General features: G+C 63.7%; 57 protein-coding genes and 2 tRNA genes (2 of these 59 only partly in view). 37 read left to right on the top strand and 22 right to left on the bottom strand.

The window, feature by feature from the left end; all coding sequences use genetic code 11:
• The 4 genes in view from AB5I84_RS09130 to AB5I84_RS09115 are tightly spaced (at most 60 nt apart) and all read right to left on the bottom strand, a layout consistent with a single transcriptional unit that may run on beyond the window.
• Window positions 1–3,000 carry the 5' portion of an efflux RND transporter permease subunit gene (locus AB5I84_RS09130; RefSeq protein ID WP_369455543.1) on the bottom strand. It extends 114 nt beyond the left edge of the window, so only the first 3,000 of its 3,114 coding nucleotides appear in the window; its start codon is at window positions 2,998–3,000; its stop codon lies beyond the left edge, outside the window.
• Between the two features lie 12 nt (window positions 3,001–3,012).
• On the bottom strand, window positions 3,013–4,122 hold the full coding sequence (locus AB5I84_RS09125; protein ID WP_369455542.1) for an efflux RND transporter periplasmic adaptor subunit: 1,110 nt from the start codon (window positions 4,120–4,122) through the stop codon (window positions 3,013–3,015).
• 2 nt (window positions 4,123–4,124) lie between these two features.
• Window positions 4,125–5,360, bottom strand: a complete 1,236-nt coding sequence (locus AB5I84_RS09120; RefSeq protein ID WP_369455541.1) for a TolC family protein — start codon at window positions 5,358–5,360, stop codon at window positions 4,125–4,127.
• A 60-nt stretch (window positions 5,361–5,420) separates the two neighbouring features.
• A complete protein-coding gene (locus AB5I84_RS09115; protein ID WP_369455540.1) occupies window positions 5,421–5,729 on the bottom strand; it encodes a hypothetical protein in 309 nt (102 codons plus the stop codon).
• Window positions 5,730–5,914: 185 nt separating this feature from the next.
• Here AB5I84_RS09115 and ccmA point away from each other — a divergent pair, with 185 nt between their 5' ends.
• Genes ccmA through ccmE form a run of 5 tightly spaced genes read left to right on the top strand, consistent with a single transcriptional unit; the run spans window position 5,915 to window position 8,842 of the window.
• Window positions 5,915–6,574, top strand: coding sequence for a cytochrome c biogenesis heme-transporting ATPase CcmA (ccmA, locus tag AB5I84_RS09110; protein ID WP_369455539.1), 660 nt, complete (start codon window positions 5,915–5,917; stop codon window positions 6,572–6,574).
• Window positions 6,571–7,242, top strand: a complete 672-nt coding sequence (gene ccmB / locus AB5I84_RS09105) for a heme exporter protein CcmB (RefSeq protein WP_369455538.1) — start codon at window positions 6,571–6,573, stop codon at window positions 7,240–7,242. Before ccmA ends, ccmB begins: the two co-directional genes overlap by 4 nt.
• 33 nt (window positions 7,243–7,275) lie before the next feature.
• The gene (gene ccmC, locus AB5I84_RS09100; RefSeq protein ID WP_369455537.1) at window positions 7,276–8,205 is read left to right on the top strand and encodes a heme ABC transporter permease CcmC; all 930 of its coding nucleotides are present in this window, start codon (window positions 7,276–7,278) and stop codon (window positions 8,203–8,205) included.
• Window positions 8,205–8,393 carry a heme exporter protein CcmD gene (gene ccmD / locus AB5I84_RS09095; protein WP_369455536.1) on the top strand — a complete coding sequence of 63 codons (189 nt, stop codon included), beginning with the start codon at window positions 8,205–8,207 and terminating at the stop codon, window positions 8,391–8,393. Before ccmC ends, ccmD begins: the two co-directional genes overlap by 1 nt.
• On the top strand, window positions 8,390–8,842 hold the full coding sequence (gene ccmE, locus AB5I84_RS09090) for a cytochrome c maturation protein CcmE (protein ID WP_369455535.1): 453 nt from the start codon (window positions 8,390–8,392) through the stop codon (window positions 8,840–8,842). The genes ccmD and ccmE overlap by 4 nt, the downstream gene beginning before the upstream one ends.
• Window positions 8,843–9,635: 793 nt before the next feature.
• On the opposite strand, the gene AB5I84_RS09085 is transcribed toward ccmE, so the two are convergent.
• Together AB5I84_RS09085 and AB5I84_RS09080 are read right to left on the bottom strand one after the other, a co-directional pair.
• Entirely contained in the window at window positions 9,636–11,723 is a 2,088-nt protein-coding gene (locus tag AB5I84_RS09085; RefSeq protein WP_369455534.1) for a PQQ-dependent dehydrogenase, methanol/ethanol family, read from the bottom strand.
• A gap of 74 nt (window positions 11,724–11,797) precedes the next feature.
• Complete coding sequence (locus AB5I84_RS09080) at window positions 11,798–12,685, bottom strand: transporter (RefSeq protein ID WP_369455533.1); 888 nt, start codon at window positions 12,683–12,685, stop codon at window positions 11,798–11,800.
• Between the two features lie 348 nt (window positions 12,686–13,033).
• Between AB5I84_RS09080 and AB5I84_RS09075 the strand changes: the two genes are divergently transcribed.
• Window positions 13,034–13,279 (top strand): bacterioferritin-associated ferredoxin, encoded by a 246-nt coding sequence (locus tag AB5I84_RS09075; protein WP_369455532.1) that lies wholly within the window; start codon window positions 13,034–13,036, stop codon window positions 13,277–13,279.
• A 211-nt stretch (window positions 13,280–13,490) separates the two neighbouring features.
• Window positions 13,491–13,967, top strand: coding sequence for a bacterioferritin (gene bfr, locus AB5I84_RS09070; RefSeq protein WP_369455531.1), 477 nt, complete (start codon window positions 13,491–13,493; stop codon window positions 13,965–13,967).
• A 56-nt stretch (window positions 13,968–14,023) separates the two neighbouring features.
• On the opposite strand, the gene AB5I84_RS09065 is transcribed toward bfr, so the two are convergent.
• From AB5I84_RS09065 to AB5I84_RS09055, 3 genes are all read right to left on the bottom strand, one after another.
• On the bottom strand, window positions 14,024–14,947 hold the full coding sequence (locus tag AB5I84_RS09065) for an endonuclease (protein WP_369455530.1): 924 nt from the start codon (window positions 14,945–14,947) through the stop codon (window positions 14,024–14,026).
• A gap of 226 nt (window positions 14,948–15,173) precedes the next feature.
• Window positions 15,174–15,250 (bottom strand) — tRNA-Arg (locus tag AB5I84_RS09060).
• A 176-nt stretch (window positions 15,251–15,426) separates the two neighbouring features.
• Entirely contained in the window at window positions 15,427–16,200 is a 774-nt protein-coding gene (locus tag AB5I84_RS09055; protein ID WP_369455529.1) for a ferredoxin--NADP reductase, read from the bottom strand.
• Window positions 16,201–16,357: 157 nt separating this feature from the next.
• On the opposite strand from AB5I84_RS09055, the gene AB5I84_RS09050 reads away from it, so the two are divergent.
• The 6 genes from AB5I84_RS09050 to AB5I84_RS09025 all read left to right on the top strand — a co-directional run bounded on the left by AB5I84_RS09050 (window position 16,358) and on the right by AB5I84_RS09025 (window position 21,002).
• Complete coding sequence (locus AB5I84_RS09050) at window positions 16,358–17,302, top strand: LysR family transcriptional regulator (protein WP_369455528.1); 945 nt, start codon at window positions 16,358–16,360, stop codon at window positions 17,300–17,302.
• A gap of 30 nt (window positions 17,303–17,332) precedes the next feature.
• Entirely contained in the window at window positions 17,333–18,001 is a 669-nt protein-coding gene (locus AB5I84_RS09045) for a histidine phosphatase family protein (RefSeq protein ID WP_369455527.1), read from the top strand.
• A gap of 25 nt (window positions 18,002–18,026) precedes the next feature.
• The gene (locus tag AB5I84_RS09040) at window positions 18,027–18,959 is read left to right on the top strand and encodes an ABC transporter ATP-binding protein (protein ID WP_369455526.1); all 933 of its coding nucleotides are present in this window, start codon (window positions 18,027–18,029) and stop codon (window positions 18,957–18,959) included.
• Window positions 18,956–19,729: an ABC transporter permease gene (locus AB5I84_RS09035; RefSeq protein ID WP_369455525.1), complete on the top strand. Its 774-nt coding sequence runs from the start codon at window positions 18,956–18,958 to the stop codon at window positions 19,727–19,729. Before AB5I84_RS09040 ends, AB5I84_RS09035 begins: the two co-directional genes overlap by 4 nt.
• 83 nt (window positions 19,730–19,812) lie before the next feature.
• Window positions 19,813–20,637: an NADPH-dependent 7-cyano-7-deazaguanine reductase QueF gene (gene queF / locus AB5I84_RS09030; protein WP_369455524.1), complete on the top strand. Its 825-nt coding sequence runs from the start codon at window positions 19,813–19,815 to the stop codon at window positions 20,635–20,637.
• A 32-nt stretch (window positions 20,638–20,669) separates the two neighbouring features.
• Window positions 20,670–21,002 carry a DUF6694 family lipoprotein gene (locus AB5I84_RS09025; protein WP_369455523.1) on the top strand — a complete coding sequence of 111 codons (333 nt, stop codon included), beginning with the start codon at window positions 20,670–20,672 and terminating at the stop codon, window positions 21,000–21,002.
• 6 nt (window positions 21,003–21,008) lie between these two features.
• Here the strand turns inward: AB5I84_RS09025 and AB5I84_RS09020 are convergent, their stop codons facing one another.
• On the bottom strand, window positions 21,009–21,638 hold the full coding sequence (locus tag AB5I84_RS09020; RefSeq protein WP_369455522.1) for a TetR/AcrR family transcriptional regulator: 630 nt from the start codon (window positions 21,636–21,638) through the stop codon (window positions 21,009–21,011).
• Between the two features lie 127 nt (window positions 21,639–21,765).
• Here AB5I84_RS09020 and AB5I84_RS09015 point away from each other — a divergent pair, with 127 nt between their 5' ends.
• Together AB5I84_RS09015 and AB5I84_RS09010 are read left to right on the top strand one after the other, a co-directional pair.
• The gene (locus AB5I84_RS09015; RefSeq protein ID WP_369455521.1) at window positions 21,766–23,238 is read left to right on the top strand and encodes an MFS transporter; all 1,473 of its coding nucleotides are present in this window, start codon (window positions 21,766–21,768) and stop codon (window positions 23,236–23,238) included.
• A gap of 74 nt (window positions 23,239–23,312) precedes the next feature.
• Window positions 23,313–23,786: a GNAT family N-acetyltransferase gene (locus AB5I84_RS09010; protein ID WP_369455520.1), complete on the top strand. Its 474-nt coding sequence runs from the start codon at window positions 23,313–23,315 to the stop codon at window positions 23,784–23,786.
• 166 nt (window positions 23,787–23,952) lie between these two features.
• Here AB5I84_RS09010 and AB5I84_RS09005 read toward each other — a convergent pair whose 3' ends face one another.
• Window positions 23,953–25,434 carry an AbgT family transporter gene (locus AB5I84_RS09005; RefSeq protein WP_369455519.1) on the bottom strand — a complete coding sequence of 494 codons (1,482 nt, stop codon included), beginning with the start codon at window positions 25,432–25,434 and terminating at the stop codon, window positions 23,953–23,955.
• A gap of 28 nt (window positions 25,435–25,462) precedes the next feature.
• A complete protein-coding gene (locus AB5I84_RS09000) occupies window positions 25,463–26,968 on the bottom strand; it encodes an adenylate/guanylate cyclase domain-containing protein (protein WP_369455518.1) in 1,506 nt (501 codons plus the stop codon).
• Window positions 26,969–27,103: 135 nt separating this feature from the next.
• Between AB5I84_RS09000 and AB5I84_RS08995 the strand changes: the two genes are divergently transcribed.
• The 3 genes from AB5I84_RS08995 to AB5I84_RS08985 all read left to right on the top strand — a co-directional run bounded on the left by AB5I84_RS08995 (window position 27,104) and on the right by AB5I84_RS08985 (window position 28,343).
• A complete protein-coding gene (locus AB5I84_RS08995) occupies window positions 27,104–27,667 on the top strand; it encodes a nitroreductase family protein (protein WP_369455517.1) in 564 nt (187 codons plus the stop codon).
• Window positions 27,660–28,124, top strand: coding sequence for a YiiD C-terminal domain-containing protein (locus tag AB5I84_RS08990; protein ID WP_369455516.1), 465 nt, complete (start codon window positions 27,660–27,662; stop codon window positions 28,122–28,124). The genes AB5I84_RS08995 and AB5I84_RS08990 overlap by 8 nt, the downstream gene beginning before the upstream one ends.
• A 128-nt stretch (window positions 28,125–28,252) precedes the next feature.
• Window positions 28,253–28,343 (top strand) — tRNA-Ser (locus AB5I84_RS08985).
• An 83-nt stretch (window positions 28,344–28,426) separates the two neighbouring features.
• Here the strand turns inward: AB5I84_RS08985 and AB5I84_RS08980 are convergent.
• Window positions 28,427–28,975: a cysteine hydrolase family protein gene (locus tag AB5I84_RS08980; protein WP_369455515.1), complete on the bottom strand. Its 549-nt coding sequence runs from the start codon at window positions 28,973–28,975 to the stop codon at window positions 28,427–28,429.
• Window positions 28,976–29,091: 116 nt separating this feature from the next.
• On the opposite strand from AB5I84_RS08980, the gene AB5I84_RS08975 reads away from it, so the two are divergent.
• The 7 genes from AB5I84_RS08975 (at window position 29,092) to AB5I84_RS08945 (ending at window position 35,774) form a co-directional block, all read left to right on the top strand.
• Complete coding sequence (locus AB5I84_RS08975) at window positions 29,092–30,072, top strand: GlxA family transcriptional regulator (protein ID WP_369455514.1); 981 nt, start codon at window positions 29,092–29,094, stop codon at window positions 30,070–30,072.
• A 213-nt stretch (window positions 30,073–30,285) separates the two neighbouring features.
• Window positions 30,286–30,969 carry a histidine phosphatase family protein gene (locus AB5I84_RS08970; RefSeq protein WP_369455513.1) on the top strand — a complete coding sequence of 228 codons (684 nt, stop codon included), beginning with the start codon at window positions 30,286–30,288 and terminating at the stop codon, window positions 30,967–30,969.
• Between the two features lie 40 nt (window positions 30,970–31,009).
• Window positions 31,010–32,221: an acyl-CoA dehydrogenase family protein gene (locus AB5I84_RS08965; RefSeq protein ID WP_369455512.1), complete on the top strand. Its 1,212-nt coding sequence runs from the start codon at window positions 31,010–31,012 to the stop codon at window positions 32,219–32,221.
• Window positions 32,222–32,240: 19 nt separating this feature from the next.
• Window positions 32,241–33,278 carry a phosphotransferase gene (locus AB5I84_RS08960; RefSeq protein WP_369455511.1) on the top strand — a complete coding sequence of 346 codons (1,038 nt, stop codon included), beginning with the start codon at window positions 32,241–32,243 and terminating at the stop codon, window positions 33,276–33,278.
• A gap of 32 nt (window positions 33,279–33,310) precedes the next feature.
• Window positions 33,311–34,075 (top strand): SDR family oxidoreductase, encoded by a 765-nt coding sequence (locus AB5I84_RS08955; protein WP_369455510.1) that lies wholly within the window; start codon window positions 33,311–33,313, stop codon window positions 34,073–34,075.
• 18 nt (window positions 34,076–34,093) lie between these two features.
• On the top strand, window positions 34,094–34,879 hold the full coding sequence (locus tag AB5I84_RS08950) for an SDR family NAD(P)-dependent oxidoreductase (RefSeq protein WP_369455509.1): 786 nt from the start codon (window positions 34,094–34,096) through the stop codon (window positions 34,877–34,879).
• Window positions 34,880–35,216: 337 nt separating this feature from the next.
• A complete protein-coding gene (locus tag AB5I84_RS08945) occupies window positions 35,217–35,774 on the top strand; it encodes a dihydrofolate reductase family protein (RefSeq protein WP_369455508.1) in 558 nt (185 codons plus the stop codon).
• 64 nt (window positions 35,775–35,838) lie between these two features.
• On the opposite strand, the gene AB5I84_RS08940 is transcribed toward AB5I84_RS08945, so the two are convergent.
• Window positions 35,839–38,973, bottom strand: coding sequence for an efflux RND transporter permease subunit (locus AB5I84_RS08940; RefSeq protein ID WP_369455507.1), 3,135 nt, complete (start codon window positions 38,971–38,973; stop codon window positions 35,839–35,841).
• 3 nt (window positions 38,974–38,976) lie between these two features.
• Entirely contained in the window at window positions 38,977–40,047 is a 1,071-nt protein-coding gene (locus AB5I84_RS08935; protein WP_369455506.1) for an efflux RND transporter periplasmic adaptor subunit, read from the bottom strand.
• Window positions 40,048–40,387: 340 nt separating this feature from the next.
• On the opposite strand from AB5I84_RS08935, the gene AB5I84_RS08930 reads away from it, so the two are divergent.
• Complete coding sequence (locus tag AB5I84_RS08930) at window positions 40,388–41,044, top strand: TetR family transcriptional regulator (RefSeq protein ID WP_369455505.1); 657 nt, start codon at window positions 40,388–40,390, stop codon at window positions 41,042–41,044.
• Window positions 41,045–41,106: 62 nt separating this feature from the next.
• Window positions 41,107–41,895, top strand: coding sequence for a 5'/3'-nucleotidase SurE (gene surE / locus AB5I84_RS08925; RefSeq protein ID WP_369455504.1), 789 nt, complete (start codon window positions 41,107–41,109; stop codon window positions 41,893–41,895).
• Here the strand turns inward: surE and AB5I84_RS08920 are convergent.
• From AB5I84_RS08920 to AB5I84_RS08910, 3 genes are read right to left on the bottom strand one after another with little or no spacing between them, the layout of a single operon-like run.
• Window positions 41,892–42,869, bottom strand: coding sequence for a zinc-binding dehydrogenase (locus AB5I84_RS08920; protein WP_369455503.1), 978 nt, complete (start codon window positions 42,867–42,869; stop codon window positions 41,892–41,894). The genes surE and AB5I84_RS08920 overlap by 4 nt on opposite strands.
• Entirely contained in the window at window positions 42,869–43,297 is a 429-nt protein-coding gene (locus AB5I84_RS08915) for an acyl-CoA thioesterase (protein ID WP_369455502.1), read from the bottom strand. The genes AB5I84_RS08920 and AB5I84_RS08915 overlap by 1 nt, the downstream gene beginning before the upstream one ends.
• Window positions 43,298–43,303: 6 nt before the next feature.
• On the bottom strand, window positions 43,304–44,437 hold the full coding sequence (locus AB5I84_RS08910) for an iron-containing alcohol dehydrogenase (RefSeq protein WP_369455501.1): 1,134 nt from the start codon (window positions 44,435–44,437) through the stop codon (window positions 43,304–43,306).
• A gap of 200 nt (window positions 44,438–44,637) precedes the next feature.
• On the opposite strand from AB5I84_RS08910, the gene AB5I84_RS08905 reads away from it, so the two are divergent.
• From AB5I84_RS08905 to AB5I84_RS08860, 10 genes are all read left to right on the top strand, one after another.
• Entirely contained in the window at window positions 44,638–44,907 is a 270-nt protein-coding gene (locus tag AB5I84_RS08905) for a hypothetical protein (RefSeq protein WP_369455500.1), read from the top strand.
• A gap of 88 nt (window positions 44,908–44,995) precedes the next feature.
• Window positions 44,996–46,237, top strand: a complete 1,242-nt coding sequence (locus AB5I84_RS08900; RefSeq protein ID WP_369455499.1) for a hypothetical protein — start codon at window positions 44,996–44,998, stop codon at window positions 46,235–46,237.
• 93 nt (window positions 46,238–46,330) lie between these two features.
• A complete protein-coding gene (locus AB5I84_RS08895; protein WP_369455498.1) occupies window positions 46,331–46,843 on the top strand; it encodes an outer membrane beta-barrel protein in 513 nt (170 codons plus the stop codon).
• A 95-nt stretch (window positions 46,844–46,938) separates the two neighbouring features.
• Window positions 46,939–47,814, top strand: a complete 876-nt coding sequence (locus tag AB5I84_RS08890; protein ID WP_369455497.1) for a tetratricopeptide repeat protein — start codon at window positions 46,939–46,941, stop codon at window positions 47,812–47,814.
• Between the two features lie 160 nt (window positions 47,815–47,974).
• Window positions 47,975–48,349, top strand: coding sequence for an SCP-2 sterol transfer family protein (locus AB5I84_RS08885; RefSeq protein ID WP_369455496.1), 375 nt, complete (start codon window positions 47,975–47,977; stop codon window positions 48,347–48,349).
• A 133-nt stretch (window positions 48,350–48,482) separates the two neighbouring features.
• Entirely contained in the window at window positions 48,483–49,121 is a 639-nt protein-coding gene (locus AB5I84_RS08880; RefSeq protein ID WP_369455495.1) for a biliverdin-producing heme oxygenase, read from the top strand.
• Window positions 49,121–49,507, top strand: a complete 387-nt coding sequence (locus AB5I84_RS08875; protein WP_369455494.1) for a YbaN family protein — start codon at window positions 49,121–49,123, stop codon at window positions 49,505–49,507. Before AB5I84_RS08880 ends, AB5I84_RS08875 begins: the two co-directional genes overlap by 1 nt.
• Window positions 49,508–49,610: 103 nt before the next feature.
• Window positions 49,611–50,558, top strand: coding sequence for a tonB-system energizer ExbB (gene exbB, locus AB5I84_RS08870; protein ID WP_369455493.1), 948 nt, complete (start codon window positions 49,611–49,613; stop codon window positions 50,556–50,558).
• The gene (gene exbD / locus AB5I84_RS08865) at window positions 50,558–50,995 is read left to right on the top strand and encodes a TonB system transport protein ExbD (protein ID WP_369455492.1); all 438 of its coding nucleotides are present in this window, start codon (window positions 50,558–50,560) and stop codon (window positions 50,993–50,995) included. The genes exbB and exbD overlap by 1 nt, the downstream gene beginning before the upstream one ends.
• Entirely contained in the window at window positions 50,992–51,792 is an 801-nt protein-coding gene (locus AB5I84_RS08860; protein ID WP_369455491.1) for an energy transducer TonB, read from the top strand. Before exbD ends, AB5I84_RS08860 begins: the two co-directional genes overlap by 4 nt.
• A gap of 379 nt (window positions 51,793–52,171) precedes the next feature.
• On the opposite strand, the gene AB5I84_RS08855 is transcribed toward AB5I84_RS08860, so the two are convergent.
• From AB5I84_RS08855 to AB5I84_RS08840, 4 genes are all read right to left on the bottom strand, one after another.
• Window positions 52,172–52,669 carry a DUF4282 domain-containing protein gene (locus AB5I84_RS08855; RefSeq protein WP_369455490.1) on the bottom strand — a complete coding sequence of 166 codons (498 nt, stop codon included), beginning with the start codon at window positions 52,667–52,669 and terminating at the stop codon, window positions 52,172–52,174.
• A complete protein-coding gene (locus AB5I84_RS08850) occupies window positions 52,663–53,712 on the bottom strand; it encodes a DUF2804 domain-containing protein (protein WP_369455489.1) in 1,050 nt (349 codons plus the stop codon). Before AB5I84_RS08850 ends, AB5I84_RS08855 begins: the two co-directional genes overlap by 7 nt.
• 158 nt (window positions 53,713–53,870) lie before the next feature.
• Window positions 53,871–54,611 carry a lipopolysaccharide kinase InaA family protein gene (locus tag AB5I84_RS08845; RefSeq protein WP_369455488.1) on the bottom strand — a complete coding sequence of 247 codons (741 nt, stop codon included), beginning with the start codon at window positions 54,609–54,611 and terminating at the stop codon, window positions 53,871–53,873.
• Between the two features lie 113 nt (window positions 54,612–54,724).
• Window positions 54,725–55,063, bottom strand: partial view of a TetR/AcrR family transcriptional regulator gene (locus AB5I84_RS08840; protein ID WP_369455487.1) — the 3' portion only. Its footprint extends 273 nt past the window's final position; the window shows 339 of its 612 coding nt (coding positions 274–612); the start codon falls outside the window, past its right edge — the gene reads right to left on this strand; its stop codon occupies window positions 54,725–54,727.

The following is a 55,063-nucleotide window of genomic DNA, read 5'->3' as shown; positions in this document are numbered from 1 at the left end:
GATACCGCTAGCCAGCAGCATTGGAATCAGCCCCAGCGCCGAGGTCAGCGCGGTCATCAGCACTGGTCGCAGCCGCGAGCGGGCACCATCAAACAGCGCCTGGTCAAGCGTCAGGCCGTCGCTGCGGCGCTGGTTGATGCTTTCCACCATCACCACGCCGTTGAGCACCGCCACCCCGAACAGGGTGATGAAGCCCACCGCGCTCGGCACCGACAGATACTGGCCCGACAGCCACAGCGCCAGCACACCGCCGACGGTGGCCAGCGGCACGTTGATCAGAATCAGCAGCGCCTGCGGCAGGGATTGGAACGCGATATACAGCAGCAATGCGATCAGCAGCAGGGATACCGGCACGATCAGCAGCAGGCGCTGCTGGGCGCGCTGCTGGTTTTCGAACTGACCGCCGATGTCCACCGTGTAGCCGGCTGGCAACGACAGTTCACGCTCGATGCCGGCGCGGATGTCGGCCACCACCGAGCCCATGTCACGGCCTTCCACGTTGGCCTGTACCACCACGCGCCGCTGCACATCGTCGCGGCGCACTTGCGGCGGGCCGGACTCAATCGCCAGCGTGGCCACATCGCTGAGCCGCACCAGTGCGCCGCTGGCAGCGCGCAGGCGCAGGTTGCCGATCTGCTCCAGGTCGCTGCGGGCATCGGCGGCCAGCCGCACGCTGATGTCGTAGCGCTCGTTGCCTTGGATGATCTGCCCGGCCTGCTGGCCGCCGAGGCCGTCGCGTACCAGCCCCATCACATCCGCCACACTGAGCCCCAACCGCGACAGCGCTGCGCGTTGTGGGCGCACCACCAATTGCGCTTCGCCGCCGATTTGTTCCAGTGCCACATCGCGGGTGCCGGGAATGCGCTGCACCAGTTGCTCGATGGCTTGGCCCTGCGTGGCCAGCACCGTCAAATCGGGACCGAACAGCTTGATCGCCAACTGCGCGCGCACGCCGGACAACAGCTCGTCGACGCGGGTGGCAATCGGTTGCGAGAAGGTCAGTAGCAGGCCCGGATGCTGTTCCAGCGCCTCGGTCATTTGTCCCTGCAGCGCCAGCCGGTTGTCGGCACTGGTCCACTCCGATACCGGCTTCAAGCCGATGTAGATTTCGATGTTGTTGACCGGTTCCGGGTCGCCGCCGATCTCCGGCCGGCCGATGCGGCTGAGGGTGTAGGTGACTTCCGGAAACGCCATCAACAGTGCTTCCAGCTTCGGTGCCACGCTGAGCGCGGTGTCGAGGCTGGAGGAGGGCGCCAGCGTCACGCGCAGATTGAGGGTGCCCTCTTCCAATTCCGGCACAAACTCGGTGCCGAGCCGTGGCAGTAGCAGTGCCGCCAGCACCACCAACGCCAGCGCACCAGCCACCACCGCGCGCCGACGGTGCAGTGCCCAGCTCAGTATTAGGCCGTAATGGCGCTCCAGCCAGGCCACCATCGGATTAGCGCGTGGCGTCGGCAGTCCATGCGGGAACAGGTACACCGCCATCGCCGGCACCACCAGCAGCGCCACCACCAATGCGGCCAGCATCGCCAAGATGATGCTGATCGCCATCGGCTGGAACATACGCGCTTCGACCCCTTCGAAGCCGAACAGCGGCAGGAACACCACCAGGATGATGAGCGTGGCAAACAGCACCGGCCGCGCCACCTCCTGGCATGCCAGCCGCACCCGGTCGAGCAGGCTGCGGCGGGTATCGGCCTGGGCCAAGTGACGGAAGATGTTTTCCACCATCACCACCGAGCCGTCCACCAGCATGCCGATCGCTACCGCGATGCCGCCCAGCGACATCAGGTTGGCGGACAGTCCGGCTTGCGCCATCACCATCAGTGCGATGCCGATCGACACCGGGATCGACAGCAGCACCAGCAGGGTGGCGCGCAGGTTCATCAGGAACAGTGCCAAGATCACGGTGATCAAAACGAACGCGATCAACAGCGCATCGGTGACGGTGCGCACCGCGTGTTGGACCAAATCGGCTTGGTCGTAGAACGGCTCCAAGCTCACGCCGTCGGGCAAGGTCTGCTGAATCAGTGGTAGTTGCCGTTGCAGGCCCAAAATAGTGGCGCGGGTGTTGGCGCCCATGCGTTTGAGCACCACACCGCTGACCACTTCGCCTTCTGCCTGCGGCGCGCCGCTGTCATCGCGGGCGGTCATGGTCACCGCGCCTTGGCGAATTTCGGCGCCAAATGCCACCTCGGCAAGTTGGCCGACGGTGATGACGGTGCCGCCGATGCTACGCACCGGGGTTTGGCGCAGTTGTTCCAACCCCGCTTCGCCGGGGGCGTAGGCGCCGACGCCACGGATCACCAACTGTTCTTGGCCGCGGTTGAGGTACCAGCCGCCGACGTTGAGGTTGTTGCGCTCCAGTGCTGCCGCCACCTCGGCCTGGGTGATGTCATAGGACAGCAGTCGGTCCGGTTGCAGCCGCACCTGGTATTGGCGCACTTCGCCGCCGAACGACAGCACGTCGGTGACGCCCTCTACCGGCATCAGCAGTGGTTTCACCACCCAATCGTTGAGGCTGCGCAAACTGGCCAGATCGTGCCCGCTGCCGGGCGTGGCGCGCAGTACATATTGATACACCTGGCCGAGGCCAGAGGTGTTCGGGCCCAGTTCCGGGATACCAATGCCCGCCGGGATTTGTTCGCGGGCGCTCTGTAGCTGTTCGAACACCAGCTGGCGGGCGAAGTAGAGGTCGGTGCCGTCCTTGAACACCACAGTGACGCCGGACAGCCCGGTCTTGGAAATCGAGCGCACCTCGGCCACGTTCGGCAGCGCGTACATCATCGCTTCGATCGGGAAGGTGATCAGCTGTTCCACCTCCTCGGCGGCCAAGCCGGGCGCTTCGGTGTCCACCGATACCTGGATGTTGGTGACATCCGGGAAGGCGTCCAGATTCAGGCGCGGAATCACCACCGTGGCCGCCAACGCCAGTGCCAGCAGGGCGAGGCCCACCAGCAGCCGCTGGCGCAGTGCCAGATCAATCAGTCGTTGCAACATGGGGCGCTCCGGTCAGTGGTTGTGGGGATCGAAGTCGCCCTTAGCGGCTTCCGAGGCGACAAAGAACGCGCCTTCCCAGACCACCCGCTGGCCGTCCAGCGGGCCTTCCACCACTTGGCGGTCGCCCAGCCGTGGCCCCAACGTCACCGGCACCGCGCGGAACGAGCCGGGCTCGTCGGCGGCTTCGATGAACACCTGCCATTGGCCGTCGGCGTCACGCATCAAGGCGCTGTCCGGCACGGTCAGGACCGGTTCCGGCAGCGTGTAGCGCACGCTGACCTGCGCGAATTGGCCGGGATGCAGGCGATGGTCCGGGTTGGTCAGACTGAAACGCGCCACTTGGGTGCGGGTCACCGGGTCGATCAGGTGTGCCACTTGCAGCAGCTGCGCTGGCACCGTGATGCCGTTGACGCTTACCTCCGCCTCCACCGCCGCGGGCCAGTCGTGGGCGACGCCGGGCGGCAACTGTGCCAACGCCCACAGCGTTTGCTCATCCGCCAGCTCCAGCAGTGCGCTGCCGGGCGCCACTTGCTGACCTTGTACGAAGTCGTCGCTGATCACGCGGCCGGCGCTGGGGGCTGTCAGGGTGTACTCGCCCAGCGTGCCGCGGCCAGACCACTGCGCCGCGGTCAGACCAAATGCCTGCAACCGCCCGCGTGCCGCCTCCAACGCCACTTGTGCTTCCACCGCGCGGCGCTCGCCGACGGTGGCGCGCCCCAGTTGTTGCACGCGGCGCTGCTCGGCCTCGGCCACTCGGTAAGCGCCTTGAGCACTGGCCACCTCATCACTGAACAGCGTCACCAGCGCGGCGCCACTGTCGACCTCATCACCCAGCGAGACATGACGGCGCACCACCACCGAGGCCACGCGCGGGGTGATCTGGAAGCGGGTGTAGGCGTTCGCGGTCAGCTCCGCGGGCAAGCGCCATTGGTAGGCCGCCGGTGCGGCAGTCAGCGTGCGCAGGCGGATGCCTGCCAGTTGCTGCTGGGTAGCGCTGAGCGTGATGCCCTCGTGATCATCGTCAACCGTGTTGGTGTCAGCGTTGTCGGCGGCTGCCGGTCCGTGGGCGGCGGCCGGCAGCGCCAGCAGCAACAGCGGCAGCAGAAACAGAGAAGCGTTCATGGTCAGAGTCCTTGTTCGGTGAGTGCCGCCAGGGCGGCGTCCAGCTGGCCGCTGTCGCGCAGCCAGTCCAGGTAAGCGGTGTGCCAGGCGGCTTCCAGCTCGATGCCGGCTTGCAGGCCCTCGCGCCGTTGCTGCAAGGCCTGCAGGTAGTCGGCGGTGGACAGGTCGCCTTGTTGCCATTGGCGGTGCAGCAGGGTGGCGCTGCGCGCCAACGGCGCCGCCACCCGTTGCTGCCATTGATCGAGCCGTTCGCGGTAGCGATCACGGGCGCTGGCCGCCGCCGCCGCGGCAAACTGCAGTTCGCGCTCCAGACTTTGGTAGTCGGCTTCCGCCGCCAGCGCTTGCTGGTCTGCCAGCCGCTGACGGGCGCTATAGCGGTCGCGCAGGTTGAGTGGGATCGACACTTCCACACCGATCACGCTGTCGTCGCCGGAGCGGCCGGCGTTGAGTCCGACGGTGGGGTCGGCGCGGTACTCGCGCCGCGCCTGTTGGGCCAGCTGCTGCAACTGCTGCCATTGGGCGCGGGCGGCTAAGAGGCGCGGATGCTGCGATGCAGCGCTGGCGTGCTCGGCGGCTGGCAGCGACCAGAGCGCGTCGGGAATTGGTACCGGTGCCGTGGGCGAGAACGCCGGCAGCAGTGCCTGCAGCTCCATTTCGCTGCGGCCCAGTTCCGCCTGCACGGCGGCGGTGTCGGCCAGCACCCGGGCGCTGGATAAGGTCGCCAGGGCACTGTCGGCGGCGCCGAGGTCGCCCACCTGACGGCGGCGTTCAATGTCGCTGAGCAAGGTGCCGAGTTGTTGTTCTTGCTCTGCGGCCAACTCCGCCCGCTGGGCGGCGGCCCGCCAGGCCACTAACGCCTGCAGGGCGTCGGTGCGGCGCTGCGCCCAGCGCTCGGCGTAGACCAGCGCCGCGCTATCGCGGGTGGCCTGGGCGACGTGCTCGGCGCCGCGGCGCTTGCCCCACACATCAATGGTCTGCGACAGGCCGATGCGGTAGTTGTTGGCGTCGCCTTCGCGCTCGTACTGGCTGGTGAGGTCGGGGTTGTAGCGCGGCCGGGACAGATCGTCGGCCTCGGCGTCGCCGGCATCACGCAGGCGTTCGGCGGCGGTCATGGCTGGATGTTGGCGCAACTGCTGGTCGAGCCATTGTTGGAATGGGGCGGCCAGCGCCGGGGCCGGGCCCAGCAATGCTAGACACGCCGCCACGGCGGCACAGCGCCGCATAACGGGATGGAACATGGAATGCACTCCGATCAAGCAAAGGACAGCACGGGCTAACCGTGCCGGACAGTGGTGTGATCAGAAGTGGGTGGGGGGTCGATCGAGACGGTCGTTGCGCCAGCGTGGATCGCCGTCGCCGTGCGCCCGCGGCAGCAGTGGCAGGCTGGCCTCGGTAGTCAGCAATGCCACCGGAATCGCCGGGGCATGGGTGGGGCAACAATGGTGGTGGCCGCTGTGGTCGCTGTCTGCGGTGGCGGCATCGACGCTGACTGGGCTCGACCATTCGGCGCTGTGGTGACTGTGACTGACATGACGGTCCGCGATGGCATGCAACGACTGCCATGCCACCAGCACACACATCAGTAATCCGAGACCACGCAACAGCATTGGTTGTCCTGTTCTGGCGCGGCGATGCGCCTTGACGAACACGGCGGGGGCCGCGTCACTGCCTGATAAAGACCGCCATGGTGCCGCACAGTTCCGTGGCTGTCACGTCGCGTGCCGGCGGCTGCCGTGGCGCCACAGCGTGCTATACTCCGGCGGTTTTCTGACGCCCTGACCTGCGAGACGCCGTGACCGCCGCTGATCTGCCCCCGCCGTTGCTGACCTTGGACGCTCTGTCCTGTGAACGGGATGACCGTCTGCTGTTTTCGCAGCTGTCGCTGACCGCTTCTGCCGGCGAGATCTGGCAGGTGGCCGGTGCCAACGGTGCCGGCAAGACCACGCTGCTGCGAGTGCTGGTGGGGTTGCACGGTTTCTATGAGGGTGAGGTGCGCTGGCAGTTGCCCGGCTGCCATCACCGCCAGGGCCGCGATGGTTTGCTGTATCTGGGCCACCGCCCGGGTCTGCGTGACGAGCTGACGGCCTTGGAAAACCTGCGTGCTTTGTGTGCCATCCACCAGCAGGATGCGACGCTGCTGCCGGCAGCGCTGGCGGCGGTGGGCTTGCGCGGGTTCGAAGATGCGCTGGTGGGTAGCCTGTCGGCGGGCCAGAAACGGCGCGTGGCGCTGGCGCGGTTGTGGCTGCCGGGCAAGCCAGTGTGGGTGTTGGATGAGCCATTCACCGCCATTGATCTGGACGGCGTGGCGCTGCTGGAACAGCAACTGCGCGCCCATGCCGCAGCTGGTGGGTTGGTGATCTACACCTCGCACCACCGACTCGCCGGTGACATCCATCAAGTGCATCTGGGCGCGGCGCGGCCACAGGTGCTGCGTGCTGGAGCGGCGGCATGAGCGGAATCCTGTTGCCGTTGCTGCGGCGAGAACTGTTGCTCGGGCTGCGCGCGCCGGGCGAGATCATCAATCCGTTGTTCTTCTTTGCGGTGGTCACCAGCCTGTTCCCGCTGGCGCTGACCCCGGCGCCGGAGTTGCTGCGCGTGTTGGCGCCCGGCGTGGTCTGGGTGGCGGCGCTGCTGGCGGTGATGCTGTCGCTGGAGGGATTGTTCCGCCGCGATGAAGAATGCGGCGCGCTGGAACAACTGCTGGTGGCGCCGGGTCATTTGTATGTGCCGGTGCTGGCGCGGTTGCTGGCACATTGGTTGCTAGGTGGTTTGCCATTGGTGCTGGTGGCGCCGCTGCTAGGCTACATGCTGCAGCTGCCGGTGGAGGCGCTGAAAGTGCTGGTGCTGTCACTGCTGCTCGGCACGCCGACGCTGACGGTGATTGGCGCCATCGGTGCGGCGCTGACGGTCAGTGCCCGGCGCAGCGGCTTCCTGCTGGCGCTGCTGGTGCTGCCGCTGTTCGTGCCGGTGCTGGTGTTCGGTGCCGGTGCGGTGGGCTACGCCATGGACGGCATGGCCGTGGAAGGCATCCTGGCGTTGCTGGGAGCGATGTTGGCGGTGGCAGTAAGCGTTGGCCCGTTCGCGGTGGCGCTGGGGCTGCGCATCACCAGCGGTGATTGACGGTTGCAACTGTCGCAGGGCGAGACAATAACGATGACACACTCGAAACAACTGCCGCGCCATTTCTGGATCAGTGCGGTGCTGGGCCTGCTGCTGGTGGCGCTCGGATACCGCTTTTGGTCGGTGAGCGAAACCATTCGCCTGACCTGGCTTGGCGGTGGCTGGCTGCTGGCGATGGCGTTCTACCTCGGCGCTCTCAAGCGGCCGCAATGGTATTGGAACGGCTTGGTGCGCTGGTATCACCAGTTGGCGTCACCGCGCTATTTCTACCAGAAGAGCGGTCGTTGGCTGCCGTGGCTGGTGGCGATCGCCGCCGGGCTGACGCTGACCGGTCTGGTGTGGGGGCTGGTGTTCGCTCCGGAGCATTGGGAGCAGGGCAACAGCTACCGCATCATCTACATCCATGTGCCGGCGGCCAGTGCTGCGCTGATGGGCTATTCCGCCATGGCGGTGGCCGGCGTGGTGGCGCTGGTGTGGCGGCTGAAAATGGCTGAGGTGGCGATCAAAGCAATTGCGCCGTTTGGCGCAGTGATGGCGGCAGTGGCGCTGATCACCGGTGCCATCTGGGGCAAGCCGACCTGGGGCACCTACTGGGTGTGGGAGGCGCGGCTGACCTCGATGCTGATCCTGTTCTTCATGTATCTCGGCATCATCGTGCTGCATAACGCCATCAGTGATCCGCGCCAAGCGGGTCGTGCGGCGGCGTTGCTGGCGTTGGTGGGTATCATCAACGTGGTGGTGGTGCGTTACTCGGTGGACTGGTGGTTCAGCTTGCACCAGCCAGCGTCGATGAAGGCGTTCGGTGCCGCCGGCAGTGCCATCCATCCGAGCATGCAAACGCCACTGCTGCTGTCCATGTTCGGCATCTATTTCCTGTTCGCGGTGACGGTGCTGATCCGCATCCGTACTGAGGTGCTGTGGCGCGAGCGCCGCAGTGCTTGGGTGGCCGAGGAGGTGCGCTGATGTACTTCGAATCGTTACAGGCGCTGTGGCAAATGAACGGCCACGGCCCCTACGTGTGGAGCGCCTTCGGGCTAGGGGCGGCACTGATCGCCGCCAATGTGATTTGGGCGTTGGCGCGCGGCCGTGCGGTGCGGCGTGACATCCGACGTCAACTTGAACGTCAACAAGCCATGCGGGAGAAACCATGAACCCTGTCCGTCGACAGCGACTGCTGATCATTATCGGTGCCTTGGCCGGGCTCTCGGTGGCGGTGGGACTGCTGCTGTACGCGCTGTCCTCCAACATCAACATGTTCTACTCGCCGCAGCAGATTGCCGATGGCGAAGTGGAAGTCGGCCAGCGCATCCGCGTGGGTGGTTTGGTGGTGCCGGGTACCGTGCGCCGCGACCCGGAAAGCCTGAAAGTGTCCTTCGATGTGGCTGACGGCGGCGCCATGCTGACGGTGGTGTACGAGGGCATCCTGCCGGACCTGTTCAAAGAAGGTCAGGGCATTGTCGCCAACGGCACGCTGGTGACGGCAAACCGCTTCGAGGCCCGCGAAGTGCTGGCCAAGCACGATGAGAACTACATGCCGCCGGAAGTCCAGAAAGCGCTGGAGCGCTCCGGCCATCCGGGGGCCAAGCCCAGCGCCAGCTGAGCGGCTGTCCGGTTCCAACCGACGCCCGGTGCCTTGCACCGGGCGTTTTTGTTGGTGGGTGCTGTGGGCGGGAGTGTCGCCGGCTCTGTGGCGGGCCGCAGGCTTTGGCATCTGCGAACGGAAGTGTGGCACTGAGTGATTGGTGGCTCGCCAGCGGTACCGAAAGGGACGGGCAGGGGGCTCGGCTGAGCTGTTGGCGAGGCAGTGAAAGCGGCCCAAGAGGGGCGTGGTCGAAGCCCTGCCGTGGAAGCAGGTCGCGGACCTCAACGCGTTGGATCGGTGTCCCGCTGGGAATGCATGGCCGGTCCGATGACAGCCTCGATGCGGCAGCCATTATCGTCATCTTGCTCGATGCTGTAGCGGCTGCGCACGGCTCGACCGAGGGGCTGCCCCGTGAAGCTTTTCCGGTGTCGATCATCACGCAGCGGGCAAGCTCAATGGGCCGAGGCTGAATCCGGTTGACGTGGCGCTGCTGCGCACGCCGCGATTTCCGATCTGACCTGTAAAGCAGCGCAGCTATCGTCTCAGCAGCCCGCGCGGTGATCGGCATGATGGGGCAGCCCAAGGCGCTGCAATGGCGCGCGGCAGCGGCAGGTAACTGGGAATGGAAAAACAGCTAGCGATATGGCTGCTGCGGACTGGGCCTAGTGCGTACGCCCACGGCGGCGGTGGCGCAGGCAAGCGCATCTGGAATGGAGTCGGGCGTCGGCGAGCAAAGGAAGGGAGGGGCGCTACAGCGAGACTGTTGCTGCGGTAAAAAAGCCGCCCGGCGTTGCCGCCGGGCGCTGTTCGGTCAGGGTTGTGGCGGCCGCACGGCGTCAGCGGTGCCTTGGATGAAGGCTTTGATCTTTTCCACGTCCTCGGCGCTCAGGCGGCCGGTGAAGTCCGGCATCCCCAGTGACGTGAACGGGCCGTTGAACACGAAGCGATCCAGGTTCTCGATGAACATGCGGTCCACGTAGCCAAGGTTGGGCAGGTTGCCGCCCTTGTCGACGCCGGGCACACCGTGGCAGAACAGGCAGTTGCTGACGTACAGCGCGGTGCCTTCTTCCACGTGCGCCGGGTCGTATTTGACCCCGGACAGCAGGTTGCCGGCCTGGTGCTGGGTGAACGCCGGCATCGCCGCCTTGCCGTTCAGCTTGAAGGTGTAGACGGTGCCCGGGGTGTTGTTCTCGGATGCCCGTTGGGACTGACCGAAGACCCCGCCCCAACCTGCGGCGATGGACACGTACTGCTCGCCATCCACCTCATAGGTCACCGGCGCCGCGATCACGCCTGTGCCCATCGGGGATTGCCACAGCACCTTGCCGGTGTCGGCGTCGAACGCCATCAGGCGTGCGTCAGCGGTGCCTTGGAATACCAGCTTGCCGGCGGTGGCGAGGGTGCCGCCGTTCCACGGCGCCACGTGTTCATAGCGCCAGCGCTCCTGTTGCTTCACCGGGTCCCATGCCAACAGGCGGCCGAACGGTTTGCTGGTCGGCGCCTCGACGTTGAGCGCGGTACCCAGGTTCCAGCCAATATTGCTCATCGGCTGGCCGGGCTTGTTGGTGCCGTAGCCTTTCCAGCTGGTGTCGGCGGACAGGTTGAGCGGAATGTTTTGCGCCGGGAAGTAGGCGAGGCCGGTTTGCGGGCTGTACGACATGGAATGCCAGTTGTGCGCGCCGAACGGACCCGGAATGGCGTCATAGGGCTGCCCGGAGCGGGCTTCCGGCACGTCGATCGGCCGGCCATTGGCGTCGTAGCCTTTGGTCCAGTTCACGTCGACAAAGTTTTTCGCCGAGATGAACTCGCCGGTGACTCGATCGATGACGAAGAAGAAACCGTTCTTCGGTGCGTGCATCACCACCTTGCGCGGTTTGCCGTCCAGCGTCAGGTCGGCAAGGATCAGGTCCTGCACCGAGGTGTAGTCCCAGTTGTCGCCCGGGGTTTCCTGGTAGTGCCAGACGTACTCGCCGGTGTCCGGACGCAGCGCCACGATCGACGCCAAGTACAGGTTGTCGCCCCCGGCCGGGCTACGCAGGCGGTGGTTCCAGGGCGAGCCGTTGCCGGTGCCGATGTACATCAGGTTCAGCTCGGGGTCGAACACCATGGAGTTCCACACCGTGCCGCCACCGCCGGTCTCCCACCATTTGCCGGCCGGATCCCAGGTTTTGGCTGCGGCTTCCATGGATGCGTCTTCAAACGGTTTGGACGGATCGCCCGGTACCGTGTACCAGCGCCATTTCTCCTTGCCAGTGGCAGCATCGTAAGCGGTGATGTAGCCGCGCACGCCGAACTCGGCGCCGCCGTTGCCGATGATGACATTGCCACGGAACACGCGCGGGGCGCCGGTGATGGTGTAGGGGCGGCTGCGGTCTTCCACCGTGTCCTGCTCCCACAGGCGCTTGCCGCTGGCGGCGTCGATCGCCACCAAGCGTCCGTCCAGGGTGCCGACGTAGACCTTGCCCTCGTGTACCGCGACGCCGCGGTTGACCACGTCACAGCACGCCATGAACGCTTGCTCACGCGGCACCTTAGGGTCGAACGACCACAGCCGTTTGCCGGTTTTCACATCCACCGCATGCACTACCGACCACGACGCGGTGACGTACATGACGCCGTTGACCACGATCGGGGTGGCCTCGACGCCGCGGGTGGATTCCAAATCGTAGCTCCACGCCAGCCCCAGCTTGGCGACGTTGTCGCGGCTGATCTGGGTGAGCGGGCTGAAGCGCGTACCGGCGTGATCGAAGCCGTGCGACGGCCATTCTTTGCCGGTGGCCTGGTTGGCGGTGATCGAGGCTTCGGTGGGCATGGCCGCCGGAGCGGCCCATGCCGGGGTGGCCAACGCGCCGCACAGCAGCGCGGTGCTGATGGCTCGGGCCAGGGAAACTGAAGTCATGATGAGGATGCTCCGCAATGGTTATTGTTGTGTTGCGCACGCCGGCGGCAGGTCAGCGCCGCCGGCGAGAGTCATCAGAACGCTTTCAGGAAACGCAGGTTCAGGCGGTGTTTTTCCTTCAGGCCGTTTTCCACCCGCAGGTCCTGGCCGTAGGTGGCCAGCAGCTGCATGCCCGGTGCGAACGACCAGGCGGTGCCGACCGACATTTTGGTGACTTCACCTTCGTCATCCTGCTTCACCCCAGCGACCTTGGTTTCGCCGCCGAAGGTTTGTGACAGACCCACGCGCAGGTCCAGCGTCGGATCAATCTGGTAACGCACGAAGCTTTGCAGCTGGAACATCGCTTCCTGCTTCATGGTGTCGCGGTTGGCGCCGAACTTGTCGTTGTCGCCGAACAGCGTGACATCCGCCGTCACGTCGAGCAGCCACTTGTCCACGATCGGCGTGATATAGCCGGCCTGCAAAGCGAACTTCCAGCGGTTCTCACCGAGGTTGAGCGCGTCGTTGTGGTCATAGCTGCCAGTGGGGGCGTACAGGAACGGGGTGATGCCGAAGTAGCGGCCCTGCTCTTTGTCGTTCAGCAGCCACACGGTGGCGGCCAGGATCAGGTCACCGACGCCGTCGGCGTTGTCCACGGCCGACATGTCCTTGCTGGTTTCCATGCGGCCGAACGGCAGCAGGAACTGCGGGTCGACGGTGTAGCCGCCGATGTTCATGAAGTGCACACCACGCAAGATGCCAACGTGGCTGTCCAGGCCGGGGCGACCCGGTTGGCTGGAGCCATTGCTGTAGGCGGTGTCGCGGGTGGCGTATTGGTAATACACCATCGCTAGGTTGGTGCCGTCGGGCAGGGCAGTGTAATCACCGGCGTCCACGTCCACCGCATGGGCGGGCAGGGTGGCGGCGAGCAGTCCAGAAGCAAGAGTAGTGAGCGCGATGCGGGGGAAGGAAAAGTGGCACATGTTGCGATCCTTGAGTCCGATTGTTGTTGTTGGGTGGATCCTTGGGCAATGCCTCGCAACGGTGGCTGCATGATCCAAGCCAACATCAGTGCCAATTCGGCGGCGGGAGCGATAAGTGAAAAAAATGTGTTTTGTGATAAGGGGTTAGCGGGCACATAACTTAAGTATTATAGAAAAATCTCTAGATGTGACCGAGGTGAATCACCTGTCTCATCCAGCGTTTTTTGCACCTGGAAGCTGTCTCAGGATGAGACGAAAACCGGTTCAGCTGCCTCGCTCGGATACACTTGATAATCATTATCAAGTCCGATAGCATCCTCATCGTCGAAACAGCGTGGAAGCGTTGGAATGTACGTATGTCTCTGCAAGGGCATCACTGACGGCCAAATACGGGAAGCAGTTCAACAGGGCTGCGACAGTTTGCGCGATCTTCGTCGGGAACTCGGGGTGGCCAGTCAGTGTGGCAAGTGCGCTCGTCAGGCGCGCAGCGTGATGCGGGAAGCCCGTACCGCATCCGCAGCGTCAGTTAATGCGGTAGGCCACTACGTGCCGTCGCCGGTGCGGATCTTCGATCCAGCGTGGGCCACGGTCTAAATTCCAGCGTTCGATCCTGTTTCGTCCGACACACCGGCTTGCCCGGTGTGTCGCTTTTGCACTGTTTTCCCACCGTCTAATTTGCCGTCCTGACTGCAAGTCATTGCCATTGCGGTTTCCGCTACGCTTTGCCGATGAGAAGGTGCGGTTGCGCCCTTCATCCTTCTTCCCAACAATAGGCCTCCCCGATTGACCCGAAGGAGAAAAGGCCATGCGCGGCGACAGCAAAGTCATTGAATATCTGAATAAAGCTCTGGGTAACGAGCTGGTGGCGATCAACCAGTATTTCCTGCACGCACGCATGTACCGGGACTGGGGTCTGGAGAAGCTGGGCAAGAAGGAATACGAAGAATCCATCGATGAGATGAAGCATGCGGACGTGCTGATTCAGCGCATCCTGTTCCTCGAAGGTCTGCCCAACCTGCAAGACCTCGGCAAGCTGAAAATCGGTGAGCACACCCGCGAAATGCTGGAATGCGACTTGGCGCTCGAGTACGAGGCGGTGCCGGTGCTGCGTGAAGCCATCGCCCACTGTGAGTCAGTGCGCGACTTCGTGTCTCGCGACATGCTGCAAGAAATTCTCGAATCCGAGGAAGAGCACATTGATTGGCTGGAAACTCAGCTCAGTCTGATCGACAAGATCGGCATCGAAAATTACCTGCAATCGCAGATGGGCGATGACGACTGATTCCATGGTCGCCATGGTTTAACGCAACAGGCCGCCCTCGGGCGGCCTGTTGCATTTTAGGGCCGGCAGTTGCCGGCACGGCGGTAGCCGGCCGCTTCGGCGCTGGCGGCATCGGCGAAGGTGACCTGGTTGCGTGCGGCCATGGCGTTGTAGCTGGGGCAGTGGGCGAGGTGGTAGATGCGGCTCTGGCGGTTGCCATGCACCACTGCGGTAGGGGCGGCGTCAACTGCGGCAGTCGTGGCCGCGGGCGGCGGGGTGGCATCGACGGCGCCGCCGAGGCGCCAGCTGCGACTGCCAATAACAAACGGGTTGCTGTGTCCCATGCGCTCGGCAATGCGGCGGTCCCGCTCACGCTCCCAGTCGTCCACCGGATACTGACGGTCCCACGCCATGAACAGTTGCTGCTGGTTGCGCGACAGGCTCAGACCGTATTGGTCAGCCATGTAGAAGTACACCCGCGCCACCATGCCGCGCACGCTGGCCGCCGGCTGCGCCAACCGCTGCTGGAAGTCGACGCGGAAATCACAGGCGCCGTGACGCGCTGGCGCATTCGGCAGCATGCCGAACTGGAAGTTGCCGCGGTCGCCATTCACTTCTCCAACCACTGGCGCGAGGTTGTGTAGATCGGCCTCCATGCGCGAAAACACGCCGTCTTCGCGGCTGCACTGGCTGCGGCCGCCTTGCTGCCAGCATTGACGCTGTCGGCCCAGTTCGGATGCCGGCACGATGTGCTCCCACTCCACCCGTTCGGCGCGGGTGGGCTGGGTGCGCACTTGGTAACCGCACTGGTCTAGATCGAAACGGCCACCGTTACGGCCGGCCCACTCCCACTTGCAGCCGCAGTATTCATCGCCAACCGTGTTGCGGTCGAAGTAGACGTAGCGACGGGCTTCCAACTTGGCTTGGTTGAAGTCCAGTGGTGCAGCAGTCGCAGCATGGCTGGCGAGGATCAGTAAGGCGGTAAAAAGGTATTTCCACATAAGTAATCGGCAGACTCTGACGTAAGACAGGACTTACAAGGCGCGTCAGTGTGCCAGCAATGCCGAGGCAGATGAAGTTGGTGTCCGCTGCGGTGGCGCGACAGCCTTAGAGTCGGAGTCGGAGTCGGAGTCGGAGTCGGAGTCGGAGTCGGAGCCAGTGGGGCGGTGGGGCAGTGCGGTATCGCGGATAAACAAAGGGGCTGCGTTAGCAGCCCCTTTTCTTGTATGGCGCACCCGGAAGGATTCGAACCTCCGACCTCCTGGTTCGTAGCCAGGCGCTCTATCCAACTGAGCTACGGGTGCGGGTCTCTCTGGTGGGTGATGTTTGTCGCCCTGAGAGGCTGCGCATTATTCCGAATCGTCCCCGGGGCGTCAAGCGCTGAAAGTGGAAATTTCGCCGGAAAAGAATCGTTTGCTGAGTTTTTGGCCGACTTGATGGGAAAGTGTTCAGCGGCCCGCCGCAGCAGGCCGCGCTGGTATCACTTTTCTACGAACGCGCGTTCGACCACGTAATGGCCCAACTCGCCGCCGCGGGTTTCGCGGAAGCCGCGGCTGTCCAGGTGGGCGGTCAGGTCCTTCAGCATCGCCGGGCTGCCGCACAGCATGAAGCGGTCGGTGTCCGGGTTGATGTCTGGCAGGCCGATGTCGCTGTACAGCTTGCCGCTTTCCATCAGCGAGGTCAGGCGGCCTTCGTTGCGGTACGGCTCGCGGGTGACGGTGGGGTAGTAAATCAGTTTTTCGCGCACGATCTCACCGAAGTATTCGTGCTCCGGCAGCTGCTCCATGATCAGATCTTGGTAAGCCAGCTCGGACACGAAACGCACACCGTGGGTGAGGATGACTTTGTCGAAATGTTCGTAGATTTCCGGGTCGCGGATGATGCTCATGAACGGCGCCAGGCCGGTGCCGGTGCTGAGCAGGTAGAGATTGCGACCGGGCAGCAGGTTATCGACAAACAGGGTGCCGGTGGGCTTACGGCCGATCAGGACCTGATCGCCGACCTGCAAGTGCTGAAGCCGCGAGGTGAGCGGGCCGTCCGGCACCTTGATGCTGAAGAACTCCAGTTCTTCGTCGTAGTTGGGGCTGACCACACTGTAGGCGCGCAGCAACGGACGCCCTTCCACTTCCAAGCCGATCATGGTGAAGAAGCCGTTCTTGAAACGGAAACCGGGATCGCGGGTGGTGGTGAAACTGAACAGGGTGTCGTTCCAGTGACGCACGCTGGTGACGGTTTCCTTGTTCAAATTGGACATGGCATGAACTCTCGCAGTGACCGCATGACAGGAGGGACGGCAAGGCAGACGCCGCCCATCAAAACGAAGCAGTGTACCGGGGGCGCAGTATATCGGTGAAATGCTTTATGTTGATATGCTTAATCGGTTCTCTTGATATGGATCAGGAAGGTCCCGGATGCGATACAGCCTGCGTCAACTGGAAGTGTTCCTGGCCACCGCGCTGACGGAAAACATCACCCGCGCTGCGGAGCAATTGAACATGTCTCAGTCTGCCGCCAGTGGTGCTTTGAAAGAGCTGGAGCAGCAGTTTTCCATCACACTGTTCGACCGTACCGGCAAGCGTCTGCGGCTCAATGAGCATGGCCGTGTGCTGCTGCCACGGGTGCAGAACTTCCTTGAGCAGGGGCGGGCACTGGAGCAGACCTTCGCGCGCCATTCTGAAGTCGGCGAGCTGCGTGTCGGCGCCACCCTCACCATTGGCAATTACATGGCAGTGCCGATCATGGCGCGCTACCTGCAGCAGCAGCCCGGCGCGCGGGTGGAGTTGGACGTGGCCAACACCGCCCAGGTCACCGACGCGCTGCTGCGCTTCCGGCTCGATATTGGCTTGGTGGAGGGCGAGTTACAGCACCCGGATCTGGAAGTGCTGCCTTGGTGCGATGACGAGCTGGCGGTGTTCTGCGCACCGGATCATCCGCTGGCAGCCGCTGGGGTGCTCGATGATGCGGCGCTGGAGGCGGCCGACTGGATCGTGCGCGAGCGCGGTTCCGGCACCCGCCAGACCTTCGATCGGGCCATGCACGGCTTGCTGCCACGACTGAACATCCTGCTGGAGCTGCAGCACACCGAGGCGATCAAGCGTGCGGTGGAAGCCGGCATGGGGCTGGGCTGTCTGTCGCGGGTGACGCTGGTGGACGCCTTCCGCCGTGGCAGCCTAGTGCCGTTGACGGTGACAGGGCGCGATTTTCACCGTCATTTTTACTTCATCCTGCATCGGCAGAAATACCGCGGCCAAGCGGTGCTGCGGTGGATGGAGTTGTGCCGCCAGTTCCCGGCCATGCCGGGGGGGGACGTTGCGTCCACCGGGCAGCTTGCGCATGATGGCGGGCGCCCAAATTGATGAGTCCGCCGGTGGCGGAAGACAAACCACATGGCCCGTTTGCACCCGGCGCTGGAACAGGCGCTGCCGCTGTTACCTGGGGATCGCCCGATCCATCTGTTGACCCGCCATTCGGTGCGCGAGCTGGCGACCAACGGCTTTGCTGACTACCGCCTGCCGTTGACCGAGGAAGGCATCAATATGGCCCGCGACTGGGGCACGCGTATGCCGCGCCCGATCGCGGCGCTGCATTCGAGCCCGGTAGGACGCTGCTTGGATACTGCCAGCCTGCTGTATGAAGGCTGGGCCGGCACCGCGTCGCCGCCGATCGCCCATGAGTCTTCGCTAGTGGAGCCGGGGTGTTTTGTGGAAGACCTGCGGTTGGCGGGTCCGCAGTTTTTTGAGCTCGGCATTCTCGGTTTCATCAATCAGTACCTGAGTGAAGGCATGGACGGCTTGCTGACGCTGGAAGATGGGGTCGCCAAGCTGGTGCGTTACCTGCACCGGCGCGAGCCACCCGCCGGCGAAATGGCCATCCATGTTACCCATGACACCATCATTGCTGCTTTTCTCGGTGGCCTGTTGGGCTGGCGCGGTCTCAATGAACGCGATTGGCCGTGGATGATGGAAGGGTTGTGGCTGTGGTTCGACGACGGCGCCCTGCATTGGATCTGGCGCGCCGAGCCGGGCCGACTGGATGTGGCGCGCTGGCTCGATTGAGCTGGCCGCAGACGAGGGGAAACGCTTGAACGCACTGACTATCAAGGGTCTGACCAAGACCTATGGCAATGGCTTCGAGGCACTCAAGGGCATCGACCTGGACGTGGCTGAGGGCGATTTCTTTGCCTTGCTGGGCCCTAATGGCGCCGGCAAATCCACCACCATCGGCATCATCAGTTCGCTGGTGAACAAGACCGCCGGTTCGGTGGAAGTGTTCGGACATTCGCTCGACACCGCGCGCGGCTTGGCCAAGCTGAGCATTGGCGTCGTGCCGCAAGAGTTCAATTTCAACCAGTTTGAAAAGGTGTTCGACATCGTCGTCACGCAAGCCGGCTATTACGGCATCCCGGCGGCAAAAGCGAAGCAGACTGCAGAGCGCTACCTGCGCAGCCTCGGGCTGTGGGACAAGCGCGATAATCAAGCGCGTGAGCTGTCCGGCGGCATGAAACGCCGGCTGATGATCGCGCGGGCACTGGTGCACGATCCGCAGTTGCTGATCCTTGACGAGCCCACCGCCGGGGTGGATATCGAGCTGCGTCGCTCGATGTGGTCGTTCCTGACCGAGCTGAACCGGGCCGGCAAGACCATCATTCTCACCACCCACTATCTGGAAGAGGCGGAGGCGCTGTGCCGCCGGATCGCCATCATCGATCACGGCCGCATTGTGGTGAACACCGACATGAAGTCGTTGCTGTCGCGTTTGCAGACCGAGTCGCTGGTGTTGGATCTGGCAGAGCCGTGCAGTGCGGTGCCGCCGCTGGACGGCGTGGCGTTCACACTGCTCGACACTCGCACGCTGGAAGCGGATGTGGCGCGTACGCTGCCACTTAATCAGTTGTTCGCGCACCTGAGCGCGGCCGGCATTGAAGTGATGAGCCTGCGCAATAAATCCAACCGACTGGAAGAGCTGTTCCTGCGGTTGGTGGAGCGCAATCTGGAAGGGGAGACGCTGTCATGAATGCCCATCGTCAATGGGTGGCGTTTTCCACCATCCTGCGCAAGGAAGTCCGTCGCTTCATGCGCATCTGGCCGCAGACTCTGCTGCCGCCGGCGATCACCATGTCGCTCTACTTCGTCATTTTTGGCAACTTAATCGGCAGTCGCGTGGGCGATATGGGCGGCTTCGATTACATGCAGTTCATCGTGCCCGGCCTGATCATGATGAGCGTGATCCAGAATAGCTACGGCAACGTGGTGAGCTCGTTTTTCTCCACCAAGTTCCAGCACTCGATCGAGGAAATGCTGGTGTCGCCCACATCGCCGCTGGTGATTCTCAGCGGTTATGTGGCCGGCGGCATCGTGCGTGGCATTGCCGTGGGCGTGATCGTCACTGGGTTGTCGCTGTTCTTCACCCAGCTGCGGGTCGAGCACCTCGGGCTGACGCTGCTGGTGGTGGTGCTGACTGCGGCGCTGTTCTCGCTGGCCGGCTTCATCAACGCAGTATTTGCGCGCAACTTCGATGATATTTCCATTATTCCCACCTTCGTGTTGACGCCGCTGACCTACCTCGGCGGGGTGTTTTATTCGATCGAGCTGCTGCCGGAATTCTGGCGCGGGGTGACGCTGCTGAACCCGGTGGTGTACATGGTCAACAGCTTCCGTTACGGCATCCTCGGCGTCACTGACGTCAATGTGGGACTGTCGCTGCTGGCGATCTTCGGCTTCACCGTGGCACTGTTCCTGTTCTGCCTGTGGCTGTTGCAGCGCGGGGTGGGCATTCGTCAGTAATCGGCGCTTGGCCGCGACTTGCCGCGGCTGCTAAGGTGCTGCGCGCCGCCGCTTCCGGCGGCGCCTTTAGTTGCGGAGGACACATGGCCCAGCTGTTTGCCGACAGCCCGCTGGGGCGTCACAGCGAGTACATCGACACCTATACGCCGGCGTTGCTGCACCCAATTGCGCGCAGTCTGGCGCGCGAGAGCCTCGGGCTGTCCGCCGCGTTGCCGTTTAAGGGCGTCGATGTGTGGACCGCGTTCGAGCTGTCATGGCTGGACCAGCACGGCCGGCCGCAGGTGATGATGGCAGAGTGCCAAGTGCCCTGTGACACACCGAACCTGATCGAATCAAAGTCGTTCAAGCTGTACCTGAATTCGTTCGCCAACAGCACTTTCGTTGACGCCGACGCGGTGCGCCAGCTGCTGGTGCAGGATCTGTCGGCGGCGGCCGGCGGACCGGTCGCGGTGGAGCTGTGGTCGCTGGATGAGGCGCTGCTGACGTTGCCGATGAGCAGCGGCGGGCTCTGTGTTGACCAGCTGCCGGCGACGCTGTCGCAGTACCAGCATGATCCATCGCTGCTGCGCTGCAACGATGGTCCGCTGCAGGACACCACGCTGTGCTCGCATCTGCTGCGTAGCCGTTGTCCGGTGACCCAGCAGCCGGATTGGGCCACCGTGCAGGTGCACTACCGTGGCGCGCCGATCGACCCCACCAGCTTCTTGGCGTACGTGGTGTCGTTCCGCAACCACATTGGTTTCCACGAGCAGGTGATCGAGCAGATGTTCCTCGACATCCAGCAGCAGTGCCGGCCGCAGTCGCTGTCGGTGTACGGGCGCTTTACCCGCCGTGGCGGGCTCGACATCAACCCGTTCCGTTCCAGCGAGGCGCACCCCGCACCTCGTTTCCGTGTGGTGCGTCAATAACGCCACCGCGCTTTGATCTGTCAGGAGGACCGATGAAAAAAACCATGCTGGCGTTGCTGGCCACCTTGATGCTGGCGGCCTGCGGTGCGTCAGAGCCGACCCTGGATACCTCCTCCGATGCGGCATTGGACCGTTCAGTGCAGGCGGTGCAGGCGGGCCTGAATGAGTCTGAGCAAGAAGCTTTTGCTGAGGCGTTCACGCTGATCATGCTGGCCGGCCTCAGTCAGAGCCTGCAGGGCATGATGGAAGACGGCAATGCCGAAGCGGATCTGGACGTCTACATGCAGCGCACCCTCGACGGGCTGACCGGCAAAGAAGTGATCGAACTGGGCGGCAAGCTGCGCCAGCAGATGCGCGCCGACTGACCTGCCTCAGTGACCGGCGCCCACCGCGTGCAGGCAGCCGGTCACGATCTCTGCAATGAATCCTGGCTCCCGGCTATTGGTGGCGATCAGATGATCGGCCGCGCCGTGGATACCGCCGAACAGCATCAGCGCCAGCGCCGCCGGGTGCTGCAGTTGCCAGGCCCCGGCCGCCTGGCCGGCTTCCAACACCGTTCGCAATGACGTCACGATGGCGGTTTTCTCGGCGCTGACGCGGTGGTGGTGGTGATTCACATAGACCACATCGTGCAGCGGATAGCTGTCCAAGTATTGCGCCAACGTCGCTTCCACCCAGGTACGCAGCCGACCCGGCCAATCGTCTGCCGCGCATCGCGCTACCGCCTCATCCACCCCGGCAACGAAGCGTGCCGCGTAGCGCTCGCCGAGTGCCTGCAGCAGCGCCGTCTTGGACGGAAAGTAATGGTAGAAGGTGCCTTTGGCCACGTCGGCACGCTCGACGATGTCGCTTACCGGCGTGGCGTCGACGCCTTGGGCAAGGAACAGCGCTTCCGCCGCATTCATCAGCTCGTCGCGCCGCACCGTGGCCGGTTTGGTGCGTGGCTGGGCCAAGCGCGCCCGGTGGCGAGCGCCATGGCGGGCAGGTTCGGAGCGGGACACGGGCAACTCCCGGTTAGGTTGGTGGGCTGATTCTAAGGGCTTGCGGCAAATTTTCCATGCGCACCGATTGACCGTCAGTCGGTCAATCAATATTGTGAATCTTTAGCAATTAAAGCAGGGCCGTACCGTGGCACCTTCCGACACATCGCTCCGTCGCGCGGCTCTGGTCGCCGCCGCTTACCTCGGCACCTTCCTCGCCACCATCAGTATCAGCATCGTCAATGTGGCACTGCCGACGTTGCAGACGGCATTGCAAACCGACTTGGCTGGCTTGCAGTGGGTGGTCAGTGCCTACGCCATCGCACTGTCAGCGTTCATGTTGTCGGCTGGGCCGCTGGCGGATCGCTACGGGCACAAACGGATGTGGGCGCTGAGTGTATTGCTGTTCACACTTGGCGCTGCGGTGTGCGCCGTCGCCGGGTCGTTGCCGCAGCTGCTGTGGGGACGGGCGCTGCAAGGGTTGGCGGGGGCGCTGTTGATTCCTGGTGCGATGCCGATCCTCACCGCCGCCTTTCCGGAGCCGGCAGCGCGGGCGCGGGTGATCGGCGGCTGGTCTGCGTTCAGCGCGCTGGCGCTGGTGCTGGGGCCCTTGTGCGGTGGCCTGCTGGTGCAATACAGCAGCTGGCCGAGCATCTTCTGGCTGCAAGTGCCGCTGGGATTGGTGACGTTGGTGTTGGGTCTGTGGGGCATCAATGAAATGCGCGATCCAGACCAAGCCGCGCTGGACCCGGTCGGCCAGCTGCTGAGCGTGGTGTGGCTGGGCGCGCTCACCTACGCTTTGATCCGCTTTGGCCACGCCGGGTTCGGCGACGGTCGGGTGCAACTGGCGTTGGCAGTGGCGGTGATTGGCTGCATCGCCTTCGTGCTGGTGGAGCAGCGCGTCGCCAAGCCGCTGTTGCCGTTGGACATGATCACCAAACCGTGGCTGGGGCTGCCAAACCTAGCGTCGTTTGTGCTCGGCTTCAGTGGCTATGCCAGCTTGTTCTTTTTGTCGTTGTTCCTGCAGCAGGGGCAGGGCCAGAGTCCATCCGCCACCGGCACCCAGTTGCTGCCGCAGTTCCTATTGATGGGCGGGGTGTCATTGGCGTTCGGTCGCTTGCTGGCGCGCTGGTCCTTGGCGCCGTTGCTGGCCTGGGGCTACGCCGCCATGGGCGCGGCGCTGGCGCTGATGGTGCTGCTTGGGTCTGACACCGGTTACGGCTGGGTGGCGCTGCTGCTGGCAGTGCTCGGCATCGGCATGGGCATTGCGGTGCCGGGTACGGCGGTGATGGTGATGGGGCGGGTGCCGGTGGGCCGGGCCGGCAGCGCGTCCGCCACCATGAATGCGCTGCGCCAGACTGGCATGACGCTCGGCATTGCGTTGCTCGGCAGCTTGATGGGGCTGCACGCATTGGCGCGCATGGAACACAGCAGCAGCACGCTGGGTGGCTCGTTGGAGTTGGCACGCGCCGCGGTGCTGGCGCAGCAACTGCCAGCCGAGCCGGCACTGCAAGCGGCCTATCGCACTGCCATGTCACAAGGGTTCAACGTGGCGATGCTGGTGGCCGGCCTCAGTTCGCTGACGGTGGCGTGGGCCCTGTGGCGCCGACGTTCAGCATGAGCACAAGGCGCGACAGCAAGGCGGCCGGCGGATGATCGTCGGCGGCTTCAAAACACGGTTTGGAGCAGTGGCTGGTGAAGGTGGAAGTACGCACCGCCGGGGCGGCTGACTTGGCGCAGATCACACCGCTGTACTGGCAGCTGTTCCAGCTGCTGGCGGATTGGCAGCCGTTTTACCTGCGACCGGCAGAGCCGGATGCGGCATTCCTGCAGCGCACACTGACTGATCCGGCGGCGGACATCTTGTTGGCGGAGCGGGGCGGTGAGGTGGTCGGCTTTCTAATGCTGCAACTGCAGCACACGCCGGACTACACCAGCGTGCAGCCGCGTCCGCTGGTATATGTGGTGGATGTACTGGTGGCGGAATCGGCCCGGCGCGGCGGTGTGGCCAGTGCTTTGATGGCGGCGGCAGAGCAGTGGGGCCGGGCGCGCGGTGCTGACTACATGGAACTGTCTGCCTTGGCGGAGAACCGCCCGGCGCGGGTGTTCTACATGAGTCGCGGGTGGCGGCCGGCCGCGGTGGTGTACCGGCGGCGTCTGGATGACTGACCGCTTTGCCGTTCAGCTTGGCGGCGTCCGCCAGAAGTGGAACGTCGGCTGGCTCTGCGCAGGCGGTTGCCGTCAGCACACGCGCGGTGCTGCGTGAAAGCAGCACACCGAAGTCTGTTCAGCGTGAGCAGATGCGATGCCTAGGTAGCCTATCCGCTGCCAACCGTTACCATCCCATTGGCCAGCCGGCCAGCATCCACACCACCAGCAACACGCTCCAGCCCAGCATCAGCACTAGGCTGTAAGGCAGCATCAATGCTAACAAGCTGCCCACCCCGGCCTGTGGTTGGTAATGACGCATGAAGCCGAGGATCAACACGAAGTAGGGCATCAGCGGCGTGATCACGTTGGCGGTGGAATCGCCGATGCGGTAGGCGGCTTGGGTGGTGGCAGCGTCCAGCCCCAACAGCGCCAACATGGGCACCAGCACCGGTGCCAAGATCGCCCACTTGGCCGAGGCGCTGCCGATGAGCAAGTTCAGCAACGCCGTCAGTACCACCACCGCTAGCGCCATCGACAGCGGTGACAGCGCCAGTGTTTCCAGCCCGCGCGCGCCGCCGATGGCGGTCACCAGCCCGATGTGCGACCAGTTGAACCAGCCGACGAATTGCGCCGCGAAAAACATCAGCACCAAGTAGCCGGCCAGGCTGGCCCAGGTTTGCTCCATGCTTTCAATGATGCGCCGGCTGTCGCGGAACGCTCCCTGACGGCGGCCATACACCACGCCCCCCACCGCCGCGATCAGGCTGATCAGCACCACGCTGTGGTCCACCAGCGGCGACGGCAACAGACCGCCGTCCGGCCCCCGCAAAGGCGCGCCGGCCGGCAGCGCCAGTGCCAGCACTGCGAGCGTCATAAGCAGCATGGCGGTCACTGCCCAGATCAGCGCCGGGGTCGACGGTTGCGGCTGCTCAAGCGGGTTGTTGGTTGCCGGCGGCGCACCCAACCACGGCTCCACCCAGCACTGGGTGACCACGGTGACCAGCACCGTCACCAGCACCGACGACACCAGCATGAACAGATAGTTGGCCGCGACCCCGACCGTTGCCTCCGGGTGCAGCAGCCGCAGCGCTTCGGTGGTCAGGCCCGACAGGATCACGTCGGTGGGGCCGAGCAGCACGTTGGCACTGAAACCACCGGAGACGGCGGCAAACGCGGTGGTAATGCCGGCTACTGGGTGGCGGCCCGCCAACTGGAACAGCACACCGGCCAGTGGGATCAACACCACATAACCGGCGTCCATGGCCAGGTTCGACAACACCCCCGCAAACGCCACGGTCGGCACCAGTAGTCCCTGTGGGGCACGCTTGACCAAGCTGCCGAGCAAGTGCGCCAGTAAGCCGCTGCGCTCGGCGAGACCAATGCCCAGCAGTGCCACCAACGCCAGCCCTACCGGAGCGAATTGGGTAAATTGCGGCACTGCCTCGGCGAGCATGTAACGCAGGCCCTCGCCGCTGAGCAGGCTGCGCACCGCCACCGGCTCTCCGTTCAAGGGGTGGGCGGCGCCGACCTTGAGCGCTGCCAGCAGCGCTGACAGCACCAGTACCAGCGCACAGAGGCCGACAAACAGCAGTGCCGGGTGCGGCACGCGGTTGCCGACGCGCTCCACATGGCGCAGGAAACGGGTGGTGCGGGAGCTCTGTTCCATATCGCGGCATCCTTGACGGGGCGGCTGATTACTGAGGCCGGTGTTGCTGCACCCGACGTGCGTGCTGGGCCAGCAACTCAATCACTTTACGGCAGTCGCGCTCGCGCAGGCGACTGCTGTCCACATGCAATGAAAAACCTTCCAACTCGGTATCCAGTTGCACCTGGGTCTGCTGCATCAGTGCTTTGCCGGCCTGGGCCAGCGCGCGCAGCACCCGTGGCCGCTCCTCTGCCGGCAGCCGCTGCAAATCCAAGTGCAGCGTGAAACCCTCGGTCTGCACCGCCGTGAAGCCGGTGCCTTGCAGGCGTTGGCTGAGGTGCTGCACTTCATAGACCGTCTGTGGCGCACTGAAACCTTTCACGTTCAGCGGCGCCAACTGGCGTGCGATCACGCGGTCGCGCACCAAATGGAAGGTGCGCTCGGAGATCAAAATGGTGCCCGGCCGCGCTGCGCCCTCCAGCCGGCTGGCGAGGTTCACGTCGGTGCCGAGAATGGTGTAGTCCATCCGCGATGGGGTGCCGAAATTGCCTACTGTGATGCTGCCGGAGTTGATGCCGATGCGGATCGCCAGTGTCTGGGTGACGCCTTCGCGGCGCCAGCGTTGCTGCAGCAACTGCATCTGCTGCTGCATTTCCAGCGCCATCGCCACGCAATTGAAGGCATCGTCGCGCAGCCCGCGGCTGGTGGGATCGCCGAAAAACACCACCAGCGCATCGCCGATGAATTTGTCCACGGTACCGCCATAGCGCAGCGCGATGCGGGTCATTTCAGTGAGATAGCTGTTCAGCACCCGGGTCAGGGTATCCAGTGGCAGTGCTTCCGAGAGCGCGCTGAAACCTTCGATATCAGAGAAAAACACCGTCAGCGGTCGGCGCCGGGTCTCCAGCCGCGCATCGCGGCGGCCGGAAAACAGCTGTCCCCAGATCTGGGGTGACAGATAGCGCGCCAGCTTGCGCGACAGTTCCACCGCCTGCCGTTGTTGTTGGGCCAAATGCTGCTGGGCAGCTCTGGCGGCTTGGGTCTGTTGATGGGCGAAACGGGCGCTGACGCCCACATAAGCGCCGAGGCCGAGCAGAGCGATGGCGGTCTGTGCCGCCGGCGTGGCGTCCGGCGGCATCCAGTACGGACCAAACACCAGCACGCCGAGGGCGCTGCCGAGCGCGGTCAGCAGCAGGTTCAGTAGCCAGGGGCGGATGCCGCCGCTGGTAACCGCGTTGGCGTGCACCATGATCAGCACGGTGGCCGACGGTACCGGCGCAAATTGCAGTGCTGGCAGGCACAGCCCGAGCATCAGCGCATCCAGCTGCATGAGCAGCGAGTGGGGTTCTTGTTGGCGGCGTTGCAGCGCCCATTGGGTCAGCGGCGGGTAGATCAGCAAGATGCCGGTGAGCACTATTTGCGCCGTGCCGAGGGCGCCCAGATACAGGCCGGCGGCCAAGGTGGCGGCGGCCACCAGGAAGGCGATCCAGCGTACCTGGATGGTCTGGCGTCGCAGCTGGGTTTGCGACACGGACAGGGGAGTGACGGCGGTCATGGCATCTCGGTACGGCAAGCAGCCCAGAGCTTAATCCACCGACGCTTGCCGTCAACCGCGCAGCAGACAGCAGGGGTGTTACAATCGCCGGCCTGTATCGGGCAGCCGGGGGACGCCCGGCCACGGAGGTGACGCATGGAGTTGTTGGATGCGCTGCGATCGCGGGTATCGGTGGGCCAGTTGGCTGAACCCGGCCCCAGCGCAGCACAATTGACGCAGATGCTGGAGGCGGCGCTGCGCGCGCCAGATCACGGTGTTTTGCGCCGGACCCGCTTTATGGTTGTCAGCGGCGCGGATCGGGCCCGACTCGGTGACTGGTTTGTAGCCGCCCAGCTGGCCCAGCAGCCAGAGACGTCCGCTGCCGCCTGCGCCAAGCTGCGCAGCAATCCGCTGCGCGCGCCGACGATTCTGATTGTGGTGGCCGATGTGCTCACCGGTGACCGTATTCCGGTAATCGACCAAGTGCTCACCGCTGGCGCAGCGGCCCAGAACATCCTGCTGGCGGCCCACGGTATGGGGCTCGGCGCCATGTGGCGCACCGGTGACATGGCCACCAATCCCCATCTCAAACGGCAACTCGGTTTTTCCGAACAAGCTGAGATCGTCGGCTTCCTGTACTTGGGAACGCCGAGCGGCTCAGTGAAGAAAGTGCCGGCGGAAGAGGTCGGCCCCTACCTGCGAGCACTGCCCCATGACTGACCTGACTGCGCTCACCGAGCGCATCTGCGACCGTATCCCGTTGACCCGTCAGCTCGGCTTCACGCTGGCCGAGCACCGCCCTGGCCAGTTGCGGATGACCGCGCCGTTGGCACCGCACATCAACGATAAAGGCACTTTTTTTGCTGGCAGCCAGTCGGCGCTGCTGACGCTGGCCGGCTGGTCGTTGACCACGCTGGAAGCAGAAGCGGTGAACAGCGATCTGGGCAACAACGTGGTGGCGGTGGAATCGTCTCTGCGTTACTTGGCGCCGCTGGCGGCGGATGCGGTGATCACTGCCCGCGCCAGCGATGATGCGTTGACGTTGTTCCGCGAACGCTACGCGCGCAAGGGCAAGGCGGTACTGATGCTGACCGTGACCCTGTGTGATCCGCACGGCAAGCTGGCGTCGGAGTTCGATGCCGTCTACTTGGCGCGCCGGGTTGACCCGGCGCACTGAAAAAGCAGCCGTCAGCGTTGCGTCCCCGAAAGGACTCGGGTAATCTACGCGCCCTCTGATGGTGGCCCGTTTGGTGCTCAAAAAGCCGTCAGAATCAGGCCGTTAGCGCGTTGCCTGAATTCTTCTCCGGTGAGGTGTCCGAGTGGTTGAAGGAGCACGCCTGGAAAGCGTGTATACGTTTATAGCGTATCGAGGGTTCGAATCCCTCCCTCACCGCCACACAAGAAAAGCCCGTGCACTGCACGGGCTTTTTTTTATGCCTGTTTGAGCGCGGCTGATCGGTGTCCGCCGCGCTCGCTTTTTCAGCGTGCCAAGAAACTGGCGGTGTCGGTCACCTCGCCATACATAAAAGCCAATGCCGCCATCTGCGCGGTGTGCACTTGGGCGGCGGGCACGGTGTGGCCGCCGAATTCCAGATCGCGGGTGGCGCAGGCGTCGTGCAGGGTAGTGGTGGTGTAGCCGAAATCCACTGCTGCGCGCACGGTGGCGTCGATGCACATGTGGCTCATGGCGCCGACCACCACGACTTCCGTGACACCAGCATCATCCAGCAGCTGCTTGAGTGCGGTCTCGCGGAACGAGTTGGCGAAGTTCTTCACGATCACGGTCTCACCGTCCTGCGGGGCGACCCGCTCATTGATGCGTACACCGTCACTGCCCGGTACGAAAATCGGGGCGTCCGGCCCCGGCATTTCGTGGCGGACGTGGATGACCAGATCGCCGTTGCTGCGTGCGGCGGCAATCACTTTGGCGGCGTTGGCAGCGGCGGCTTCGATGCCGACCAGCGGGAAGTTGCCTTGCGGGAAGTATTCATTCTGAATGTCGACCACGACGACAGCGCGTTGGCTCATGATGCTTGTCCTTGTTATAGCGGGATGGGTGTCAATGAAAACGTGGCCCGAGTGTGGGAGAGATGGGCAAGGGCGACGAGGGTCGCGATCGACATATTCAGGGTTGGAAACGACATATGAACCAAAGTCTGAGCATCGACATTGGCTTGGTGCTCTATCCCGGCGCGCAGCAGGCTGCGGTGCTGGGACTCACCGATTTGCTCGCCATGGCAAACCGCTTTGCGCCGCCCGAAGGGCCTCGGCTGCGGGTCGGCCATTGGCAGCATCAGGGCGTTGAGAGCAACCCGACGCGGGTGTTCGACAGCTTGCCCGGCGCCCAGCAACCGCTGGCGGCCTTGATCGTGCCGCCCACGCTGGACGATCCGGTGGACGCGGAAGCCGCTGCACGTTGGGCGGAGTGGCTGCGCCATCATCATCGCCAAGGTGCCATGCTCGGCTCGGTGTGTGCCGGCGCTTTCCTGCTCGGCGAAACCGGCTTGTTGGCCCAGCGCACTGTCACTACCCACTGGGCCTATGCCGAGCTGTTTCAGCGTCGTTTTCCGACGGCACTATTGGACGTAGACCGGTTGATCATTGATGACGGCGATATCGTTACCGCCGGCGGCGCCATGGCCTGGACCGATCTGGGGTTGCGGCTGGTGGACCGATTCCTCGGTGCCTCGGTGATGATCGAGACGGCTCGTATGCTGCTGATCGACCCGGCCGGCCGTGAACAGAGCTACTACAGTGCGTTCTCGCCGCCGCTGGCCCATGGCGATGCGGCAGTGCTGAAGGTGCAGCACTGGTTGCAGGCCACCCAGGCCCAGGATATCGCGCTGCCGGTACTGGCGGCCCAGGCGCAGCTGGAACCGCGCACCTTCCTGCGTCGCTTCCAGAAGGCCACTGGCATGACCACCACCGAATACTGCCAGCGGCTGCGGGTTGGGCGCGCCCGTGAACTGCTGCAATTCACGGCGCTGTCGGTGGAGCAGATTGCCTGGGATGTGGGCTACCGGGATGCCGGCGCATTTCGCAAGGTGTTCCGGCGTTTTGTTGGCTTGTCGCCCAGTGAGTGCCGGCACCGCTTCCACGGCAGTGCCGATCCGACACCGCGCTAGCGTCGCTGTGAGCATGCCCGAACGCCCGCCTGATGCGGGCGTTTTGCGTTGTAGGGCGCGGAATGCAGTAGCGGTGGGACACTAGGGCGTGTCGTCATCTATGCGCTAAATGAATGGGTGGCTATGACCACAATGCATTTAATCAATTCAGGGTGGCGCGCTATGCTCGGAACCTCTGATTACCGCCCAACGACTCCAATAAAAGGCGTTCCCATGGCAGAGATTTACCTGATCCGGCACGGCCAGGCGTCGTTCGGTGCAGAGAATTACGATCAGTTGTCAGAACTGGGCGCGCAGCAATCGCGTTGGCTGGGTGAGCACCTCCGCGAGCTTGATGTGTCAGTGGACGGCTTGCTGATGGGCGAACTGGCGCGGCACCGGCAAACCGCCGAAGCCCTGTGCGACGGCGCCGGGCTGCAGCTGCAGCCAGAAATCCACGCGGGCCTCAACGAGTTTGATTTCCAGTCGGTGGTCAACGCTTACCTTGCACAGAATCCAGTATTCGACCTGTCCGATAAACAAGCGTCGCCGAAGGTCTATTACCGGCTGCTGAAAGAGGCCATGAGCGCCTGGCAGCAGGGGCAGTTGGTGGCGGATCGGCTGCCTGAATCTTGGCAGCAATTTTCCCAGCGCGTGGCGGCGGTGCTTGACCATATTCGCGCCGCCCACGCTGACCGTCGACGGCTGTTGGTGGTGACCAGCGGCGGTGTGATCGCCATGTGCATGAAACACATGCTCGGTACCGATGACCGGCATGTGATCGAGCTTAACCTGCAGATCCGCAACAGTTCGGTGACCCAGGTGTTCTACAACCGCGACGTGTTGCGGCTGGCGGCGTTCAATCAGGTGGCGCACCTGGAACAGCCGCAGCGTCAACGCGCCATTACCTATAGTTGACCGGCCAGCGCCGGGCATCGGTTTCAGCAAGGAGAGAATCATGAATTTCCAATACAGCGAAAAAGTCGAAACGCTGCGTCTCAAAGTCCGCGAGTTCATCGAAAAGGAAGTGGTGCCGCAGTGGGAAACCTATTGCGAGCAACTCGCCGCTGACCGCTGGGCGACGCCGCCGGTAATGCGTGAAATGCAGGCCAAGGCGCGCGAGGCTGGGCTCTGGAACCTGTTCTTGCCGAAGGAATACGGTGATTACAGCGCCGGTCTCAGTAACCTTGAGTACGCGCCGCTGGCGGAAGAAATGGGCCGCTTCAAGCTGGCGGCTGAAGTGTTCAACTGCTCAGCGCCGGACACCGGCAACATGGAAGTGCTGGCCAAATACGGCAACGAGCAGCAAAAGAAACAATGGCTGGAGCCGCTGCTGCGCGGTGAGATCCGTTCAGCCTTTGCTATGACTGAGCCGGAAGTGGCGTCCTCGGATGCCACCAACATCCAGACCTCCATCCGCCGTGAGGGTGACGAGTACGTCATCAACGGCCGCAAGTTCTACATCTCCGGCCTCAACTGCCGCGATTGCAAAATCATGATCGTGATGGGCAAGAGCGACCCGGACAATCCCAACCGCCACCTGCAGCAGTCGCAGGTGCTGGTGCCCACCGACACCCCCGGAGTGATCATCAAGCGGCCGATGAACGTGCTCGGCTTCGATGACGCCCCAGAAGGCCACGCCGAAGTGATCTTCGACAACGTGCGGGTGCCGGTGGAAAACATCATCCTCGGTGAGGGACGCGGCTTTGAAATTGCTCAGGGTCGCCTCGGTCCAGGCCGCATCCACCACTGCATGCGCTTGATCGGTGCCGCGCAGAAGTCGTTCGAGCTGATGTGCAAGCGGGTCAACGACCGCGTGGTGTTCGGCCAGCCGATGAGCAAGCAAGGCTCGGTGCGGGAAGACATCGCCAAATCATTCTGCGAAATTGAGCAGGCGCGTTTGCTGACGCTGAAAGCAGCCGATGCCATGGATCGCCTAGGCAATAAAGGCGCTAAAGAGCTGATCGCCATGATCAAGATTGTGGCGCCGAACATGGCACTGAATGTGATCGACCGTGCCATCCAGGTGCACGGCGCGGTGGGCTTGAGCCAAGACCTGCCGCTGGCCAAGTTCTTTGCCTATGCCCGTACCCTGCGTCTGGCGGACGGTCCGGACCAAGTTCACATGATGCAGCTGGGCCGCAATCTGGCCGCCCAGTACGCTGAGTAATCACTGCAAGGATCACAGCATGTCGCAAGTCAACACGCTTGATGTCGAAACGCTCGGTGCTTACCTCGCCGAGCACGTGCCGGGCTTCCGTGGCCCGCTGACCGCCACCAAGTTCGATGGCGGTCAGTCGAACCCCACTTTCAAGCTGGAGGCGGCGTCTGGCCAGTACGTGCTGCGTCGCCAGCCGCCGGGCAAGCTGCTGCCCTCGGCGCATGCGGTGGACCGCGAATTCCGCGTGATGCAGGCGCTCAAGAACACCGACGTGCCGGTGCCGACCATGATTCACCTGTGCGAAGACCGCGAGGTGATCGGCTCCATGTTCTACGTGATGGAGTTCTGCCCGGGCCGCATCTACTGGGCGCCGTCGCTGGAAGATTTCGATAACGCCAGCCGCAGCGCCATGTACGACGAGATGAACCGGGTGATGGCGGCGCTGCACAGCGTCGATGTGGAGGCAGTCGGGTTGGCTGATTACGGCCGCCCGGGCAGCTACTTCGAGCGTCAGCTCGGTCGTTGGAGCAAGCAATACCGGGCGTCCGAGCTGCGCCGCATCGAGGCCATGGAAGACCTGATGGCGTGGCTGGAGCAGAACCTGCCCGCCGATGACGGCCAAGTATCGCTGGTGCACGGTGACTTCCGCCTCGACAACATGATGTGGGCCGCTGACCAGCCGAAGGTGATTGCAGTGCTGGACTGGGAGCTGTCCACCCTCGGCCACCCGTTGGCGGATCTGGCTTATCAGTGCATGCAGTTGCGCATGCCAGCCGGCAGTGCTGGCGGTTCGCTGCGTGGGCTCGGCGGTCTCGATCGCGCTGCGCTCGGCATCCCGTCAGAAAAAGAATATGTGGCGGCGTACTGCCGGCGTCGCGGCCTCAGTGGCATCGACCACTGGGAGTTTTATCTGGCGTTCAGCTTCTTCCGCCTCGCCGCCATCGCCCAAGGCGTGGCCAAGCGCGCGCAGGACGGCAACGCCAGCAGCGCTCAAGCGCAGCAGGCCGGCTCGGTGGTGGAGCCGCTGGCGCAAGCGGCAATGGATATTGTTACCCACGGTGCTTAAGCACCGTGCCGATCGACAAGGAGAATTGAATCATGGCAACTCAACTGTTTGATCTGACCGGCAAAGTTGCGCTGGTAACCGGCGCCAGCCGTGGTATCGGTGAAGCCATTGCCCGGCTGCTGGCGGAGCAGGGCGCGCTGGTGATCGTGTCCAGCCGCAAACTGGAAGATTGTGAGGCGGTGGCGGCAGACATTCGCGCCCAGGGTGGGAAGGCGGAGGCGCTGGCCTGCCACATCGGCGAGATGGCACAGATCGAAGCCGCGTTCGCCGCTCTGCGCGAGCGCCACGGGCGGCTCGATATCTTGGTCAACAACGCGGCCGCCAACCCGTACTTTGGCCACATTCTTGATACGCCGGTGGAAGCGTTCGATAAAACCATGGACGTGAACATGCGCGGCTACTTCTACATGTCAGTGGAGGGCGCCAAGCTGATGCGTGAGAGCGGTGGCGGTGCCATCGTCAACACTGCCTCCGTGAATGGCCTCACTCCGGGCATGCTGCAGGGCGTGTACTCGGTGACCAAGGCCGCAGTGATCAGCATGACCAAAGCCTTCGCCCAGGAGTGCGCGGAGTTCAATATTCGTGTCAACGCGCTGCTGCCGGGTCTCACCAAGACCAAGTTTGCCGGGGCGCTGTTTACCCACGAAAACATCTACAACGAAGCGGTGTCGAAAATTCCGCTCAAGCGCCATGCGGAACCGGCGGAAATGGCGGGCACCGTGCTTTACCTGGTGTCCGACGCGTCCAGTTATGTCACTGGCGAATGCGTGGTGGTGGACGGCGGCTTGACCATCTGACCTGACGAGGACTGCAGGATGCAACGCGACCCATTATTGGATTTTTCTGGCCAAGTGGCCTTGGTAACCGGGGCCGCCAGCGGCTTGGGCCGTGCGCTGTCGGAAGCACTGGCGTTACGCGGTGCACGGTTGGTGGCCAGCGATATTGATGAAGCCGGCCTCGAAGCGCTGGCGGCGGATCTCACCGCCGCCGGTGCGGAAGTGGTCACGGAAGTGGCGGATGTGTCCACCGAAGCGACCGCTGAGCGGTTGGTCGCGGTGGCGGTGGAACGCTTTGGCAGTCTTGAGCTGGCGGTGAATAATGCTGGCATTGGCCATCCGTTTACCGCTTTCGAAGACATCACTGAAGCCATGTTCGACCGGCAGATCGCAGTCAACGTGCGCAGTGTGCTGTTTGGTATGAAGCATCAGCTGCGGCAGATGACCGGGCAGGGACGTGGCACCATTCTTAACGTCAGCTCCATGGCCGGTCTGAATGGCGCACCGAAGATCGGTGCCTATGCCGCCGCCAAGCACGCGGTGGTCGGCATGACGCGCACCGCGGCGGTGGAGCATGCCCGCGCCGGGCTACGCATCAACGCCATCTGCCCCTACTACACCCATACTCCGCTGGTGGACAACGCGGTGCTGGTACCCGGTGGCGACACCGCTGACGCCCATGCGCTGCTGGAGTCCGGTTGTCCGATGCGGCGGTTAGGCCAGCCTTCGGAAATCATCGCCGTGATGTTGATGTTGTTGTCACCCGGCAACACCTTCATGACTGGCCAAGCGATTGCCGTGGACGGCGGTGTGTCAGCACTGTGACGGTCCGGCGGCGCGCCGTCCGGTGCGCCGCTTCCGCCGCCCTCCGCAGTGATGCGGTGGGCGGCTTCCTGCTGCTCTCCACGATGTTGTGAACTCCTTGTGAGCGGCTGCCCGTTGCTGTGCGGCGCAGGCGCGGTCCTGAGTGATCCGCGGTGGTGCGCGGCGGCTGTGAACCGGGCGGGCTGGCCTTAACAGACATGGGTGCGGCGACCTGATGACCACTGCGGTCACTGAAGCCGAGTGCCATACCCAGGCTGCAACGGCGGTGACTGGCAGTGCTTGTCAGCGCCCAGAGCCACTGCCAAGCTGGCGCTTCCTAGCCGCTTGAGCCGCCATCATGAGCACCGTCTACTACACCGCTTCCAGTCTCGACGGCTTTCTTGCCACCGAAGACGACAGCCTCGAATGGCTGTTCCCGCTCGGCACTCTGCAGCATTCTAGTTTTCCTGATTTCATTGCCGGCGTGGGCGCCTTGGCGATGGGTGCGGCCACCTATCAATGGTTGTTGGACCACGGCGATGCAGTGCTGGCGGAGACTGGCTCAGCGTGGCCGTATCAGGCACCGACCTGGGTGTTCAGTCACCGGCCGCTGCCGGCGATTGCTGGTGCGACGCTGCATTTCGTGCAGGGCGACGTGCGTCCGGTGCACGCTGCTATGCAGAGCGCGGCGGGCGAGCGCCAATTATGGATTGTGGGCGGCGGTGACCTGGCCGGTCAGTTCTACGACGCTGGGCTGCTGGATGAGCTGGTGATCCAAATCGGCTCCGCCACGCTGGGTAGCGGCAAGCCGTTGCTGCCGCGCCGCATTCTGAGTCCGACGCTGCAACTGCAGTCGGTGCAGCAGCAAGGCGCTGGCATGGTCGAGCTGCGTTACCGCGTCCAGCGCGACGCTTGAGCTGGTTTGCGGCAGGCAAAAAAAGAGCGCTCCGGAGAGCGCTCTTTTTAGGTCGCAGCCGGCATCACGCCGTCGGCAGGTCCTTGCGGGCGTAGGGGGAACCGAGTGGCACCCCGGACAGCTTACGCACCAGTACATAGAACAGCGGAATGAAGAAGATCGCCAGTACGGTTGCGGTGAACATGCCCCAGAACACGCCAGTGCCGATGGCCTGACGCGCGGCCGCGCCGGCGCCGGTGGACAGCATCAGCGGGGTCACCCCCAGCATGAACGCCGCCGACGTCATCAGGATCGGGCGCAGACGCATGCGCACCGCTTCCAGCGTGGCATGCAGCAGCGACTGGCCAGCGTCTTCCATGTCTTTGGAGAATTCCGCAATCAGGATCGCGTTTTTCGCCGACAGCCCGATGGTGGTCAGCAGCCCCACCTGGAAGAACACGTCGTTAGCCAGTTCCCGATAGCTGGCGCCCAGCACCGCACCGAGCACCCCGAGCGGAATCACCAGTACCACTGCGAACGGGATCGACCAGCTCTCATACAGCGCTGCCAGACACAGCAGCACCACCAAGATCGACAGCGCGTACAGTGCCGGCGCTTGGTTGCCGGATTGCTTTTCCTGGTAAGAGAGGCCGGTCCACTCGTAGCCGATGCCAAGCGGCAGGGTGTCAGCAATGCGCTCCATGGTGGCCATTGCATCACCGGTACTGAAGCCCGGCGCCGCGTTGCCCTGGATGTTCATCGAAGACACACCGTTATAGCGCTCCAGCTGCTGGGCACCGTAGGTCCATTCGCCGGTGGCGAAGGCAGAGAACGGCACCATCTCACCCTGATTGTTGCGCACGTACCAGTGACGTAGGTCCTCCGGCATCATGCGGAAGCGCGCGTCGGACTGGACGTACACTTTCTTCACCCGGCCACGGTCAACAAAGTCGTTGACGTAGTTGGAGCCCCAAGCGATCGACAGCGTACTGTTGATGTCCGACAGCGACAGGCCGAGCGCTTGCGCCTTGGCTTGGTCCACTTCGATCTGGTACTGCGACGCATCTTCCTGGCCGTTGGGGCGCACCGCGATCAGGCTGGGTTCGCCGGCCGCTTTGCGGAACAGCTCGTTACGTGCTGCCAGCAGTGCATCGTGACCGAGGCCGCCGCGGTCTTGCAGCTGGAAGTTGAAGCCGCTGGCCACCCCCAATGCCGGAATCGACGGCGGGTTGAGCACAAACACCTGCGCTTCACGGATGGTGCCGGCGAACTTACCGGCGCGCTCGATAATCTGCTGCACGCTGTCATTGTCGCCGCGCTTATCCCAGTCTTTCAGACGGATGAACGCCAAGCCCATGTTTTGACCACGGCCAGAGAAGCTGAAGCCAGTGATGCCGAACATCGATTCCACGCCGTCCTGCTCTTCTTCAGCGAAGTAGCGCTGCATCTTGGCAATCACTTCCTGCGTCTGCTCCATCGACGCACCCGGCTGCAACTGCACCTGAGCCAGCACGATGCCTTGATCCTCGTCCGGCAGGAAGCCGGTGGGCATGCGGTTGAAGGCGAATGCCAGCACCGCCACGATGCCGGCGTACACCAGCAGGAAGCGCAGTCGATGGGTGACGATGTAGGACACGCTGTCGCGGTACTTGTTGGTGGTCTTATCGAACGAGCGGTTGAACCAGCCGAAGAACCCGCGCTTCTCATGATGATTGGCTTTCAGCGGCTTGAGCATGGTGGCGCACAGCGCCGGCGTGAGCACGATGGCCACCACCACCGACAGCACCATGGCAGACACGATGGTGATCGAGAACTGGCGGTAGATGGCGCCGGTGGAACCGGGGAAGAATGCCATCGGGACAAATACCGCCGACAGCACCAAGGCAATACCGACCAGCGCGCCGGTGATCTGGCCCATGGATTTGCGCGTGGCTTCCCGTGGCGACAGGCCGTCTTCGGCCATCACCCGTTCCACGTTTTCCACCACCACGATGGCGTCATCCACCAAGAGCCCGATGGCGAGCACCATGCCGAACATGGTGAGGGTGTTGATCGAGTAGCCGAATGCCGCTAGCACCCCGAAAGTACCTAGCAACACCACCGGTACCGCCAGCGTTGGAATCAGCGTGGCGCGGAAGTTCTGCAGGAACAGGAACATCACCAAGAACACCAGCAGGATCGCCTCGAACAGCGTCTTCACCACTTCCTTGATGGAGATTTGCACGAACGGCGTGGTGTCGTAGGGGAACACCACCTCCAATCCATTGGGGAAGAAGGCTTCCAACTCGGCAATGCGTTCACGTACCGCCTTGGCGGTGTTCAGAGCGTTGGCGCCAGTCGCCAAGTTGATGCCGATGCCCGCCGCCGGCAAACCGTTATAGCGGCTTTCGATGGCGTAGTTTTCCGAGCCCAGCTCCACCCGCGCCACATCTTTCAGGCGCACTTGCGAGCCGTCGGCCTGTACACGCAGCAGGATGTTGCCGAACTGCTCCGGTGATTCGAGCCGGGTCTGGGCGATGATGGTGGCGGAAATCTGCTGGCCGGCCACAGCCGGCGCGCCGCCGATCTGGCCGCCGGGCACTTGGTTGTTTTGTACCTGGATCGCTTGCAGCACATCCTGCGGCGTGACCGCGAACGCATTCATCTGCTCGGCATCAAGCCAGATGCGCATCGAGTAGGGCGCACCGAACAACTGCACCTGGCCGACACCCGGCACCCGGCTGAGCGGGTCGAGCACGTTGGAGGCCACGTAGTCGGCAATGTCGGCCCGGTCGAGGCTGCCGCCGGAGGCGATGAAGCCGGCCACCATCAGGAACGAGTCGGACGACTTGCTGACCTGCACGCCGAGGTTTTGCACCTGTTGCGGCAGCAGCGGCAGTGCCCGTTGCAGCTTGTTCTGCACCTGCACCTGAGCGATGTCCGGATCGGTGCCCGGCGCGAAGGTGAGGATGGTCTGGGCACTGCCGGTGGAATCACTGGTGGAGCGCAGGTAGAGCAGTCCGTCGAGACCGTTCATTTGCTGCTCGATCACCTGGGTCACCGAATCTTCCAGTGTCTTTGCCGAGGCACCGGTGTAGGTGGAGCGAATCGTCACCTCCGGTGGCGCCACCGTGGGGTACTGCTCCACCGGCAGCTGCATGATCGACAGCGAGCCGGCCAACATGATGATGATCGCAATCACCCAGGCAAAGATGGGGCGATCAATGAAGAACTTGGCCATGGGTTACTTCCCGCTTTTTGGGCTGGATGCAGTGTTGGCGTTGTTGCCGGGATCTTGGGAGGTCGGTGTCACGGGCATCTCGGGTTGTGCCCGCTGCATGCCGTCCACCACGATGCGCTCGCCGTCGCTCAATCCTTCGGTCACCAGCCAGTCGCTGCCGACGGCGCGCGGTGCGGTCACGGCGCGGCGTTCCAAGGTGTTGTCGGCGCGGATCACCCATACGAAACCGTTACCGCGCGGATCGCGCACCAAGGCTTTCTGCGGCACCAGAATAGTGTTGTCGCGGGTACCTTCCGGCAGCCGTGCGCGCACGAACATGCCCGGCAGCAGGTCGCCGTCCGGGTTCGGGAACAGCGCACGCAAGGTCACCGAGTTGGTGCTTTCGTCCACCGCATACTCGGAGAACTGCATGCGGCCGGCGTGGCGGTAAACGGTGCCGTCTTCCAGCGCCAGCACCACCCGCGCTTCGTCATCGCTAACCTGTTCCAGCTGGCCGGAACTCCAAGCCTCGCGCAGCTGTTGCAGCTGGCGGTGCGACTGGGTCAGGTCCACATAGATCGGATCAAGTTGACGAATGGTGGTCAGCGTCTGCGCCTGGTTGGCGGTGACCAGCGCGCCGGCGGTCACTGAGGAGCGGCCGGTGCGGCCACTGATCGGCGCGCGGATCAGCGCGTAATCAAGGTTGATCTGTGCGCTTTGCAGGGCCGCTTCGGCGGACGCTACCGCCGCCTGGCTTTCCTGATGACGGGCGCGTGCTTCGTCGTGCTCCTGCTCGGACACCGCTTTGACGGTGGCCAGCTTTTCGATGCGCTGGATCGTCAGTTGACTGCTCTGGGCGGTGGCGCGCGCGCGGGCCAAGTTGGCCTGGGCGTTGCGGACCTCGGCGCGATAGAGGCGGTCATCGATCTGGTATAGCGGATCGCCGGCGTTGACCTCCGCCCCTTCCTCGAACAGGCGCTTTTGGATCACACCGCTGACCTGCGGCCGCACTTCCGCGACTTGGTAGGCAGTAGTGCGACCCGGCAGCTGCTGATCGAGCGTGAGGGACTGAGAGCGGAGGGTGATGTAGCCCACTTCAGGTGCACTCTGGGCCGGCGGAGCTGCAGGTTTGTCACTGCAAGCGGCAAGCAGTGCGCCCGCCAGGAGCAGGACGCCCGGGCGGATGTGACCAATGCGCATAGAAACCTCTTCGCGTCTGGTTCTGAATAAATGTAAGAGTCTGACTCGGTCGGTGCAGCCATGCCGTAAAATTGTGCCGGGAGCTACGGGGAAGAGCGGCGCAAACAACAGCACGAAATGGCATTGAGACACGTTCCGAATGACCCGGGACTATACATACATTCACAAACGTATGTATAGTCCCGGGCAGCTTGGTTAAGCGTATTTTTTCACTCACCGGTTGTTAAGGATTCCCATGGCCCGTCGTACTAAAGCCGAAGCGCAGGAGACCCGCGAGCAGATACTGGATGCTGCCGAGCAGGTGTTCCATCGCCTTGGTGTGTCAGCGACGGCGCTCAACGATATTGCCCAGCAAGCGGGGGTCACCCGGGGTGCTATCTATTGGCACTTCAAAAACAAGTACGACGTATTCATTGCTATGGTCGAACGCCACCACATGGGCCACGACCAGCTGTTCCTTGCTGCGGGTAGCGATGACGAACAAGACCCGCTTGGTCGGCTGCGTGAGATCTTGCTCGGCCAGATCGGCGAACTGCAGCGCGACGAATCGCGCCGGCGGGTGTTTGAGATCTGCTTCCTGCGTTGCGAGTACACCGCCGAGACCTTGCCGCTGCTGAGTCATCGCCAAGATGGTTTCGCGCGGTTCTCCACCGCGCTGACGCGGGTATTTCAACGCGCCATGGCACTCGGCCAGCTGCCGCAGGACCTGAGCGTACGTTGCGCGGTTACCCAGCTGCATGCGCAATTGGTCGGACTGCTGTTTTCGTGGGTGGTCCGGCCGGATTTCTTCGACCTGAGTGAGCACGCCGAAGTGTTGGTCGATACCTTCTTGTTCCTGCTGCGCGAAAGCCCGGAGCTGCGCCGACCGGCGCTGGCCTGCGCCGAGGTCTGATACTGGCGCCGGTTCCGGCGGGGGGCTATGGTGCAGCGCTGAGCTTGCACAAGGAGCCCGCCATGAGTTCATCCTTCCTGTTCCAGCGTGTGCTGGTCACCAACGACGACGGCATCGACGCGCCGGGACTGGCGGTGGCTGCGGCCATTGCAGCCGAATTGGCCGCTGAGGTCTGGGTGGTGGCACCAGAACACGACCAGAGCGGTGTCGCGCAAGCCATTTCCCTGCACCAGCCGCTGCGCTGCTATCCGCGTGGTGAGCGGCGCTACGCGCTGTCTGGCACACCGGCGGATTGCGTGCTGTATGCGATGGCGGCGTTCTTCGATGGCGCGCCGCCGGACCTGGTGCTGTCCGGCGTCAACTGCGGTGCCAACGTGTCCGATGCGGTGATGTATTCCGGCACCGTCGGTGCGGCGCTGGCGGCGGCCCATCTTGGGGTGCCGGCGGTGGCGTTGAGCCAGTCCTATGAACAGCGTGAACAAATCGATTGGTCGCCAGCGCGCCAGCACGCGGCGGCACTGGTGCGCACGCTGGTGGCGCAGCAGGGCGGCGAGCGTTGCTGGAACATCAATTTTCCCGCTGCGCCTGCGCCGGGCGTACCGATTCGCATCACCCGCCAGCTGCGCGGCAGTGTGCCGCGGCCGGGGTTGAAGCACGGTACCGACGGCCGCGGTTTGCCCTACCAGTGGTTAACCTTCCGTCGTGATCCGCAGGGGGTCACGGCAGCGGATTCGGATGTGGTGGCGCTGGAACAGGGCTGCATTGCGGTGATGCCGCTGCAAACCTCGCGCTGTGACCAGCCGCTGGTGGACGCCTTGCGCGCCGCACCAGCGCTGTTTGAGCAGGATTAATCGAGCAGCAATACCCGCTTGCCGGAGAACGGGTCGTCACGCATGTGCGCGTGCGCCTCGGCCACGGCGGCAAACGCGAAATCTTGCAGCGGCAGCGGTTGCAGACGACCGGCGGTGAAGAGCGGCGCCAACCGTTGGTTGAACCACTGCGCCACGCGGATGCGCTGCTCCAATGGTTGACTGCGCATGGTCAAACCCAGCAGCCGTTGGCGCCGCATCAACAGCATGCCTAGATCGAGTTCGGTGCGGCCGCCGCCGAGCAGCCCGATCAGGGCAATGCAGCCTTCCGGTTGTAATGCGGGCAACAACGCTGACCAGTCCGGTCCGACCATATCCAGCACCGCGCGCACGCCGGCGCCGCCGGTGGCCGCCGTGATCGCTGCCGCCAGTTCTGGGCCTTCTTCTACTGCCGCCTGCAAACCGAAGGCGCGCGCGTTATCGAGCCGCGCCGGATCACGGCTGCTGCCAATCGGGCGGGCACCCAGTGCATGGCACAGCTGCACCGCCGCCAGCCCGACGCCGGCGCTGGCGGGGCGCACCAGGCACCAGTCGCCTGGTTGCACACCGGCTTCGACGAACAGTGCGCGGTAAGCGGTCAAAAAGGCTTCCGGCAGGGTGGCGGCTTCGGCATCACTGAGGGGCTTGCCGTTGCAGTCAGGTACCCGCAGCAGTTCACGTTCATGCACTACCACCTGCTCGGCGTAGGCACCGCCGGGGATTAACCCCATCACCCGCTCGCCGGTACGCCAAGCTAGGGCACGTTCACCGCACTCCAAGACCTCGCCGACGAACTCCAGGCCGGGGATGGCTTGACTGAAACCGGCCGGCGCCGGATAGCGGCCGAGTACTTGCAACAGATCAGCGCGGTTGACGCCGATGGCGCGTACTCGCACCCGCACCGATTCCGGGCCTAGGGCTTCCGGGCTGTGGTCGCGCAGCACCAGCGCGCGGTCTTCAATGGTCCAGGCTTTCATCACGGGTTCTCCAAGGTGGCCAGCGCGGCGCGCAGGGCGGCGGGAATCGGGCACGGGCGGTGGTGGCGGTCAACAAACACATGCACCAGGAAACCTTCCGCTGCCGGTTGCGGGTCGCCTTGGCGGAACACCGCACAGCCGTACTCCACCGAGCTGTTGCCCAACCGGCGCACTTTCAGGGCACCTTCCAGTGCGTCCGGGTAAGCCGCTTCAGCGTGGTATTGGCAGCCGGAGCTGACCACCAGCGCGCGGGTGCTGTCGTCTTTCAGATCCAGCCCCTGAGCAATCAGAAACTGGTTCACGACGGTGTCGAAATAGCTGTAATACACCACATTGTTGATGTGGCCGTAGGCATCGTTGTCGTGCCAGCGGGTGGTGATCGGAGCGAAGTAACGGTAGTTGGCCCGTTGGCCGCGGGGTTCTCTCATCAGGGGTCACCAGACTGCTTGGTAAAGGGCGAGGGCGTCTGCAACTGCCACCGCGCGTGGATTGTTGACCAGCAACCGCTGCTGCAGCATGGCCTCCTCGGCCAGCTGTGGCAGGGCGGTGGCGGGAATGTCCAGGTCGCGCAGGCGGGTGGGCAGCCCGACTCGCTGGCTGAGCGCGCGGAAATGATCTGGCAATTCGGCGCCGGTGCCGGGGCGGCCAAGAATGATGGGTGCTAGCCGGTTGTACTCGGTTTCGGCGGCCGGCAGGTTGAACTCCAACACCGCTGGCAGCACCAGCGCATTGCTAAGCCCGTGCGGCAAGTGATAGATGCCGCCCAGCGGGTAGGCCAGTGCGTGCACCGCCGCCACCGGCGCATTGGCAAACGCTTGCCCGGCCAAGTAGGCGCCGAGCAGCATGGCGCCACGGGCGTTTTCATTGCTGCCGTCTGCCACCGCCGTTTCCAGCTGGCCGCACAGCAGTCGCAGCGCTTCGCTGGCGAGTAGGTCAGACAGTGGGTTGTGGCGCAGTCGGCTGGTGGTGGCTTCGATCGCGTGCACCATGGCGTCAATGCCAGTGGCGGCGGTCACTGCCGGCGGCAGTCCCAGCGTCAAACGGGCATCCAGTACTGCCACATCCGGCATCAGTTGCGGTGCCACCACGCCGCTCTTGGTGCTGGTGCCGGTGGTGACGATGGCAATCGGCGTGGCTTCGGAACCGGTGCCGGCGGTGGTGGGCACTTGGATCAGTGGCAGCCGCTTGCCTTGTGCGTTGCCGACCCCATATACCTGCGTCAGTGGCTGCGGCGAGGCGGCCAGCAACGCCACCAATTTGGCGGTGTCCATGGCGCTGCCGCCGCCGAGCCCGATGATGCCATCGCTGCGGTGCTGCTGAGCGCAGGCGAGGGCTGCTTCGATCACTGCCTCCGGCGGGTCGGCGACGACATCCTGGAAGCGTTGCACTGCCAGCCCCTGCGCGGCGAGGGCGGCTTCCACCGGCGTCACATGGCCAGCGGCGGCAAGGCCAGCATCGGTGATGATCAGCGGGCGCTGAACGCCCAGGTCTTTGCAGAGATCAGCCAATTGCGCGCTGGCGCCGGGCGCGCACAGCAGGCGGGGTGGCGCGATGAAGGAAAAGTCCATGGTGCCCTCGCGAATTGTTATTGCTGGACGTCGGCGGCTCGGGAACTTGAGCGGCCGATGGTAACCCAAACCGGTGTGGGGCCCTATGACGTACGCTGCCGTACGGCATTGGCATAAGGCTCCGAACCCATCTTCTTGAGAGACTGATGATGTCGCAATCGCTTCCCCCCCCGACCTCAGCCCCGCTGCTGGCCCGTGTTATGGCCGGCGTTTTGACGGCGGTGGTGCTGGCGGCCTCGTTGCTGGCGGGCGCTGTGTTTTTCTTCGTATTGCTGGGCCTGCTATTGGTATTTGGCCTGGTGCTGGCGGTGCGCATCTGGTGGTTCCGCCGTCGCTACCGTGATGTGCTGGCGCAGGCGGAAGCCTCTATGGCGCAGCAGGCGCAGGCTTGGGCGGCGATGCAGCGCGGCGAGCGGCCCGATGCGGCTGGTGGCCGTGTGATCGACGGCGAGTATCGCCGCGAGGAGTAAGCGCGGCCGTCACTGTGCTAGGCTGCGAGCGAGTTTCTGCTTTGTCAGTGGGGCCATGAAGGCCCTGCCCGTTGCTCAAGGATGAACCATGACTGCAGCACTGCGGCGAGAGAACGCTGAACTGTTCCGCGATCCGTTGGGTTATGCCCGGGCGGTGGAAGCGCTCTGTGCCGACCAGTACAACCCGCCATCACCGCGTGATCCGGAGCTGGCCTACCGGCTATGCCGTGCGGTGTATGGCCGATTCATTACCCAGTCCGGCTTCACCAGCTTTGATAGCCTGATCGAGTTTGTTGAGCGCGAATGGCTGCAAGCGCCCGAGGTGTTCAACAACCTTGATCCGCTGTTGCGCGATGAAATTCAGGTGGCGCTGTTCGGTATGCGCATGATCCGCACGCCCTCCCATCCCAGCATCGACGAGCTGGCGCAGCGCTGCGAACGTATCGCCCACACCCACGGCTACACCCCGGTGCGCATGGCCGCCGGGGCCTACCTGGTGGCCCATTTCGCTTGGCGCGGTGCGATGGATCGCTGCGTCGAGGTGCTCGACGGCTTGGCGCCTACGCGTGAACTGACCACCGATCCGGTGGTGCGGATGATGGGCTTCGCCTTGGAGGCCTTTGCACTGCGCATGCTGGGCGAGGGCCAACGGTTGCGGCTGCGAGTAGCAGAGGCGCTGGCGTCCGCTACCTCGGTGGAAGGCGCGGCATGGGATAGCTTCCTGCGTTTGCAGCAGGTGATGGGGCAGCTTAACCAGCGTGACCTGGCGGGTGCCGCTGCCGGTCTGGATCGATTGCTCGACGACTTAGACGAATCACGGACGCTGGAGGCCGGTCTGATCCTCTATGCCCGCAGCTGGTATGCCGCCCAGCGCGGCGCTAAGGCCGAGGCGTTGGCGGCCATGCGCCGCGCCCATCCGCTGCTGGTGAGTAGCGGCTCTTGGTTCCACCAGCGGCTGTCGCATCTGGTGCTGACGCAGCGCTGGTTGGCGGTGGGGCGGCTGCTGCCAGCTTATTTTCATCTACTGCGGCTGCGCAGTTCTGGGCTGGGCCATTATTCCGCCTATGCCATCTTCCTGCGACGCCTAACTCAAGCGTGCTTTTGGCAGCAAGCCGGGATCAGGCGGCTGGCGCTGCGGCCGCTGCGTGAAGCGCTGCGGCTGGGTCGACGCAATCAGTTTCTCTATCTGCCGGCGTTGCCGGACACCTTATTAGCTGCGCTGCTGGAGCTGGCGGAAAACGCCGGCATCGAGTCGGACTACGTGCAGATCTTGCGCCATCAGCGTCCGCCAGCGGGACCCGGTCCGATTCCAGATCAGCTGGCATTGTGAAGCGTTGGTGCCAGTGCTAGCGTCACTGTTGGCAGCGCCCCAGTCCGGCGCTGCGACCTCATATACCGACAATAACGAGAAGGGGAAAGCAACATGCACAAGGTGTGTTTGATGGCATTGATGCTGGGCGTCAGCAGTGCTGCGGCCGCGGATTCCATGTGGCAGCCACAGCCTTATGCGGGCGTCCAGTACGGCTATTTGGATTACGACCGAGGCAACTTGAAAGGGCAGGACTTGGATGTGCTGTCGCTGCGTGGCGGGGTGCAGCTGAATTCGTTGCTGTCTGCGGAAGTACGCGGCGGCGCCGGGTTGTTCTCGCAGCGCCACCATGGGGAAAAGACGCGCATCAACTTCCACTACGGCCTTTATGTGCGGCTGACGCTGCCCAACAGCTCGCCGTTCACGCCTTATTTGCTGGGCGGTTACGCCTATTCCGACAGCCAAGCCGCCGGGCGCCACCAGCGTGACGACGGCGGCTCCTACGGTGGCGGTGTCAGCTATGCGCTGGACAACCGTGTTGATCTGAACCTGGAGCTGCTGCGCCTGGCCGACAATGACCACACCCGCCAAAACGCCCTGACCCTGGGCGCCACCTACCGCTTCTAATTGCAGCGGGCCCGGTGATCCGGGCCCATGCCCTTACGCTTGGTACCGATTTCCGTACAATCGGCGCTCTCTGTCTGATACGAGGGCGTGCAGCCATGACGCAGAACCATATTTTTGACCTGACCGAGAGCATGCTCGACCAGGTGCTGTCGCTGTCCCGGCAGACGCCGGTGATCATTGATTTCTGGGCTGACTGGTGCCAGCCGTGCCGACAAATGGCCCCGGTGCTGGAAAAGCTGGTCAATGAGTTGGATGGCCAAGTGGTGCTGGCGAAGGTCAATGCCGACACCGAGCAGATGCTGGCGGCGCAATTTGGTGTGCGCTCGTTGCCGACGCTGAAACTGGTGTTCCAAGGCCAGTTGGTGGCCGAGCTCACCGGCCAGCAAACCGAAGCCGCGTTGCGCGAGTGGTTGAAACCGGTGATTGGTGATCCGGCAGAACTGGCAGCCGAGCAGGAACAGCATTTCATCGACCAGGTGCGTGCGGCCATTGCCCACGGCCATGTTGAACAGGCGGAGCAGGCGCTACGGCAGACGCTGGCGGCGGAGCCGGATCGCCACAATCTGCGTGCACTGTTGGTGGAGCTGCTGCTTGGCAGTGGCCGCCGTGACGAAGCCGAAACGGTGTTGGCGGACGTGCTGGAGGATGTTGAGCCGCTGCGACCGTTCCGCGCTCGCTTGGCGTTGTTGGATGGCCTCGAAGCACCGCCGCAGCCGTTGGCCGAGTGGCGGGCGCAGATCGAGGCCGGCCTGGCACCGGCTGTCGAAGCTCAGGTGCTGTACGCCTATGGCCTGCAGGCAGCCGCTGCCGGTCAGTTCCGCGACGGACTGGATGCGCTGCTGCGCCTCTTGCAGGTCCACGGTGCTGATGGTGACGGCCGTGCCGGATTGCTGAAGGTGTTTGAGTGCTTGCCGAAGGGGGATCCGCTGGCCAGCGAGTACCGCCGCAAGATGTTCAACCACCTGTATTGACCGCAGCGCCTGCGCCGCATGGCAGCAAAGGGCGCGCGCGGGCGGAAGGGTCATTGCGCCGGTGCAGGCCATTCTTTATTTTACGGCTTCGATTCGAACGCTCGTTTGAAGGCGACACCGGGTTCAGGCCCAACAGCACAACACACATGGAGATTGAGAGATGAGCAGCGAATTTCTGTCCGAAGAGTGGTTTGCCAAGGTCAAGGAACTGCGTGACGCTGCGGGCCCCATCGAAGCCCCGGCTGCCCTGGCAGACGTAGTCATCAACATCACTGCCGGTGACAAAGAGCTGGCTCTGGTGGGTGGCATGATCGAAGAAGGCCACCGCGATGGCGCGGGCACCACCTTGGTGCTGCCGGCCGAGCTGGCCAAACGCATCTTCATCGAAGGCGACCAATCTGCAGGCATGCAGGGCTTCATGAGCGGCCAAATCCGCATCGAAGGCGACATGAGCAAGCTCATGGCGCTGCAGAGCGCACGGCCGACCGAAAGCCAGATGGCGCTGATGAAACAGGTCCAAGCGATCACCGCTTGAATCTGTTGCAGCTCAAAAGACCCCGCTCCGGCGGGGTTTTTTGTGCCCGGTGGTTGCGGTGCAAATGAGAATTGTTATTATTATGCCCCTGTCATGTCTGCACCTGGGTGCGGATGTACTCTGAGGACCTGTTATGCCTGCTACAAACTCTGCCGAAACCGTCTCTCCCGCTGCCGCCAATCAGCCATTGTCGGAGCTGCTCAAAAGCGCTACCCGCGCCGTCCATGAAGCATTGGACCAGCGGCTGATGACACTGCAACCGTTTGCCAATGTTGAAAATTACCGCTGTTTCCTGCGCATGCAGGCGCGGCTGCAGTGCGTTACCTCGCCGCTGTTCCATAACCCGCAACTGCAGGCCTGGATCGCTGACCTTGATCAGCGCGATCGCTGGGTAGCGGTAATGCGCGATTGTGCTGATCTGCAAATACCCGCTGAGCAATGCGAAGTGGATCGCCGCGCCGCCACTGCTTTGACCATCGACGACCCGTATCGGGCACTTGGTTGGCTGTACACCGTGGAGGGCTCCAACCTCGGTGCTGCGTTCCTGCTGAAAATGGCCAAGGCCGACCTCGGCCTGTCAGAACAGCACGGTGCGCGCCATATGGCCGGTGCTGCAGAGGGGCGTGGTCTGGCGTGGCGGCGTTTCAAAGCCGACCTGGATGCGCTGGCGCTGACTGATGAGCAGCGCCAGCTGGCGGTTACCGGTGCCGACGAAGCGTTTGCCTATGTGCAGGCCTGCGTCGATGAGGTGTTTGAGCCGGCCACGGCCTGATGATCCGGCTCTGCTGGCGCGCTCTCAGTGTGCTGTTTGTGGCACTGGGACTGATTGGGGCCGTGCTACCCGGCCTGCCGACCACGGTGTTCATGTTGTTGGCGTTGTGGGCGGCGGGGCACGGCTGGCCGGCGCTGGCAGAGTGGTTGCTGAACCATCCCCGCTTTGGTCCGCCGCTGCAGCGTTGGCAGCAGCAGCGGGCGGTGCCGCGCCAAGCCAAGTGGGCGGCGCTGCTCGGTATGACGCTGAGTGCATTGCTGCTGTGGTGGGCGCCGCTGCCCTGGTGGCTGCAGTGCGGGCTGTGGAGCCTGATGGCGGTGGTGCTGGTCTGGTTGTGGACACGGCCAGAAGGGCGCATGGCCCATGAGCATGTTGAGAATGATTAACATCTGGAAATCTGTGCTATTGCGCATTATTCTCGGTCGCCGTGTTGCGACTGCGGTCGCTGGAGTACGACGCCCTGGCTGCGGGGCTTGGAGAAGAGTTGGCATGATGAAGACACAACAATGGCTGCTGGCATCGAGCTTGGCGGTGATGATGGTGCTGACCGCCCCGGTGGCGGTGGCCCAGCAGCAAGATGTTGATGCGCCGGTGGCCGCTCAAGCGGACGCCGCGGAAACGGCGTTGCCGGAGACCGACGCCGACGAGATTGCGCCGGATGCGGAAGACAGCGCGCCGGACGCGCTGCTGGAACACGACGCTGAGGCAGATGACGTGGCAGCCGTACCACACAGCCTGCCTACCGATCTCAGCCCCTGGGGCATGTATCTGGCCGCTGACGCGGTGGTGAAGACGGTGATGATCGGCCTGCTGCTGGCCTCGGTGCTGACTTGGACCGTGTGGGTGTTCAAAACGGTGCAGCTGCGCGTCGGGCGCCGCCGCGTACGACATACGCTTGAGCACGTGGTGGCGTCGGAAAGCTTTGCCGAAGCGCGCCGTGCCACTCAGAACGATCAAGGTGCTGCGGTGTTCCTGCTGCAGGCGGCGGAGCATGAGCTGGCGCTGTCGGCCCGTGGTCCGGCCACCGAGGATGGCATCAAAGAACGGGTGGCGGCGCGGCTTGACCGGGTGTTGGCGGCGGCGACGTCCGACATGAACAAAGGCACCAGTGTGCTCGCTACTATCGGTGCGGTCGCGCCGTTCGTGGGCCTGTTCGGCACCGTGTGGGGCATCATGAACAGCTTCATCGGCATTGCCAAAACCCAGACCACCAACCTCGCGGTGGTGGCTCCGGGGATTGCCGAGGCGCTGCTGGCCACCGCCATCGGTTTGGTGGCAGCCATCCCTGCAGTGGTGATCTACAACCACTTCGCGCGCACCATCGGTTACTACCGCGCCAGCTTGGCCGACGTTGCCACCGGTATCCTCGCCTTGGTGAGCCGTGATCTGGACCGCACCTCGCCGGCAGCACGCCAGCCAGGGAAAGGAGAAGCCTGATGTCGCTGCGGCTGCCCAGTGAACGGGACGGCAATGAGCTGCCGATGAACCACGATATCAACGTCACGCCGTTCATCGACGTGATGCTGGTATTGCTGATCATCTTCATGGTGGCGGCGCCGCTGGCCACCGTTAGTGTGCCGGTGGACCTGCCGGCCTCGGCGGCCAAACCGCAGCCGGCACCGGAAGATCCGCTGTACCTGACCCTGCAAAATGACCTGACGCTGACCCTCGGTGACGACCTCACCGTGGAACGCGACCAGCTCGCTAATGCCCTTAAGAAACGGCTGCCGGATCCGGAGCAGCGGCTGTTCCTGCGCGCAGACCAAAGCGTGTCCTACGGCGACATCATGGATGTGATGAACGTGCTGGCCCGCGCCGGTTACCTGAAGGTGGCGCTGGTGGGGCTGGAGCGAGTCGGGGAACAAGCGCCATGACACCTCTTGCCGGCGGGCCTGCCGGAGTTCGGCCACGCCGCGACGGCTGGCGCTGGGGGCTGGCAGTGGTGCTGGCGCTGGTGCTGCACGGAGCGGTGGCGCTGACCGCAATCTGGAAAGCACCAACGCCGACCCCGCCGCCGGCCGCCGCGCCGATGGTAGTGGAGCTGGCAATGCTGGCGGCGCCGCAAGTGCAGCCACAGGAAGAGCAGAAACCAGAGCCACTGCCGGAGCCTGAGCCGGAGCCCGAACCAGTGGTGGAAGAGCCGCCGGTGGTGGAAAAGCCGGAGGTGGTGTTGCCGAAGCCGCCGGAAAAACCAAAGCCACCGCGGCCGCCGCGCCCGGAACCACCGCCGGAGCCGCAACCGGAACCGGAACCGGAAGAGCCGAAGGAAGAACCAGCGCCGCAGGAGCAAGTGGCGGCCAACTCGTCGGATGCACCGGCGGAAGCGGAGCAAATGCAAGCACCGACGGTGGGCGTCAGTGCCGCCCAGAGCGCCGATATTCGCCAGCGCTGGGAAGCCCTGCTGACCGCCCATGTGGATCGTTTCAAGCGCTATCCACGCCAGGCGCAAATGATGCGCATGGAAGGGGTGCCACAGGTGCTGTTCACCATCGACCGCGATGGCAACGTGCTAGACGTGTCGATCAGCAACTCCAGTGGCCAGCGGGTACTGGATGCTGAGGCGCTGGCGATGATCAAGCGTGCGCAGCCGCTGCCGAAGCCGCCAAAGGAAGTGGAGGGCAACCCGATTCGGCTGTCGTTGCCGATTGAGTTCAGTCTGCGCAATCGCTGAGCTGGAATCGGAGGAGCACAAAAACGCCGCATTGATGCGGCGTTTTTTTTGGTTTGGAGCCCAGTCGGTAGTGCGGTCGAGTGGACGCTGGGGAGCAGCTTTTAGTTTTGATGTTGCGGTACGCCGCGCTGGTGACCAAAGGTGGTCGCTGGTTTTCTTGCAGCAGCGGCCTTGGCTCGTTCGCGCTGGTTTTGTTAGGGCGATCGGTGACCGCGCATCACCGGCCATCGGCTGGATGCGTTCGTTGCCGCACGCGCAGCCTGCCTGCCAACGCCAACACAAACACTCAATACCAACACTGTCGCTTTAAGCGGCTTTGCTGCAGCCAAGAAAAAACGCCGCAGTGGCGGCGTTGTTAGCGTGGTATCGGCGTCGTAGGTTACCCCTCATCATCCCCGTTGCTGCGTTCTTTGCGGCCACGACGACGTTCATTGTTGAAGCCGGTGAGCGCGCGCCAGAACGGGATGCGGCGCGCCAAATTGGCCATTTCATCTACCGAGTCGCTGATGCCTGACAAGCGGTCCACAGTATCGCGCATGCCGGCCAGTTCACTGAGGTGCTCGGCGATGCGGAACATCACCATGTAGAACTCCAACAGTGCGCGCAGAGTGGATGCCAGCACCAGGAACGTCAGCGGTGCAGCAAAGAAAAAGTAGAACATGCCGCGCCAGGTGGAGTGGAAGAACGCCTCCACGCTGAGGTAGGTGAGGGCGATGGCAATCGCCGCCAGCGCCAACCCGTACACGCCGGGCAGCACCTGGATGATCATGTAGCGGTCAAAGCGGAAGTTGAACAGTTCGCGCCAGTACTGCACTACCCAAATCAAAGCGCGGCGTAGGCGTTCGCGGGGTTGCGACGGGGGTGTGGGGGTCACCATTTGGCGTATTGCTCCTCGACAAAACCGTACAACTCTACCGCCAGTTGGGTGCCGTCGGGACGTCGCACGTGGCCTTGGAAGCGGCCAAACAGCTGGTTGAAGTTGCTGGCGAACAGACCCAGATTGAGGCGCTCTACATGGCGCCCAAGCGGCTGGAAATGCAGGGAGACAGCGCCATCGCCGGTTTCGATGTGCCAGTCGTTCAGCAGGTTGTCACGGTCGTAATCAAACACAGTGGTGGACACTTTGATCAGCTCGTCGTCCAGCCACAAGCAGTTTTCGGTAAAACTGGTTTCGTTGACGCCGCAGGATAAGTTCAGCCCCAGCCGCATGCCGCCGGCCTCGCCACTCATGCAGGCCCAGTTCCAGAAAGTCTCGCGACGCATGTAGCCGCTGGAGAAGTCGTGGTGGCCGAACGCATTGTGGGCAGCCAGCGATGCTTCGCCGGCGCCGGTGCGCAGCGTGCCATCGACGCGTACCCCCGCCACCTTGTTGGCGTAGACCCAGCCGTTGATGCCGATGCGGGTGCACAGTGACATCGGCTCATAGGCGGGCGCTTCCACCATACGTGCGTCCAGCGCCACCCCTGGCAATTGCACGGCCAACGTTTTCTCCAAGCTGCCATCAGGGTGCTCGCGGTACTGCATGCACAGCGACACCTTGCCTTGCTCGAAGCGGCTCTCGCCGTGGCGTGGCGAGTCCGACAGCGAGAGGGCGCGACCGAGCGGGCTGCGGAAGGTGTATTCCTGCAGGTCGCCGGTGGAAGGCCGAAAAATATAGAAGAACGCGATGCCGAGATAGCGGGTGTGGGCAAACGCGCAGCCGGCCAGCAGGTCGTCACCGATGATGCCGAAATACTGGAACTGCTTGTAATGGAAGTGGCGGGCGAAGGCCGAGGCCGGAGCGCCCAGCGGCGTGCGGTAGTCGGCACGATGGTCGCCGAGCACCTGCGGCACGCTGCCGCGAAATTGGCCGAAGGTGAGTTGGCCTTGCGCATCCACCAAGGGATTCGGCGGCAATGGAAGCTGGTTGAACGGGTGCATGCTGTCTCCAGCGGCAAGGGCGTGATGCCCGGTGGTGGTGCCTCAGGTGGCGACGCCGATCTGACACCTTGGTCACATTTTTTGCGGATCATGACGCAGCCACGGCTGCGGATGCAAACTGCACTGACGCCAGCGGCTTGGCGGTGTGGCCACCGTGCTCAATCGCGGCCGGTAAAGTAATCGCGGACTTTCGCCAGCTGGCGGCGGTGGCGTGCGGTCAGCGGTGCGTTGCCACGGTAGTGGCGGTAGAACGCCAGCCGCTGCGCAGAACTCAAATGGCGGCGGCCGAGCTTGTCGAGGCAGGCCAGGTCTTTGGCGATGCGATGCTGCAAGAATGGACCGCGCCAGAAGGTGCCGGTGGGGCAGTCGATCAGGTAGACAATGTCGTTGTGGTCCACCAACAAGTTGCGCCATTTCAAATCGTTGTGGGCAAACCGCTGGCGGTGCAGGGTGCGGGTGATGTCGGCCACCTGGCGGCTGATGCGGGCCACCCAACCGGGCTGGTCGAAGCGCGGATCGGCGCGTTCAGCCAAAGTTGCCAAGCTCTCGGTGCTGGCAATCTCACGGGTGATCATGGCGCCGCGCACAAAGCCCCACTGCCGCCGCTCCAGTCCATTCGCCACTACGCTGGCGGTGGGAATGTGCCAAGCCGCAAAGCGCGCCAGATTTTCCCATTCGCGCTGTACCCGGGGGTGGCGCAGATAGTCACGCCAACCGCGCCGATGGTTGCGGTTCCAGTAACGCTTGATATAGAAACCGATGCCGTGCCGCTCAATGCGGATTACGTCAGAGATCGGGTCGCGGGTCACCGGGGTGCCGGCCAGGGCGAACACCTGGTCGAGGCTGTGGAACTCCGGCACCAGCGCCTGATACGCAGGGTGCAGTTGCCAGTTGGCCATTGCTGCGCTCCTTTCAATACGGTGATCGGCAATGGGGGGCGGCTCGCCATGGGGGCCGCATGATAACGGCAATGCCAAGCGGATTCATGTTGCCGGCTTGCGCTGGCGCTGAATCAGCGGCTCAATTCCAGTTCGCGTGACACATAGTGGCCGACCATGGCCGACAACCCTTCCGACAGCTCCTCATAGGTGATCGGCGGATTCGGGTCCGAAAGATGCCGCACCACCGCGTACATGCCGCCGTGGATAAAGATGTAGCTCATGGCCGGCAAGCGATGGATGCGGGTGTTTTCCGGGTGATGCATCAGATGCTGTACGGCGATGCTCATCAGTACCCGCACGATCGGCTCCATATAGCCGGTGGCGTCCATCTGCATCACATAGCGGGCACATTTCAGGTAACGCTGCTCGTTGCGCTGTAGAAATTCTCCGAACAACGACAGGATTTGGTG

This window comes from Alcanivorax sp. REN37 (genome assembly GCF_041102775.1).
GTDB classification, from domain to species: domain Bacteria; phylum Pseudomonadota; class Gammaproteobacteria; order Pseudomonadales; family Alcanivoracaceae; genus Isoalcanivorax; species Isoalcanivorax beigongshangi.
This window is presented reverse-complemented; position numbering and strand designations above follow the sequence as displayed.

Coding starts and splice junctions, on each gene's coding strand:
- AB5I84_RS09125 (WP_369455542.1), bottom strand. CDS start 4,122: ATGAACGCTTCTCTGTTTCTGCTGCCGCTGTTGCTGCTGGCGCTGCCG.
- AB5I84_RS09120 (WP_369455541.1), bottom strand. CDS start 5,360: ATGTTCCATCCCGTTATGCGGCGCTGTGCCGCCGTGGCGGCGTGTCTA.
- AB5I84_RS09115 (WP_369455540.1), bottom strand. CDS start 5,729: ATGCTGTTGCGTGGTCTCGGATTACTGATGTGTGTGCTGGTGGCATGG.
- ccmB (WP_369455538.1), top strand. CDS start 6,571: ATGAGCGGAATCCTGTTGCCGTTGCTGCGGCGAGAACTGTTGCTCGGG.
- ccmC (WP_369455537.1), top strand. CDS start 7,276: ATGACACACTCGAAACAACTGCCGCGCCATTTCTGGATCAGTGCGGTG.
- ccmD (WP_369455536.1), top strand. CDS start 8,205: ATGTACTTCGAATCGTTACAGGCGCTGTGGCAAATGAACGGCCACGGC.
- ccmE (WP_369455535.1), top strand. CDS start 8,390: ATGAACCCTGTCCGTCGACAGCGACTGCTGATCATTATCGGTGCCTTG.
- AB5I84_RS09085 (WP_369455534.1), bottom strand. CDS start 11,723: ATGACTTCAGTTTCCCTGGCCCGAGCCATCAGCACCGCGCTGCTGTGC.
- AB5I84_RS09080 (WP_369455533.1), bottom strand. CDS start 12,685: ATGTGCCACTTTTCCTTCCCCCGCATCGCGCTCACTACTCTTGCTTCT.
- AB5I84_RS09075 (WP_369455532.1), top strand. CDS start 13,034: ATGTACGTATGTCTCTGCAAGGGCATCACTGACGGCCAAATACGGGAA.
- bfr (WP_369455531.1), top strand. CDS start 13,491: ATGCGCGGCGACAGCAAAGTCATTGAATATCTGAATAAAGCTCTGGGT.
- AB5I84_RS09065 (WP_369455530.1), bottom strand. CDS start 14,947: ATGTGGAAATACCTTTTTACCGCCTTACTGATCCTCGCCAGCCATGCT.
- AB5I84_RS09055 (WP_369455529.1), bottom strand. CDS start 16,200: ATGTCCAATTTGAACAAGGAAACCGTCACCAGCGTGCGTCACTGGAAC.
- AB5I84_RS09050 (WP_369455528.1), top strand. CDS start 16,358: ATGCGATACAGCCTGCGTCAACTGGAAGTGTTCCTGGCCACCGCGCTG.
- AB5I84_RS09045 (WP_369455527.1), top strand. CDS start 17,333: ATGGCCCGTTTGCACCCGGCGCTGGAACAGGCGCTGCCGCTGTTACCT.
- AB5I84_RS09035 (WP_369455525.1), top strand. CDS start 18,956: ATGAATGCCCATCGTCAATGGGTGGCGTTTTCCACCATCCTGCGCAAG.
- queF (WP_369455524.1), top strand. CDS start 19,813: ATGGCCCAGCTGTTTGCCGACAGCCCGCTGGGGCGTCACAGCGAGTAC.
- AB5I84_RS09025 (WP_369455523.1), top strand. CDS start 20,670: ATGAAAAAAACCATGCTGGCGTTGCTGGCCACCTTGATGCTGGCGGCC.
- AB5I84_RS09005 (WP_369455519.1), bottom strand. CDS start 25,434: ATGGAACAGAGCTCCCGCACCACCCGTTTCCTGCGCCATGTGGAGCGC.
- AB5I84_RS09000 (WP_369455518.1), bottom strand. CDS start 26,968: ATGACCGCCGTCACTCCCCTGTCCGTGTCGCAAACCCAGCTGCGACGC.
- AB5I84_RS08995 (WP_369455517.1), top strand. CDS start 27,104: ATGGAGTTGTTGGATGCGCTGCGATCGCGGGTATCGGTGGGCCAGTTG.
- AB5I84_RS08990 (WP_369455516.1), top strand. CDS start 27,660: ATGACTGACCTGACTGCGCTCACCGAGCGCATCTGCGACCGTATCCCG.
- AB5I84_RS08980 (WP_369455515.1), bottom strand. CDS start 28,975: ATGAGCCAACGCGCTGTCGTCGTGGTCGACATTCAGAATGAATACTTC.
- AB5I84_RS08975 (WP_369455514.1), top strand. CDS start 29,092: ATGAACCAAAGTCTGAGCATCGACATTGGCTTGGTGCTCTATCCCGGC.
- AB5I84_RS08970 (WP_369455513.1), top strand. CDS start 30,286: ATGGCAGAGATTTACCTGATCCGGCACGGCCAGGCGTCGTTCGGTGCA.
- AB5I84_RS08965 (WP_369455512.1), top strand. CDS start 31,010: ATGAATTTCCAATACAGCGAAAAAGTCGAAACGCTGCGTCTCAAAGTC.
- AB5I84_RS08960 (WP_369455511.1), top strand. CDS start 32,241: ATGTCGCAAGTCAACACGCTTGATGTCGAAACGCTCGGTGCTTACCTC.
- AB5I84_RS08955 (WP_369455510.1), top strand. CDS start 33,311: ATGGCAACTCAACTGTTTGATCTGACCGGCAAAGTTGCGCTGGTAACC.
- AB5I84_RS08950 (WP_369455509.1), top strand. CDS start 34,094: ATGCAACGCGACCCATTATTGGATTTTTCTGGCCAAGTGGCCTTGGTA.
- AB5I84_RS08945 (WP_369455508.1), top strand. CDS start 35,217: ATGAGCACCGTCTACTACACCGCTTCCAGTCTCGACGGCTTTCTTGCC.
- AB5I84_RS08940 (WP_369455507.1), bottom strand. CDS start 38,973: ATGGCCAAGTTCTTCATTGATCGCCCCATCTTTGCCTGGGTGATTGCG.
- AB5I84_RS08930 (WP_369455505.1), top strand. CDS start 40,388: ATGGCCCGTCGTACTAAAGCCGAAGCGCAGGAGACCCGCGAGCAGATA.
- surE (WP_369455504.1), top strand. CDS start 41,107: ATGAGTTCATCCTTCCTGTTCCAGCGTGTGCTGGTCACCAACGACGAC.
- AB5I84_RS08920 (WP_369455503.1), bottom strand. CDS start 42,869: ATGAAAGCCTGGACCATTGAAGACCGCGCGCTGGTGCTGCGCGACCAC.
- AB5I84_RS08915 (WP_369455502.1), bottom strand. CDS start 43,297: ATGAGAGAACCCCGCGGCCAACGGGCCAACTACCGTTACTTCGCTCCG.
- AB5I84_RS08910 (WP_369455501.1), bottom strand. CDS start 44,437: ATGGACTTTTCCTTCATCGCGCCACCCCGCCTGCTGTGCGCGCCCGGC.
- AB5I84_RS08905 (WP_369455500.1), top strand. CDS start 44,638: ATGGCCGGCGTTTTGACGGCGGTGGTGCTGGCGGCCTCGTTGCTGGCG.
- AB5I84_RS08900 (WP_369455499.1), top strand. CDS start 44,996: ATGACTGCAGCACTGCGGCGAGAGAACGCTGAACTGTTCCGCGATCCG.
- AB5I84_RS08895 (WP_369455498.1), top strand. CDS start 46,331: ATGCACAAGGTGTGTTTGATGGCATTGATGCTGGGCGTCAGCAGTGCT.
- AB5I84_RS08890 (WP_369455497.1), top strand. CDS start 46,939: ATGACGCAGAACCATATTTTTGACCTGACCGAGAGCATGCTCGACCAG.
- AB5I84_RS08885 (WP_369455496.1), top strand. CDS start 47,975: ATGAGCAGCGAATTTCTGTCCGAAGAGTGGTTTGCCAAGGTCAAGGAA.
- AB5I84_RS08880 (WP_369455495.1), top strand. CDS start 48,483: ATGCCTGCTACAAACTCTGCCGAAACCGTCTCTCCCGCTGCCGCCAAT.
- AB5I84_RS08875 (WP_369455494.1), top strand. CDS start 49,121: ATGATCCGGCTCTGCTGGCGCGCTCTCAGTGTGCTGTTTGTGGCACTG.
- exbB (WP_369455493.1), top strand. CDS start 49,611: ATGATGAAGACACAACAATGGCTGCTGGCATCGAGCTTGGCGGTGATG.
- exbD (WP_369455492.1), top strand. CDS start 50,558: ATGTCGCTGCGGCTGCCCAGTGAACGGGACGGCAATGAGCTGCCGATG.
- AB5I84_RS08860 (WP_369455491.1), top strand. CDS start 50,992: ATGACACCTCTTGCCGGCGGGCCTGCCGGAGTTCGGCCACGCCGCGAC.
- AB5I84_RS08855 (WP_369455490.1), bottom strand. CDS start 52,669: ATGGTGACCCCCACACCCCCGTCGCAACCCCGCGAACGCCTACGCCGC.
- AB5I84_RS08850 (WP_369455489.1), bottom strand. CDS start 53,712: ATGCACCCGTTCAACCAGCTTCCATTGCCGCCGAATCCCTTGGTGGAT.
- AB5I84_RS08845 (WP_369455488.1), bottom strand. CDS start 54,611: ATGGCCAACTGGCAACTGCACCCTGCGTATCAGGCGCTGGTGCCGGAG.